45 protein-coding genes and 2 tRNA genes are annotated in these 53,220 nt (G+C 70.1%); 25 read left to right on the forward strand and 22 right to left on the reverse strand.

The features are described from left to right. Positions 1 to 178 precede the first annotated feature (178 nt). Entirely contained in the window at positions 179 to 1,144 is a 966-nt protein-coding gene (gene pheA / locus INT51_RS20010; RefSeq protein ID WP_193107179.1) for a prephenate dehydratase, read from the forward strand. A 191-nt stretch (positions 1,145 to 1,335) separates the two neighbouring features. On the opposite strand, the gene INT51_RS20015 is transcribed toward pheA, so the two are convergent. Continuing rightward, complete coding sequence (locus INT51_RS20015; RefSeq protein WP_193107180.1) at positions 1,336 to 2,553, reverse strand: diacylglycerol kinase family protein; 1,218 nt, start codon at positions 2,551 to 2,553, stop codon at positions 1,336 to 1,338. 63 nt (positions 2,554 to 2,616) lie between these two features. Here INT51_RS20015 and serS point away from each other — a divergent pair, with 63 nt between their 5' ends. The 4 genes from serS to INT51_RS20035 all read left to right on the forward strand — a co-directional run bounded on the left by serS (position 2,617) and on the right by INT51_RS20035 (position 6,947). After that, entirely contained in the window at positions 2,617 to 3,879 is a 1,263-nt protein-coding gene (serS, locus tag INT51_RS20020; RefSeq protein WP_193107181.1) for a serine--tRNA ligase, read from the forward strand. An 85-nt stretch (positions 3,880 to 3,964) separates the two neighbouring features. Next, complete coding sequence (locus INT51_RS20025; RefSeq protein WP_193107182.1) at positions 3,965 to 4,831, forward strand: HAD family hydrolase; 867 nt, start codon at positions 3,965 to 3,967, stop codon at positions 4,829 to 4,831. Positions 4,832 to 4,996: 165 nt separating this feature from the next. Continuing rightward, positions 4,997 to 6,256 (forward strand): TrkH family potassium uptake protein, encoded by a 1,260-nt coding sequence (locus tag INT51_RS20030; RefSeq protein WP_370540841.1) that lies wholly within the window; start codon positions 4,997 to 4,999, stop codon positions 6,254 to 6,256. Then, positions 6,249 to 6,947 (forward strand): TrkA family potassium uptake protein, encoded by a 699-nt coding sequence (locus INT51_RS20035; RefSeq protein ID WP_193107183.1) that lies wholly within the window; start codon positions 6,249 to 6,251, stop codon positions 6,945 to 6,947. Before INT51_RS20030 ends, INT51_RS20035 begins: the two co-directional genes overlap by 8 nt. 5 nt (positions 6,948 to 6,952) lie before the next feature. On the opposite strand, the gene INT51_RS20040 is transcribed toward INT51_RS20035, so the two are convergent. Both INT51_RS20040 and INT51_RS20045 read right to left on the reverse strand, forming a co-directional pair. Further along, a complete protein-coding gene (locus tag INT51_RS20040; RefSeq protein WP_193107184.1) occupies positions 6,953 to 7,894 on the reverse strand; it encodes an NAD(P)H-quinone oxidoreductase in 942 nt (313 codons plus the stop codon). Positions 7,895 to 7,896: 2 nt separating this feature from the next. After that, positions 7,897 to 8,874 (reverse strand): MDR family oxidoreductase, encoded by a 978-nt coding sequence (locus INT51_RS20045; protein WP_193107185.1) that lies wholly within the window; start codon positions 8,872 to 8,874, stop codon positions 7,897 to 7,899. A gap of 164 nt (positions 8,875 to 9,038) precedes the next feature. Here INT51_RS20045 and INT51_RS20050 point away from each other — a divergent pair, with 164 nt between their 5' ends. The 4 genes from INT51_RS20050 (at position 9,039) to INT51_RS20065 (ending at position 11,139) form a co-directional block, all read left to right on the forward strand. Then, a complete protein-coding gene (locus INT51_RS20050; protein WP_193107186.1) occupies positions 9,039 to 9,398 on the forward strand; it encodes a GntR family transcriptional regulator in 360 nt (119 codons plus the stop codon). Continuing rightward, positions 9,395 to 10,276: an ABC transporter ATP-binding protein gene (locus INT51_RS20055; RefSeq protein WP_193107187.1), complete on the forward strand. Its 882-nt coding sequence runs from the start codon at positions 9,395 to 9,397 to the stop codon at positions 10,274 to 10,276. The genes INT51_RS20050 and INT51_RS20055 overlap by 4 nt, the downstream gene beginning before the upstream one ends. 13 nt (positions 10,277 to 10,289) lie before the next feature. Beyond that, positions 10,290 to 11,006 (forward strand): hypothetical protein, encoded by a 717-nt coding sequence (locus INT51_RS20060; RefSeq protein WP_193107188.1) that lies wholly within the window; start codon positions 10,290 to 10,292, stop codon positions 11,004 to 11,006. A 45-nt stretch (positions 11,007 to 11,051) separates the two neighbouring features. Further along, positions 11,052 to 11,139, forward strand: a tRNA-Ser gene (locus tag INT51_RS20065). Positions 11,140 to 11,199: 60 nt separating this feature from the next. On the opposite strand, the gene INT51_RS20070 is transcribed toward INT51_RS20065, so the two are convergent. Beyond that, positions 11,200 to 12,114 carry an SDR family NAD(P)-dependent oxidoreductase gene (locus INT51_RS20070; protein ID WP_193107189.1) on the reverse strand — a complete coding sequence of 305 codons (915 nt, stop codon included), beginning with the start codon at positions 12,112 to 12,114 and terminating at the stop codon, positions 11,200 to 11,202. Between the two features lie 181 nt (positions 12,115 to 12,295). Between INT51_RS20070 and ptsP the strand changes: the two genes are divergently transcribed. After that, positions 12,296 to 14,014: a phosphoenolpyruvate--protein phosphotransferase gene (gene ptsP / locus INT51_RS20075; RefSeq protein WP_193107190.1), complete on the forward strand. Its 1,719-nt coding sequence runs from the start codon at positions 12,296 to 12,298 to the stop codon at positions 14,012 to 14,014. 448 nt (positions 14,015 to 14,462) lie between these two features. On the opposite strand, the gene INT51_RS20080 is transcribed toward ptsP, so the two are convergent. The 6 genes from INT51_RS20080 to INT51_RS20105 form a co-directional block, all read right to left on the reverse strand. Continuing rightward, positions 14,463 to 14,735, reverse strand: coding sequence for an HPr family phosphocarrier protein (locus tag INT51_RS20080; RefSeq protein WP_193107191.1), 273 nt, complete (start codon positions 14,733 to 14,735; stop codon positions 14,463 to 14,465). Positions 14,736 to 14,970: 235 nt separating this feature from the next. Further along, positions 14,971 to 16,113, reverse strand: coding sequence for a mannitol-1-phosphate 5-dehydrogenase (locus tag INT51_RS20085; protein WP_193107192.1), 1,143 nt, complete (start codon positions 16,111 to 16,113; stop codon positions 14,971 to 14,973). Positions 16,114 to 16,120: 7 nt separating this feature from the next. Beyond that, positions 16,121 to 18,244 carry a PTS sugar transporter subunit IIA gene (locus INT51_RS20090; RefSeq protein ID WP_193107193.1) on the reverse strand — a complete coding sequence of 708 codons (2,124 nt, stop codon included), beginning with the start codon at positions 18,242 to 18,244 and terminating at the stop codon, positions 16,121 to 16,123. Between the two features lie 220 nt (positions 18,245 to 18,464). Continuing rightward, positions 18,465 to 19,247 carry a TVP38/TMEM64 family protein gene (locus INT51_RS20095; protein WP_370540842.1) on the reverse strand — a complete coding sequence of 261 codons (783 nt, stop codon included), beginning with the start codon at positions 19,245 to 19,247 and terminating at the stop codon, positions 18,465 to 18,467. Positions 19,248 to 19,284: 37 nt separating this feature from the next. Further along, complete coding sequence (locus INT51_RS20100; RefSeq protein WP_193107194.1) at positions 19,285 to 20,109, reverse strand: DUF1684 domain-containing protein; 825 nt, start codon at positions 20,107 to 20,109, stop codon at positions 19,285 to 19,287. A gap of 143 nt (positions 20,110 to 20,252) precedes the next feature. Then, complete coding sequence (locus INT51_RS20105) at positions 20,253 to 20,564, reverse strand: putative quinol monooxygenase (protein ID WP_193107195.1); 312 nt, start codon at positions 20,562 to 20,564, stop codon at positions 20,253 to 20,255. A 305-nt stretch (positions 20,565 to 20,869) separates the two neighbouring features. Between INT51_RS20105 and INT51_RS20110 the strand changes: the two genes are divergently transcribed. Beyond that, positions 20,870 to 21,643: a hypothetical protein gene (locus tag INT51_RS20110; protein WP_193107196.1), complete on the forward strand. Its 774-nt coding sequence runs from the start codon at positions 20,870 to 20,872 to the stop codon at positions 21,641 to 21,643. A gap of 65 nt (positions 21,644 to 21,708) precedes the next feature. On the opposite strand, the gene INT51_RS20115 is transcribed toward INT51_RS20110, so the two are convergent. The 4 genes from INT51_RS20115 to INT51_RS20130 all read right to left on the reverse strand — a co-directional run bounded on the left by INT51_RS20115 (position 21,709) and on the right by INT51_RS20130 (position 26,609). Continuing rightward, positions 21,709 to 23,472, reverse strand: coding sequence for an ABC transporter ATP-binding protein (locus INT51_RS20115; protein WP_193107197.1), 1,764 nt, complete (start codon positions 23,470 to 23,472; stop codon positions 21,709 to 21,711). Then, positions 23,469 to 25,118 carry an ABC transporter ATP-binding protein gene (locus tag INT51_RS20120; RefSeq protein WP_226985989.1) on the reverse strand — a complete coding sequence of 550 codons (1,650 nt, stop codon included), beginning with the start codon at positions 25,116 to 25,118 and terminating at the stop codon, positions 23,469 to 23,471. The genes INT51_RS20115 and INT51_RS20120 overlap by 4 nt, the downstream gene beginning before the upstream one ends. 88 nt (positions 25,119 to 25,206) lie before the next feature. Beyond that, a complete protein-coding gene (locus INT51_RS20125; RefSeq protein WP_193107198.1) occupies positions 25,207 to 26,085 on the reverse strand; it encodes an SDR family NAD(P)-dependent oxidoreductase in 879 nt (292 codons plus the stop codon). Between the two features lie 5 nt (positions 26,086 to 26,090). Further along, positions 26,091 to 26,609: a MarR family winged helix-turn-helix transcriptional regulator gene (locus tag INT51_RS20130; RefSeq protein ID WP_193107199.1), complete on the reverse strand. Its 519-nt coding sequence runs from the start codon at positions 26,607 to 26,609 to the stop codon at positions 26,091 to 26,093. Positions 26,610 to 26,708: 99 nt separating this feature from the next. Between INT51_RS20130 and INT51_RS20135 the strand changes: the two genes are divergently transcribed. From INT51_RS20135 to INT51_RS20145, 3 genes are all read left to right on the forward strand, one after another. After that, complete coding sequence (locus tag INT51_RS20135; RefSeq protein ID WP_226985990.1) at positions 26,709 to 27,650, forward strand: EamA family transporter; 942 nt, start codon at positions 26,709 to 26,711, stop codon at positions 27,648 to 27,650. Continuing rightward, the gene (locus INT51_RS20140; RefSeq protein ID WP_193107200.1) at positions 27,647 to 28,303 is read left to right on the forward strand and encodes an NAD(P)-dependent oxidoreductase; all 657 of its coding nucleotides are present in this window, start codon (positions 27,647 to 27,649) and stop codon (positions 28,301 to 28,303) included. The genes INT51_RS20135 and INT51_RS20140 overlap by 4 nt, the downstream gene beginning before the upstream one ends. 111 nt (positions 28,304 to 28,414) lie before the next feature. Next, positions 28,415 to 29,629: a M20 family metallopeptidase gene (locus tag INT51_RS20145; protein WP_193107201.1), complete on the forward strand. Its 1,215-nt coding sequence runs from the start codon at positions 28,415 to 28,417 to the stop codon at positions 29,627 to 29,629. Positions 29,630 to 29,649: 20 nt separating this feature from the next. Here INT51_RS20145 and INT51_RS20150 read toward each other — a convergent pair whose 3' ends face one another. The 3 genes from INT51_RS20150 to INT51_RS20160 all read right to left on the reverse strand — a co-directional run bounded on the left by INT51_RS20150 (position 29,650) and on the right by INT51_RS20160 (position 34,409). After that, positions 29,650 to 30,579, reverse strand: coding sequence for a phosphotransferase (locus INT51_RS20150; protein WP_193107202.1), 930 nt, complete (start codon positions 30,577 to 30,579; stop codon positions 29,650 to 29,652). 190 nt (positions 30,580 to 30,769) lie between these two features. Beyond that, complete coding sequence (locus INT51_RS20155; RefSeq protein ID WP_193107203.1) at positions 30,770 to 33,292, reverse strand: excinuclease ABC subunit UvrA; 2,523 nt, start codon at positions 33,290 to 33,292, stop codon at positions 30,770 to 30,772. A gap of 70 nt (positions 33,293 to 33,362) precedes the next feature. Continuing rightward, entirely contained in the window at positions 33,363 to 34,409 is a 1,047-nt protein-coding gene (locus INT51_RS20160) for a Ku protein (protein ID WP_193107204.1), read from the reverse strand. Between the two features lie 110 nt (positions 34,410 to 34,519). Here INT51_RS20160 and INT51_RS20165 point away from each other — a divergent pair, with 110 nt between their 5' ends. From INT51_RS20165 to INT51_RS20175, 3 genes are all read left to right on the forward strand, one after another. After that, the gene (locus INT51_RS20165) at positions 34,520 to 34,765 is read left to right on the forward strand and encodes a hypothetical protein (RefSeq protein ID WP_193107205.1); all 246 of its coding nucleotides are present in this window, start codon (positions 34,520 to 34,522) and stop codon (positions 34,763 to 34,765) included. Beyond that, positions 34,720 to 37,284, forward strand: coding sequence for an ATP-dependent DNA ligase (locus INT51_RS20170; RefSeq protein ID WP_193107206.1), 2,565 nt, complete (start codon positions 34,720 to 34,722; stop codon positions 37,282 to 37,284). The genes INT51_RS20165 and INT51_RS20170 overlap by 46 nt, the downstream gene beginning before the upstream one ends. Positions 37,285 to 38,012: 728 nt before the next feature. Beyond that, complete coding sequence (locus INT51_RS20175) at positions 38,013 to 38,216, forward strand: cold-shock protein (RefSeq protein ID WP_193107207.1); 204 nt, start codon at positions 38,013 to 38,015, stop codon at positions 38,214 to 38,216. Between the two features lie 163 nt (positions 38,217 to 38,379). Here the strand turns inward: INT51_RS20175 and INT51_RS20180 are convergent, their stop codons facing one another. Beyond that, on the reverse strand, positions 38,380 to 40,665 hold the full coding sequence (locus INT51_RS20180; RefSeq protein WP_193107208.1) for a family 78 glycoside hydrolase catalytic domain: 2,286 nt from the start codon (positions 40,663 to 40,665) through the stop codon (positions 38,380 to 38,382). Positions 40,666 to 40,851: 186 nt separating this feature from the next. Here INT51_RS20180 and INT51_RS20185 point away from each other — a divergent pair, with 186 nt between their 5' ends. The 3 genes from INT51_RS20185 to INT51_RS20195 all read left to right on the forward strand — a co-directional run bounded on the left by INT51_RS20185 (position 40,852) and on the right by INT51_RS20195 (position 43,796). Continuing rightward, on the forward strand, positions 40,852 to 41,562 hold the full coding sequence (locus tag INT51_RS20185; RefSeq protein ID WP_193107209.1) for a M50 family metallopeptidase: 711 nt from the start codon (positions 40,852 to 40,854) through the stop codon (positions 41,560 to 41,562). Positions 41,563 to 41,634: 72 nt separating this feature from the next. Then, positions 41,635 to 43,107, forward strand: coding sequence for a lipase maturation factor family protein (locus INT51_RS20190; RefSeq protein WP_193107210.1), 1,473 nt, complete (start codon positions 41,635 to 41,637; stop codon positions 43,105 to 43,107). Positions 43,108 to 43,178: 71 nt separating this feature from the next. Then, the gene (locus tag INT51_RS20195; protein ID WP_193107211.1) at positions 43,179 to 43,796 is read left to right on the forward strand and encodes a biotin transporter BioY; all 618 of its coding nucleotides are present in this window, start codon (positions 43,179 to 43,181) and stop codon (positions 43,794 to 43,796) included. A 30-nt stretch (positions 43,797 to 43,826) separates the two neighbouring features. Here the strand turns inward: INT51_RS20195 and INT51_RS20200 are convergent, their stop codons facing one another. From INT51_RS20200 to INT51_RS20215, 4 genes are all read right to left on the reverse strand, one after another. Then, complete coding sequence (locus INT51_RS20200; RefSeq protein WP_193107212.1) at positions 43,827 to 44,843, reverse strand: YdcF family protein; 1,017 nt, start codon at positions 44,841 to 44,843, stop codon at positions 43,827 to 43,829. An 84-nt stretch (positions 44,844 to 44,927) separates the two neighbouring features. Continuing rightward, positions 44,928 to 45,851, reverse strand: a complete 924-nt coding sequence (locus tag INT51_RS20205) for a CPBP family intramembrane glutamic endopeptidase (RefSeq protein ID WP_193107213.1) — start codon at positions 45,849 to 45,851, stop codon at positions 44,928 to 44,930. Between the two features lie 126 nt (positions 45,852 to 45,977). Further along, positions 45,978 to 47,414: a tagaturonate epimerase family protein gene (locus INT51_RS20210; RefSeq protein ID WP_193107214.1), complete on the reverse strand. Its 1,437-nt coding sequence runs from the start codon at positions 47,412 to 47,414 to the stop codon at positions 45,978 to 45,980. Positions 47,415 to 47,501: 87 nt separating this feature from the next. After that, positions 47,502 to 48,524 carry a zinc-binding alcohol dehydrogenase family protein gene (locus tag INT51_RS20215; protein WP_193107215.1) on the reverse strand — a complete coding sequence of 341 codons (1,023 nt, stop codon included), beginning with the start codon at positions 48,522 to 48,524 and terminating at the stop codon, positions 47,502 to 47,504. A 196-nt stretch (positions 48,525 to 48,720) separates the two neighbouring features. Here INT51_RS20215 and INT51_RS20220 point away from each other — a divergent pair, with 196 nt between their 5' ends. The 5 genes from INT51_RS20220 (at position 48,721) to INT51_RS20240 (ending at position 53,161) form a co-directional block, all read left to right on the forward strand. Beyond that, a complete protein-coding gene (locus INT51_RS20220; RefSeq protein ID WP_193107216.1) occupies positions 48,721 to 49,731 on the forward strand; it encodes a LacI family DNA-binding transcriptional regulator in 1,011 nt (336 codons plus the stop codon). A 9-nt stretch (positions 49,732 to 49,740) separates the two neighbouring features. Next, positions 49,741 to 50,412 (forward strand): DUF1801 domain-containing protein, encoded by a 672-nt coding sequence (locus INT51_RS20225; RefSeq protein WP_193107217.1) that lies wholly within the window; start codon positions 49,741 to 49,743, stop codon positions 50,410 to 50,412. Between the two features lie 218 nt (positions 50,413 to 50,630). Further along, the gene (locus INT51_RS20230; protein WP_193107218.1) at positions 50,631 to 52,394 is read left to right on the forward strand and encodes a TrkA family potassium uptake protein; all 1,764 of its coding nucleotides are present in this window, start codon (positions 50,631 to 50,633) and stop codon (positions 52,392 to 52,394) included. Positions 52,395 to 52,483: 89 nt separating this feature from the next. Next, the gene (locus INT51_RS20235) at positions 52,484 to 52,960 is read left to right on the forward strand and encodes a peroxiredoxin (protein WP_193107219.1); all 477 of its coding nucleotides are present in this window, start codon (positions 52,484 to 52,486) and stop codon (positions 52,958 to 52,960) included. Between the two features lie 112 nt (positions 52,961 to 53,072). Then, positions 53,073 to 53,161 (forward strand) — tRNA-Ser (locus INT51_RS20240). Positions 53,162 to 53,220: the final 59 nt, after the last annotated feature.

A 53,220-nucleotide genomic window follows, 5' to 3' on the forward strand; every position in this document is an offset into this window, starting at 1 on the left:
AACTGGACCGATTCCTCCGCGAAACCGGCCCCCACGACCCCACCCACGACGACCACCCCGACCAACCAGACCCCCACGACTCCATCTGGCCACGCGCCGACCAAGCACAGTACGACGACGACCCACCGTTCTGAGCCGTGGCCCGGCATCATGTCCGTGCGCAGTACCCTTGGCTCCCATGCGGTACGGATACCTCGGCCCCGAGACCACCTTCACCCACCAGGCACTCCTGCAGGCCCTCGCGGTCATGCCCGAGGAGTTCGTCGCCACGGTGGAGCAGGTGCCGTTCACTGCCGTCGCGACCGCCACCACCGATCTCCTCGCCGGGGACATCGACGCTCTCATCGCCCCGATCGAGAACTCCGTCGAAGGTGGCGTCTCCGGCACCCTGGACGTGCTGGCCGCCACCGACTCCATCACGATCATCGCCGAACAGATCGTGCAGGTCACCTTCGTGCTCGCCGCCCGCGAACCGACCGAGATCGCCGATCTCCAGGTGGTCTCCTCCCATCCCCACGCGCAGGCGCAGGTGCAGGGCTGGCTGCGCAGCAACGTTCCGGGCGCGGACGTCGCCACCGCCTCGTCGACCGCTGCCGCCGCGCGGGACCTCGCCGCCATGAGCCCGCAGGAGGGCCGTGGGCGCGCAGCCGTGTGCTCACCGCTGGCCGCAGAGCACTTCGGGTTGACCGTCCTCGCGGAGCAGATCGAGGACAACGCGGGCGCCCAGACCCGGTTCGTGCTGGTGACCCGAGAGGGCAGGATCCCCGCACCCACCGGCGCCGACAAGACGACGCTGGTGCTCCAGCTGCCGCACAACCGCTCCGGTGCGCTGCTCGAGTCGCTCGAGATGTTCAACGCCAACGGCGTGAACCTCTCCCGGATCGAGTCGCGACCCCTCGGAGACTTCCTGGGCCGGTACTCGTTCTCGATCGACGTCGAAGGGCACATCGAGGACCGCCGCGTCGCCGCCGCCCTGCGCGCGCTGCACCGGATCTGCCCCGTCGTGCACTACCTCGGCTCCTACCCGCGCATCGATGGCGCTCGCCCTGACCTGCGCGAGGAATTCGCCGACGACACCTACGACGAGGCGCACGCCTGGATCGAGAAGCTGACCGGCATGGTGACGCCGCAGTCCTCGAACTGAGTGCGCTCGACGAATTGAGTGCGCTCGACGAACTGAGTGCGCTCGACGCTCCCGCCGCTCCTGGAGACCCAGCCGGCGTGGCGCCGCCGGACGGGCGAGCGGCTTCTCCCGCCGACTCTCTGCAACTGCAGTCTGCAGCGATCGCGGCAGAAGCAGGCGTGCTCCCGCGCGGCTCCCTACTCCCGAGCCGCTCAGGGCTGCGAGATCTCCGTGCCGGCCGGGACCCGCAGGCGCAGCACGCCCGGGTCGATCCGGGCGATCAGGTGCGTGGCCTCGGCGTCGGTGTCGCCGTCCAGCTGCACGGGCTGAGCCTTCGTGGTCGCGACCCGCAGTTCGGTGGCCTGGTAGCGCTCCATCGACGAGAGCCTCGTGGTCTCGGCGAACTTCCCCTTCGGGACCAGCTTCGGATTCACGACCTCCGTGAGCACCTGGCTGAACCCCGCGGCGCCCTTCCAGCCGGCCACCACGACCTCGAGGCGGCCATTGTCCGCGGTCGCGTCGGGCATGAGCACGAAACCGCCGGGCAGCTTGCCGACGTTGCCCAGCAGCACGGTGCGGGCCTTGTGCGCGTGACGGGTGCCGTCGGGGAAGTCGAGCACCACATCGACCGAACGGCCCAGGATGGTGCGCACCCCACCGAGCACGTAGGCGATCCACCCCAGGCGCTTCTTCATCGTCGGATCCGTGTGGCCGATCATCTCCGCGTCCGCGCCGAACCCGGCGATCACCAGGAATATCTGCTCAGCAGCGGCGGCGGCTTCGGAGGCAGAGGCCCCCTTGCGCAGCCAGCCGACGTCGATGCGGCGGTCGTGGCCGGTCACTGCTGCAGTCATCGCTGCGGCCGGATCCTCCAGGGGCACGTCCAGGTTGCGGGCCAACAGGTTCCCGGTGCCCGCCGGGATGATGGCCATGCGGGTGTCGGTGCCGGCGAGCACGGAGGCCACCAGGCGCACGGTGCCATCGCCACCGGCGGCGACGACCAGGTCAGCGCCCTCCTCGCGGGCCTGACGGGCCTGACCGCGGCCCGGATCCTCCGGAGTCGTCTCGTAGAAGGAGATCTCGGCACCCTCGAGACGCTCGACGACCTCGCGCACGCTGGTCTTGAAGACGTCGGCGTCGTCGAACTTCGACGGATTGAGCACGACACCGACCTTCGTCACCCGATCCGGGCTGACAGGGGCGTCGGCGTCCACGTCCTCCCCGCGGCCGGCCGCAGTCTCGGACCCGGATTCCGACGTCTCCCCGGCGCCCGATCCGTCCTGCCCCGTGACCTGCTCCGTCGAGGCGCGCAGCGCAGCGATCTCGCGGCGATGACGGCCCAGGTGTCGCAGGACCACGACCAGCAGCACGACGGCCACGACCATGATCACGACCGAGGCGATGCTGAGAAGAAGAAGAGTCTGGTCCATGGCCACAGGATACTGACGCCGACGGCCGCCGGAAGCGGTCGACGCCGCAGGTACCCTGGTGCAATGATCGATCTGCGGCTCCTGCGCGAGAATCCCGAAGCTGTCCGCGACGCCCAGAGGGCTCGCCGACGTGACCCCGCCACCGTCGACGCGGTGCTCGAGTCCGATTCGCGCTGGCGCGAGGCCACGACCTCCTTCGAGTCCGCGCGCGCCGAGCAGAAGGCCTTCGGCAAGAAGGTCGCGCAGGCCACGGGTGAGGAGAAGCAGGCGCTGCTGGCCGACGTCAAGCAGCTGGCTGCCGACGTCAAGCGTCTCGAGGCCGAGGCGAACGAAGCAATCACCACCCGCGACGAAGCCCTGCGCGCCATCCCGAACCTCGCCGAGGGTGCCCCTGAGGGCCTGGAGGCGGACTTCGCGCTGCGTGAGACCGTGGGTGATGTCCCGCGCTTCGACCACCCGGTCAAGGACCACCTGGAGATCGCGGAAGGTCTCCGGGCGATCGACATGGCCCGCGGCGCGAAGGTCTCCGGCGCCCGCTTCTACTTCCTGCGCGGCGTCGGCGCCCAGCTCGAGCTCGCGATCCTGAACTCCGCGATCGACCAGGCCACCAAGGCCGGCTTCACCCCGATGATCACCCCGACCCTGGTGCTGCCGGAGTCGATGGAGGGCACCGGCTTCCTCGGCGAGCACGCCGACGAGGTCTACCACCTGGACAAGGGCGACGATCTCTACCTCGTCGGCACCAGCGAGGTGGCGCTGGCCAGCTACCACAAGGGCGAGATCCTCGACCTGACCGACGGCCCCATCCGCTACGCCGGCTGGAGTGCCTGCTATCGCCGCGAGGCCGGCAGCTACGGCAAGGACACTCGCGGCATCATCCGCGTCCACCAGTTCCACAAGGTCGAGATGTTCTCGTACTGCCGCATCGAGGACTCCTACGAGGAGCACGAGCGTCTGCTGGATCTGGAGCGGGAGATGATGGCCCGCATCGACGTGCCCTACCGGATCATCGATACCGCCGCCGGCGACCTCGGCACCTCTGCCGCCCGGAAGTACGACTGCGAGGCGTGGATGCCCAGCCAGGACACCTACCGCGAGCTCACCTCCACCTCGAACACCACCCAGTTCCAGGCGAGGCGCCTCAACATCCGGGAGCGGACCGAGGAAGGCCTGCGCCCCGTGGCGACGCTGAACGGCACCCTCGGCACCACCCGTTTCATCGCGGCGATCCTCGAGAACCACCAGCAGGCCGACGGCTCCGTCGTGGTCCCGGAGGGCCTGCGCCCCTACCTCGGCGGGCGCGAGACCTTCGACGTGGTGGCCTGAGATGAACGCCCTGCGACGGATGCTGGGTGCCCTGCGTCACCGCCGGTTCACCCGGTCGTCAGACGCCGCTGGCACACTGCCGGATATGAATGCCACCACCGCGCTGACCGACCGTGACGCGACCCGCTCCCGGCTCCAGGGCCATCTGCGCGAGCTCGCCGGGAACCGTCTGCTGCTCGGCCTCGACGTCGACGGCACCCTGGTCGACCACGACGGCATGATGACCTCGCCGATGCGCGAGGCACTGCAGCAGGCCGCCGAGGAGCACACTGTCGTCATCGCGACCGGCCGCTCGATCGGCGCGACCCTGCCGATCGTCGAGGCGGCCGGCATCACCCGCGGCTACGCGGTCTGCTCCAACGGCGCGGTCACCCTGGAGATGGATCCGGAGGCCGACGGCGGCCACCGCATCATCGACACCCGTTCCTTCCAGCCCGGCCACGCTCTGCGCACCCTGCGCGAGGTCGCCCCCGACGCCCATTACGCGGTCGAGATGGCCGACGGCAGCTTCCGGGCCACCGCCGGGTTCCAGGACGCGAGCTTCGGGGTGCAGGCCATCGAGCATCCGCTGGAGGACCTCCTGGAGCTCGAAGCGGTGCGCGTCGTGGTGCACGTGCCCGACCTGTCCCCGCAGGAGTTCAGCAAGGTCATCGCCGAATCCGGCGTGCACGGCGTGGAGTACTCGATCGGCTGGACGGCCTGGCTGGACATGGCCGCCCCCGGAATCTCCAAGGCCAGCGCCCTCGAGGAGATCCGCACGCAGCTCGACATCGAGCAGGCCCACACGGTCACCGTCGGCGACGGCTTCAACGACACCGAGATGCTCACCTGGGCCGGCGTCGGCGTCGCGATGGGCCAGGCCCCGCAGGGCGTCAAGGATACGGCCGATACAGTCACCGACTCCGTCTTCGAGGACGGCACCGTGCTGGTGCTGGAGCTGCTCCGCAGCTGACCCGCGCAGGGCCGCCCGTGGGCGGTGCGATCCTCCTCGGCGGAGGGGCGTACTATTCCGCGCGTGCTGTTACTCGGAACACGACGGGCTGTAGCCCTCGATAGGCGACCGCGGCCCGCGCGCACCCTCCTTCTGGGATTCGCGGGAGCCGGGCTGATCGGGGCCGTGCTGCTCCTGCTCCCGGCGGCGACCACCGGGCCCGGGGGAGCGACGCTCCTGGAAGCCCTGTTCACTGCGGTGTCCGCACTCTGCGTGACCGGTCTGGTCGTGGTCGACACCCCGACGTACTGGTCGCCCTTCGGGCAGGCCGTGATCCTCGCGCTGATCCAGATCGGCGGCTTCGGGGTCATGACCTTCGCCTCCGTCGTGGGCATCACCGTCATCCGCAAGCTGTCGCTGAGCTCGAAGCTCACCGCCGCCACGGAGGCGAAGAGCTCTGGCATCGCGGACATCCGCGCCCTGGTGATCGGCATCGTGCGGATCTCCCTCGCGATCGAGGCGGTGGCCGCCGTGATCCTCACCCTGCGCTTCGCGCTCGCCTATGACGAGGCGTGGGGGAGAGCCCTATGGCTCGGGGTGTTCCATGCCGTCTCCGCCTTCAACAACGCCGGCTTCGCGCTGTTCAGCGACAGCCTCATGTCGTTCGCCGATGATCCGGTGATCCTGCTGACCGCCAGCTTCGCCACCGTTCTGGGAGGCGTCGGTTTCCCGGTGCTGGTGCAACTGGGCAAGCACCTGGGGACCCCCCGGCTGTGGTCCATGAATACCCGGATCGTGGTCGCCGCGACCCCGCTGCTCCTTGCGCTGGGCACGCTCTACATCACGGCGCTGGAGTGGAACAACCCGAACACTCTCGGTGGCCTGTCCGTGCCGGCCCGGATCCTCAACGGCTTCGCGATGTCCGCCCAGACCCGGACCGCCGGATTCAACAGCATCGACACCAGCGCGATGGATCCGGCGACCTGGCTGGGCATGGATCTGCTGATGTTCATCGGCGGCGGCCCGGCCGGAACCGCCGGCGGAATCAAGGTCACCACCTTCGCCGTGCTCTTCTTCCTCATGTGGGGCGAGCTGCGGGGAGCGGGAGCCGTGACGGTGTTCGGCAAGAGGCTCTCGCGGGCGGTGCACCGCCAGGCGATCACCGTCATCGTGCTGGCGGTGGGACTGGTCGCGGTCTCCACGATCACCCTCATGGTGCTGACCGAGTTCTCCCTCGACGAGATCCTGTTCGAAGTCGTCTCCGCCTTCGCCACCGTGGGACTGTCCACCGGGATCACCGCCGACCTGCCCGGCGCCGCACAGCTCGTGCTGATCGCGCTGATGTTCATCGGCCGGCTCGGGCCGATCACGGCGGCCGCTGCCCTGGCCCTGCGGCCGCGCCAGCTCCTCTACGACCTCCCCAAGGAAAGGCCCATCATTGGCTAAGCACAGATTCTTCGGACGCACCGATCCGGCCCGCGTCGCCTCGGCGAACGCGGTGGCCGTCATCGGGCTGGGACGCTTCGGGCAATCACTCGCCCTCGAGCTCATGAAGGACGGCGCCGAGGTGCTGGGCATCGACGCCCGGGAGGAGGTCGTCCAATCGCTCAACGGGCAGCTCACCCACGTCGTCGCGGCCGACGCCACCCAGGAGCAGGTGCTCCGCCAGCTGTCGATCCCCGAATTCGATCGCGTGGTGATCGCGATCGGCAGCGACGTGCAGGCGAGCATCCTGGTCACGTCCCTGCTGCTGCGCTTCAGCATTCCGCAGATCTGGGCGAAGGCCGTCAGCGATGCCCATGGACTGATCCTCCATCAGCTGGGGATCCCGCACGTCGTGTACCCCGAGAAGGACATGGGGCGGCGGGTGGCGCACATCGTGCGCGGCAGCATGCAGGACTTCATCGAGATCGACTCCGACTTCGCGATGGTCAAGACCGAGGTGCATACAGGGTTCGTGGGCATCCGGCTCGGGGACAGCGAGATCCGTCGCAAGCATGGCGTGACCGTCACCTCGGTGAAGCACCCCGGCGAGCACTGGGAGGCCGCCAGCGCCGACACGGTCCTCCGCGCCGGTGACACCATCCTGGTCACCGGGCCCACCAAGCAGGCGGAGCGGTTCAGCCGGATGGGGTGACCCGGTCAGCTCTCCTGGACCTGCAGGACCACCTTGCCCAGGTGCCCGCCCTCGCGCAGCACCGCGTGGGCGGCGGCCGCCTCCTCGAGCGGGAGGCGGGCGTGGATCGGAATCGTCAGCGAGCCGTCGGTCAGCATCGGCCACACCAGTGCGTGGGTGGCGTCGAGGATCTCGTGCTTGGCCTCGGAACGTCGCGAGCGCAGCGTGGTGCCGATGACCCGGCCCCGCTTGCCCATGAGTTTCCCCACCGGCAGCTCTCCGCTCGCGCCGCCCAGGGTGCCGATGATGACCAGGCGTCCATGCTCGCGCAGCATCCCGACGTTGTCCGCCAGCGCCGGCCCGCCGACCACGTCGAGGATGACGTCGGCGCCGCCGGTCTCGCGCACCGCCTCGAGCAGGTCGGTGGTGTGGCGGTTCCATGCCATATCGGCACCCAGCTCGCGCACCTGCGCGACCGCCTCGTCGGAGCCGACGGTCGTGAGCACGCGCGCCCCGAGATGCCGGGCGATCTGGATCGCGGCGGTGCCGATGCCGCCGGTTCCGCCGTGGATCAGCACGGTCTCGCCCTCGGTCAGGCCCGCCTCGAGCACGAGGTTGGAGACCACGGTCGCGCATACCTCGACCACGCCCGCGGCGTCGACGAGGTCCATGCCGTCAGGCACCGGCAGCAGCTGGCCCTCCGGGACGGCGACCACCGCGGCGTAGCCGCCGCCGGCGAGCAGGGCGACCACGGCCTCGCCGGTATCGCGGCGGTGCCCGGAGACCTCGAGCCCGGGCAGCTCGGAGGTGTCCGGGGGAGGCGGATAGAGTCCGGCCGTCTGCGCGACGTCGGCCCGGTTCACCCCCACGGCGACCACGTCGACCAGCACCTCGCCGGGCGCCGGGACGGGCTCGGGGAGCTCGACGAGCTCGAGCTGGTGGTCCTCGGTGATCGAGATCGCGCGCATGGTCACTGCGTCACGTCCACGACGGTGCGGCCGCGGACCTCGCCGTCCAGGATCCGCTGCGCGTAGTCGATCGTCTCGGACAATCCGATGCTGGTGGTCATGACATCGAGCAGGTCGGGATCGAGCTCTCGGGCCAGGGCGTCCCAGGCACGTTCACGCATCGCCGGCGGGGCCTCCACCGAATTCACGCCGGCGAGGGTCACGCCGCGCAGGATGAAGGGCAGCACCGTGCTCGGCAGGTCCGGGCCCTGGGCGAGACCGTAGGCGGCGACCGTGCCGCCCCACGCGGTCTGGGCGAGGATGTTGGTGAGCGTCGTGCTGCCCACGGCGTCGATCGCGCCCACCCAGCGCTGGGACTGCAGAGGCCGGCCGGGTTCCTCGGAGAGCTCGCGGCGGTTGATGACGTCGGCCGCTCCGAGCTCACGCAGGTACTCGGAGTTCTCCTCGCCGCGGCCGGTCGAGGCGACCACGCGGTGCCCGCGGGCGGCGAGCAGGGCGACTGAGACGGAACCGGCGCCCCCTGAGGCGCCCGTGACCAGCACGTCTCCGCTGCCGGGCTCGACTCCGCCGTCCTCCAGCCGCAGCACGGAGAGCATCGCGGTGAATCCGGCGGTGCCGATCGCTGCGGCTCGCTCGGGGGAGAGGTCGGCCGGCAGCCGCACCAGGGCGTCCGGTCGCACCTTGGCGCGGGTCGCGAAGCCGCCGTGGAGGGACTCGCCGATGCCGTCCCCGTTGAGGATCACCAGGTCGCCGGCGGAGTACTGCTCGTCCTGCGATCCGGTGACCCGGCCCACCAGGTCGATGCCGGGGATCAGCGGGAAGCGGCGGGCGATGCCCGAGCCCGCGATCGCCATGGCGTCCTTGTAGTTGTAGCTCGAGAACAGCACATCCAGCTCGAGGGGGCCGGTGAGCAGGGACTCGTCGGCGTCCTCCACGAGGCGGGCGTCGGCGCCCTCGGATTCGATCAGTACGGCGCGCATGTGGGCGTCCCTCCGTCGAGTGCAGGTGGGCCCACCCTAGTTGCGCCCACGTCGGCGTGGGTCCCGGGCGTGCAGACGCGGCGGCGGGACATCGCGAGGGGTTGACGATACGGCGGTTCCATGGTTCATTAGTGGAGTAATGAACCAACTCACCAGGAGGCGACGTGCTGGACGAGACGAAGCCGCTCTTCATCGCCGTCGCGGAGCAGATCGAGGACGGGATCCTCGACGCCACCTACCCGGAGGGATCGCCCGTGCCGTCGACCAATGAACTCGCCGCCTTCCTCCGCATCAACCCCGCCACCGCCGGCAAGGGACTGAATCGCCTGGTCGATGCCGGCGTCCTGGTCAAGCGGCGCGGCGTGGGCATGTTCGTCGCCCCCGGCGCGATCGAACAGCTGCGCCGACGACGCCGCGAGGCCTTCACCCAGACCTATCTCGTCCCGCTGCTGCGCGAAGCCGCCCAGCTGGACATCACCGCCCACGAACTCGCCCAGATGATCACGAAGGAGGCATCCCGATGAACGCCCTCGAAACCCGGGAGCTCAGCAAGCACTATCGAGACGTCGCCGCGATCGACGACGTCAGCATCTCCCTCGAGGAGAATCGCGTCCACGGCCTGCTGGGCCGCAACGGCGCCGGCAAGACCACCCTGATGAAACTGCTGACGGCCCAGATCTTCGCCACCTCCGGGAGCATGCGCGTGCTGGGGGAGGATCCGGTCGAGAACGCCGGGGTCCTCTCGCAGACCTGCTTCATCCAGGAGAGCCAGAAGTACCCCGACGGGTTCCGTCCGCTGGATGTCATGCGGATCTCGCAGGGCCTCTACCCGGCCTGGGATCAAGAGCTGGCCCGCGACCTGGTGGCCGATTTCCGGCTGCCCGAGAAGCGGGCGATCCGCAAGCTCTCACGCGGTCAGCTCTCCGCCGTCGGCATCATCATCGGGCTCGCCTCGCGGGCACCGCTGACCTTCTTCGACGAGCCGTACCTGGGCCTGGACGCCGTCGCCCGCCGACTGTTCTTCGACCGTCTGCTGGCCGACTACGCCGAACACCCCCGCACGATCGTCCTGTCCACCCACCACATCGATGAGGTCTCCAACCTCCTGGAGCACGTGGTGCTGCTGGACGAGGGCAAGGTCATGCTCGACGAGGAGGCCGACGCCCTCCAGAGCGCCGCGATCGAGGTCTCCGGCCGCCTGACCGAGGTCGACGAGTTCACGACCACCGCCGAGGTGCTGCACACCGCCCGCATCGGAGCACTCGCCACCGCCACCATCGTCGCCGACGGCGAGCAGACCGCGGCAGCCGCTCGCGCCGCAGGGCTCGACGTGGCACCGGTGTCACTCCAGAACTACATCGTTCACCGCACGACCGCCGCGGCGCCCGCGGCGGCCCGCTGAGAGGAGCCCCGACATGCGATCCCGCACTGTCATCGACCTGTACTTCGTCAACCGCATGCAGGCCTACGGGTGGCCGATCCTCGTGATGGTCCTCGCACTGGGCATCGTTCTCGCCGTCGGCGCGATCGTCGGCACCCAGGGCGCCGAGGCGCGAGCGGGGATGTACGAGGGTATGACCTGGAGTGGAGCGATCTTCTCCCTGCTCGGCCCCATGATCGGGTACGGCTTCGTCTCCATGGGGCAGTACTTTCCCCTCGCCCTGGGGCTCGGACTGACCCGTCGTGAGTTCGCGATCGGCCAGAGCCTCCTGTTCCTCGGCAACGCCCTGGCCTACGCCCTGCTGATCACGATCGGCAAGACCCTCGAGGTCGCCACCGGTGGCTTCGGCCTGCAGATCCGATTCTTCGACGTGTTCTACACCGGGACCGGCGCCTCCTGGCAGACCTTCGTCCAGACCTTCCTGCTGATCGTGGCCACCCTCTTCCTCGGCGCCGCCATCACCTCCGCGTTCCTCCGATTCGGGCAGCCCTTCATCTGGCTCGGCGGCAGTCTCCTGGGGATCCTCGGCGTGGCGATGGTCGCGGGCATCGTCCTGGTCGACGGCTTCGGTGCCCAGCTGCTGGAGCTGTTCACCCTCGGCTGGGGGTCCTGGATGGGCGTGATCGCCGTGATCGGACTCCTCTCAGCGGGCACCTGGCTGCTGCTGGTGCGACGCACGCAGGTGCCGTGAGCCCGGCCTGCTCCCGGTACACTCTCGGGGTGCCTCCGGGCACCGGGAGGGTTGTCAGAGCGGCCGAATGAGATGGTCTTGAAAACCATTGTGCGGTAACCCCGTACCGCGGGTTCGAATCCCGCACCCTCCGCTGCTGAGCACAGTCGCGGCACCAGGTCCCATCGGTGCCGCGACAGGTGCGTCCGGGCACTCAGCCGTCGGCGAGACCCACCTCCGTCCGTGCCCACGCGGCCACCTCGCGGGCCAGCTCCCGGTCCAGTGCGGCAGGAGACCGGCGCAGGAACGTCGGCCGTCCCCGCAGCGCGCCGCGCCCGTCCGGACCGATGTAGGAGCCGGGCGGCAGCGGCTGCGTCGCAGCCATCAGCACCGCGGCCGCGCCCCGGACGGCGGACATCGCGATAGGGCGGGTCACGTCGGTGACGAGCCGGTCGAGGCGGGCGGACCCGGTCGCGTTCTGCAGGTTCGTGAGCACCCAACCGGGATGCACGAGCTGCAGGTCCACCCCGGTGCCTCGAGCCTGCAAGCGATCGGCGAGGTCGCGGCCCCACAGCATCGTCGAGAGCTTCGAGCGGCCGTAGGCGGCGCGCAGCGACCAGCCGCCGCGGCGGAAATGGGGGTCGGACAGGTCGATCCGTCCGAAGGTGTGGGACTGCGAGGCGACGATCACGATCCGTTCCCTCACCCGAGGAAGCAGCAGCTCCGTCAGCAGCAGCGGCGCGAGCGCATTGACGCCCATCATCAGCTCGTGGCCATCGGCCGTCGTCCCCCGGCGCCGGGAGACGACGCCGGCGACACTGATGAGCAGGTCGATCCCGCGATCGCCGACTGTCCGCGCGATCTCGTCGGCCCCGTGGCGGACGGAGTCGAGGTCGGCGAGGTCCAGGTGCGTCAGCCGCACGGCGTCGGGGCGGCCGGTCTCGTGGGCGATGCGCTGCGCGACGATCTCGCCCTTGCTGCGGGAGCGCACCGGCAGCACGAGCTCTGCGCCCCACCGGGCCAGCTGCAGTGCGGCCTCGCGCCCCAGCCCGTCGCTGGCTCCTGTCATGACGACGGTGCGACCGGTGAGGTCGGGCTCGGGCAGGTGCTCCCATTCCATGGCGTTCATCGCGCCATCGTAGGGATGGCGTCTGCGTGATCCTGACCGGGCGACCCGCCGCTAGGACACGGGCTCGGCCCCGCGTAGCATGAGCCTGTCGTCGTACCAGGTCGGACGGGTGAGGGCGTGACCGCCCGCCGGCCGCCTCCCCACGACGCCGCACTCGGATCCCGCAGAGGAGCAATCAGCGATGGCCCAGTACACAGGTGTTGCAGTCAGCCCCGGCCGCGTGGTCGGCACCATCCGATCGATGGCCCCGCCGGTCGCCGAGCCGCCTGCGAGCGAGAAGCTCCCCGAGGGGGCCGATCCCGCCGCGGAGGCCGCGCGCATCCCGGTCGCGGCAGCCGCCGTGCAGGCCGCTCTGATCCGGTTGGCGGAGCGCGCCTCGGGCGATGGTTCGAAGATCCTGCAGGCCACCGCGCAGATGGCTGCCGACCCCTCGCTCACGCAGACCGCACAGGGCTTCGTGATCTCGGGCGGCAAGTCCCCGGCGCGCGCCGTCTGGGAAGCCGGCGACCAGGTCGCCACCATGCTCGAGGGCCTGGGCGGCTATATGGCCGAACGCGCCACCGACGTGCGCGACGTGCGCGCCCGCATCGTCGCCGAGCTGCGCGACGAGCAGGCGCCCGGCATCCCCGACATCGAGGAGCCTTTCGTGCTCACCGCGATCGACCTCGCCCCGGCGGATACCGCGACTCTCGACCCCAGCCGGGTGCTCGCACTGGTCACCTCCGACGGCGGCCCCCAGTCGCACACCGCGATCCTCGCCCGCCAGCTGGGCCTGCCCGCGATCGTCGCCGCCAAGAGCATCCACGAGTTCGCCGACGGCACCGAGGTGTTCGTCGATGCGGGCCTGGGCACGATCACCGATGAGGTCACCGACGAGCACCACCACTTCGCGGAGGCCTGGACCGAGCTGCAGAAGAACCCGCTGACCTACGAGGGGGGTGGGGGTGCGCTGGAGGACGGCACCCGCGTGCAGCTGCTCGCCAACATCGGCGGCGCCACGGACGCCGAGAAGGCCGCCGCCGCGAACGCCGACGGGGTGGGCCTGTTCCGCACCGAGTTCCTGTTCCTGGACCGCGAGGACGAGCCGAGTGTCGAGGAGCAGACCACCGCGTACGTGGCGGCGTTCGCACATCTCGCGGGCAAGAAGGTCGTGGTGCGCACGATCGATGCCGGCGCCGACAAGCCGCTGCCCTTCCTCACCGACGCCGAGGAGCCCAACCCGGCTCTCGGCGTGCGCGCCTACCGCACCTCCTGGGAGAAGCGCTCGGTGCTCACCAATCAGCTCGACGCGATCGCCGCCGCGGCGAAGCAGTCCGACGCGAAGCCCTGGGTGATGGCCCCGATGATCTCCACCGTCACCGAGACCGAGGATTTCGTGGCGCTGTGCCGCGAGCGCGGCCTCGAGCCGGCCGGGATCATGGTCGAGACGCCGTCCGCAGCGATCACCTCGGACCGTCAGCTGGCCGCCTGCGACTTCGCCTCGATCGGCACCAACGACCTCACCCAGTACACGATGGCCGCGGACCGCCAGCTGGGCTCCCTCGCCCACCTGAACAACCCGTGGCAGCCGGCCGTGCTCGCCCTCGTGAAGGCCACCTGCGACGGTGCCCGCGTCGCAGGCGGCGATCCGGAGGCCTTCGGGGAGAAGGCCAACAAGCCCGTCGGTGTCTGCGGTGAGGCCGCGGGCGATCCGGGCCTCGCGGTGGTGCTCGTGGGCCTGGGCGTGAACAGCCTGTCCATGACCCCGCGCTCGCTGCCGGCCGTCGCCAAGGTGCTCTCCACCGTGACCCTCGAGCAGGCGAAGGAGCTCGCGACCAAGGCCGTCGGCGCCCGCACCGCCGAGGACGCCAACAGCGCCGTGCGCGCGGGCCTGCCGATCCTCGGCGAACTGGGGCTGTGACCGGCCGGCCTGCTGGCCTGGTGACCGGCAGACCGGCTGACCGGCTAACCGGCAGACCGGTTGGCCCGTTGACCGGCTGACCTGGCGACCTGCTGACCGGCTGACCGGCTGACCGGCTGACCTGGTGATCTGGTGATCTGGTGAGCACAGCCGAAGGGCGCCCCGCCGAGTGTCGGTGGGGCGCCCTTCGGCGGTCGCGGCCGCCCCGGCCGACCTTCAGCGCTTCCTCGCGGCCGCCAGCTGCCGCAATGGCCGCCGCAACGAGTTGATCGACGAGAACTTCCATGGTGTGGAAGTTTTCGTCGATCAACTGTGCTGGACCGGGATTCGGTACTGGCCAGGAAGCCTCACTCGACGGGCGGGAGGCTCCGGGCAGGTCGGCACGAGAGGTGCGGGAAAGGTCAGATGCGGGAAGGTCGCCGGGGACGGCCGGACGGCTTCGCCCGGATCACTCCTCGGCGTCGAGGTCCTTCTCGAGGAGGTCGGCGAGCGCGTTGACCGACTCGTCGGCGCCGTCGCCCTCGGCGCGCAGGGTGACCTCGTCACCGTGGCCGGCGCCGAGCGTCATCAGCATGAGCATGCTGGAGGCCTGCACGGCATTGCTGCCGGCCTTCTCGATGGTGACGGTCGTGCTCTGCTCGGCGGCGGCCTGCGCGAAGATTCCTGCGGGGCGCGCGTGGAGCCCGGAGGCGCTGGCGATCTTGACGGTGCGCTCTGCCATGGTGTGTGCCTTTCGACGGGCCGTCGCGCGGATCGCGACGGGCAAGTGGCGCGGTCTCCCGCGCCGTGATCCTACGGTGATGACCTGGAATATACCGGTCTGATCAGGGCGCTCGGGGGAGCGTTGCCTGGGGTCGGGCTGTGCTGGGGCGTGTGCTGGTGTCTGTGCTCGCCAGCTGTACCGCCGGCCGAGGCCGCCGAGCGTGGCACGAGGCCGCGCTCGGCGGAGGTGACGCTCAGAGTGCGGACTGCCGGGCCGCGACGGCGTCGCGCACGGCAGGGAACAGCGGGTGCGATTCGTCCAGGCCCGTGATCTCGGCGGTGGCGGCGTCGGCGTCCTGTGTGCGCAGGATCTCCTGCAGACGGTCGACCTCGTCGTCATCGGCCGGGGTGAAGGCGAGCGCTGCGGAGAACGAGGCCAGCAGACCGTCGACGGCCAGGCCGCGCTCGGCGAGCTCGGCGGCGGGGCCCACGATCCGCTCGTGGCGCGAGAGCTTGCGCAGCGGCGCCCGCCCCACGCGCTCCACCGGATCCGGCAGCGCGGTGTTCGCGAAACGGCCCAGGACCTTGGCCACGTACTCCCGCTGCGTCTCCTCGGCGAAGCCGTACTTCGCCACCAGCAGCGCGGAGGTCTCGGTGAGCACGGCCTTGACCTTGCCGGTCACCGCGGCGTCGGAGATCGCATCGGCGATCTTCGCGTGTCCCTCCGCCCAGCCGTGCCAGGCGGTGGTGGCATGCCCGGTGTTCACTGTGAACAGCTTGCGTTCGATGTAGGGCCCGAGGTCCTCCACCCAGGTGATCCCCGGGACGTCGGGCTCGCGACCGTCGAAGGGGGTGCGGTCCACCGCCCATTCGTAGAAGTCCTCGACGGTGACGTCCAGGCCTGCAACCTCGGCCTGCACCGGCACGATCCGGTCCACTGCAGTGTTCGAGAACAGTGCCTTGTCGTCGAGATCCTCGCCCTGGTAGTTCGCGCGGATCTCCTGCTCCAGCAGGTCCGTCGCGTTGATCGCGTTCTCGCAGGCCATCACCGCGATGCGCGGTGCCCCGGCCGGGCGGGCCGCGATGCCGGCGGCGATGGTCGGCGCGACGAAGCGCAGGATGTGAGCGCCCACCGCCGTGGTGACGATGTCGGCCGAGGCGATCTGCTCGGTCAGTCCGTCGGGGTCCTGCGTGGAGTTGATCGCCGAGAAGCCGTCGACGACAATCTGCGACGGGCTCTGGCCGACGGTGCGGACCTCATAGGAGTCCGCGTCCTGCAACTGGGTGATCAGGGCGTCGGCGACGTCCGCGAACACCAGTTCGTACCCGGCCTCGTGCAGCAGCAGGCCCACGAAGCCACGCCCGATGTTGCCTGCTCCGAAATGGACTGCCTTCATGACCTGTTCACTCCTTCTCATCGCTGAAGATCGCGAGGATCTCTTCGGCCGAGGTGGCCTCTTCCAGGCGGGTGACCTGGGCGGGGTCGGAGAAGGTCATGGCGACCTTCTGGAGCAGCTCGAGGTGCTCGTTGCCGACTCCGGCGATCCCGATGACGAACGTGGTGGGGTTGCCGTTCCAGTCGATGCCTTCGGGGTAGCGCACGAACGACATCGCCGAGCGTTTGATCGTCGACTTGGCGTCGTTCGTGCCGTGGGGGATGGCCAGGCCGTTGCCCATGAACGTGGAGACCGTGGCCTCGCGGTCGTGCATGGCGGTGACATACCCCTGGTCGACGGCGTCCGCGGCCACCAGCAGGGCTCCGGCCTCGTCGATGCCGGAGGCCGAGTCGGTGGCGGAGCCGGTCAGGACGATGCTCGAGGGGGAGAGGATCTCCGGCTGGGCACCTGCGGAGGCGGCGGCTGTGGCACCGGCCGCACCGGCCGCACCGGCGCCCGCCCCGACGGCTGCGGGGGCGACGTCGGAGGCGGTATCGCCCTCAGCGCTCGGCTCTGCGGGGTTCGCCTCCGCGGCATCCGGGTTGTTGCGCGCGTCCACCAGTTCCACGACCTCGTCGTAGCGCGGGGAGTTCATGAACTGGTCCACGCTGACGTGCACGGCGGAACCGGTGCGCTGGCGAGCCCGATCGGTGAGCTCCTTCTGGGTGACGACGATGTCCCACTCGTCGTTCAGGCTGGAGATCGCCTTGTTGGTGACCTCGACGTCGTCGAAGCCGGCCGCGCGGACCTTCTTGCGCAGCACGGTCGCGCCCATGGCGGAGGAGCCCATGCCCGCATCGCACGCGAACACGATCTTCTGGATCGGTCCGGTGTGCTCGGAGCCGTCGGCCGCCGCGGCACCAGCGGCGCCCGCCCCAGCGCCGGTCAGAGCTCCGGCGACAGAGGACTTCTTGCCCTTCATCTGCTCCATCTTGGCGGTGGCGGCGGCGATGTCCCCGTCATCCTGCTTGCCGATCTTCAGGAACAGCGCTGACAGTGCGAAGCTCACGCCGGCGGCGGCCAGGACTGCCAGGGCGATGCCCAGGTAGGAGTCACGGGCGGCGACGCCGAAGATCGCGATGATCGAGCCGGGCGCTGCCGGTGAGATGAGACCCGTGCCGAATGCGACGTTCACAGCGACGCCCGCCATGCCGCCACCGACGGCGGCGAGGATGAGGATCGGCTTCATGAGCACGTAGGGGAAGTAGATCTCGTGGATGCCGCCGAAGAACTGGATGATCGCGGCGCCGGGTGCGGAGGCGCGTGCCGCGCCGCGACCGAAGATCGTGTACGCGAGCAGAATGCCGACGCCCGGGCCGGGGTTCGACTCGAGCAGGAACAGCACTGACTTGCCATTGGTCCCGGCGTCGGAGATCCCCAGCGGGGTCAGCACTCCATGGTTGATGGCGTTGTTGAGGAAGAAGACCTTCGCGGGTTCGATGAGGATCGACACCAGCGGCAGAAGATGCGCGTTGATCAGTGCGGCGACGCCGTTCGCCAGCAGGGTCATCAGTCCGTTCACCAGCGGCGCGAGACCGAAGAACCCGGCCACCAGAAGGAGGAAGCCGACGATGCCGGCCGAGAACATGTTCACCAGCATCTCGAAGCCGGCGGGGATGTGGTCCTGCCACAGGCGATCGAGCTTCTTCATGACCCAGGCGGCGAGCGGCGCCATGATCATGGCGCCGATGAACATGTGCACCTCGGGCAGGGCCTCGAACGTGCCTTCCGCATTGCCGGCAGCGAGCCATTTCTCGAGCTCGGCGGCGTTCTCCTGGCCGATCAGCCAGTCGGAACCGGCGATCACGCCCATGGTGGCGATGACGCCGACGACCGCACCGCGCGCTTCGTAGATCATGCGGCCGCCGGTGTTCGCGATGAGCAGCGGCAGCAGGTAGTGGATCATCGGGCCGACGGCGCTCTCCAGCGGAGCGTTCGGCGTCCAGCCGTCCTCGATGAAGAACGCGGTGAGGATGCCCCAGGCGATCAGGGCCGGGATGTTCGGCATCACCATGTTCGACAGTGAGGTGCCGACCTTCTGCAATGCCACGCGCGGGCTGAAACCGGGCTTGGCCTCGGTCGTTGTGGTCATGAGCCATCCTCGAGGACGTCCGGGGACCACTGGCCGAGGTCTCCGGTGGGCGACGGCGCGCGCCGGATGGCGCGCTGCGGCCGGTCGGGGCGGTCCCCGTGGGTCAGTCTGAGGAAGAGCTCCGTCGGCGTCTGTGCAGTCTAGTCGTGAAGCGGCCGGTGTCAGCTGACTCCACGACGCGCTGTCCGTCGAGGTGGGCGCATAGATCGCAGCGCTGTGGTCAATCGGTGGGGTGGGCGGCGGTGGCGTCGGTGGCAGTGCGGGTGGCCCGCCACCGTCGGTAGGACAGCAGCGTCAGCGCCAGCACCACGATCCAGGAGATGGCCACGGCGACGCCGCTGAGCACCGTCGGGGCGCCGATGAAGGCGCCGATCGCGATCAGGGAGATCTGACCCGGCAGGGCGGATGCCGCCGTGGCGATGAGGAAGTCGCGGCTGCTGATCCCGAGGGCGCCGCTGCCGTAGTTGACCGGCCAGTACGGGATGCCGGGCATCAGGCGCAGGGTGCACACCGCGTAGAAACCGCCGTTCTCCAGCCGGTCCTCGACCATCTCCGCATGGGAGCCGAGCGCCCGCATGACCGTCTCCCGTCCCAGGCCGCGCGCGATCCAGTACCCGCCCCAGCAGCCGATGACCACACCGATCATGGACAGCACGGTGCCGGCCGGCAGGCCGAAGAGCAGCCCGCCGAGGACGGCCATGATCGTCACCGGGATCGGGGTCAGGGCGACCAGCGCATACAGGACGATGAAGGCGAGCGGGCCCCAGGGGCCCAGATCGTCGATGCTCCCGCGCAGCGAGTCCAGCGAGGGCAGGCGGACGTTGAACGCCAGCCAGACCATGGCCAGGATTGTCAGCACCAGGGCGACGTTGCGTGCGACGGACCCCCAGGGCACCCCGCTGGCCACTGGTGCAGAGCGTGGGCTGAGGGCGGTGCCGGCGTCGGACGAGGTGGTCGCGGTGGGGGCCTCGGCGGTCGGGGCGACGTCAGCTGGCTCGGGCATCCCGCGATCCTAGGCGGTCGCGGGAGGCCGAGATGCCTCAGCGCCGCGTCTGCTCGACCCGGCGCTCCCCGGCGCGCACGGCGAGCGGCAGGTGATTGCCCGCCGGGGGCCTGGGACACGTTCCCCAAGCGCTGAACGCTGAGGGGAAGTTCAGGGCGTCATTGAGGTCCACGTGCACCTGATCGCCGTCGAGCCTCGCGGCCACCTGGCGCCAGTCTGCGCTGGCGCTCCCGGAGGTCTCGTCGGTGAACAGGATGCTCGAGTCCCCGGTGAGCACCAGGTCCACGCTCGCGCCGGCGATCTCGAGGGTCGCCACGCCCGGGGAGGGGAGCTCCTGCTCGAGCCACGGCATCGCGGAGCCGACGACGATCGTCGAGGGCTCGCGGCGCCAGGTGCCCGTGAGGACCAGTGCGGGGTCGTACGGGTAGGTCGGGACGCCGTCGAAGGCGGCGAGCCGCGGAGAGGACGGATCGAGCAGGCGCAGGCCGAGGCGTCCTCCGCGACGGATCACATCGATCTGGACATCATCCCCGTAGCTCGCCAGGCGTACGTCGGACACTGAGGTCACGGTGGCTTGCCTGCGGCCGTCCGCCTCGCTCACCGAGACCTCGGGCGCGGAGGCGAGCAGCGTGAGGGCTGAGCCGTCCCAGGTGCCGGTGAGGCGGTCGGCGGTGTTCTCCCACTGCCCGGGCACCTCGTCGAACCTCTGCGGGCCGGCGTCGGGGGCGACCCAGTGCAGACCCACCTGGGCCAGGATGCCGTGCGGGGCGGCCAGGGTCTCGTCCCGGCGTCTGCGGAACCGCTGCCAGGCGGCCGTGGCGTCGTCGACGGTGGGATCGGGGTTCTGCGCGGCAGTGCTCATGAGGTCTCCTCGCTCGGGTGGGTACCCCCGAGTCTGCTCCCGATCCGGTGCCCGCGCCGAGAACCTCGTGATCCGGGTTCACGCACAAAGGCGACGGCCGACGGGGAGTGCCCCGTCGGCCGTCGCCTCGTGCGCCTCGCGGCTCAGAGCAGCCCCTGGGCCTCCGTGCCGGCGGCGATCGGGGTCATGCGGGTGACCAGGCCCGGCTTCTCGACGAGGTCGGCGATGTCCTCGCGCAGGATCTTGACCTGGTCGCTGTCACCGTGGGTGTCGAGGGCCTCGGCGGAGGACCACTTCTCGATCATGGTGATCGTGCCGTCCTCGGCGTCATGGATGGAGTAGAGCTCGCAGCCCTCCTCGCCGTGCACGGCGGCGATGCCGCGCTGCATGGCATCGGCGAGCTCCTGCTTCTTGCCGGGCTTGGGGTAGAACACTGCGGTGACGACGACGCTCATGCGGACTCCTGGTGCTGATCGGGGGTGGTGCCTGTGAGGACCATCTTGCCCGTTCTGCGCTCGAGGCTCCATCCGGTCCCAGCGCGGGCATCGCCCCTCCGCGGGCCCGTGGAAGTACATAGGCTGATGCGGAGCGATGCCATTCACGAGGGGGAACGATGCAGACCAGGAGCGTGTCCGTCTGGACGCTTTGTCTGAGCGCACTATTGGTGATGTGCGTGGCGTCCTGCGAACGACAGGATCGCCAGGCGGATCCCGAAGCCACATCGACGACCGTTGCCACGTCCGACGGGAATGAGGGGTCCGTGCCTGAGTCATCCGGCGAGAAGGATTCCGGGAGCGAGGGAGCGATCACCGATGCAGAATTCGACCCGCAGAATGCGCAGGATTGCGGCCCTGCGCTCGAGGGTTGGCGCGTCGTTCTCGCCTCAGGGGAGTCGAACTGCGAGACGGCTCGGGAAGTCGTTGCCGCCTTCGCAGCGACGACAGATGTTGACGGCCGAGTCCCGCAGGTCAGCGCGAAAGTTGCCGGAGGGTGGGAATGCGAACCGGTCTTCTACGAGCGCCACGGCGCGGACCCACGGACGTATTCGATGTGGTGCACGAGTGGCGACGATGCTGTCCTCACGCTCGAGGAGAGTGTTCCCGTCCTCGAGGGCACCTACGTCCGACCGTACGACCATGTCTATGTGAAGCCGGGCGGTTACACGGGAGAGCAATGGGCCTTCAGCTCTCCCTCGGGGCGTTGGGGATGCTCGATCATCGATGACCCGGCGGAGAAGTCTGCCGAGGTCCGTGGCGATGTCGGGTGCCATGGTGGCTTCCCGCCCGAGTACACGTCAGACTCGAATCCTGAGGGCGTGGCCTCTCCCGTGAACACCGTCGGGATGTATCGCGGTAGCGAACCCGAACTCTGGATCAACGGGGACGTGAGGTACTACGACGGACCGACTCTCGAGTACGGCGAGGTCCTCTACGCCTTCGGATTCGCCTGCACCGTCGAGCAGGAAGCGGGAGTCACCTGTCTCGATGGAGATCACGGATTCACGGTGTCATCGCAGGCTGTGAAGCTGCATTGACCAGCGAAGCTCGGCCGCCGTCCCAGCAGCCCGGCGCCGGGAAGATCAGCCCGGCACCGGGAGGATCAGCGCGCCGTCCAGGCCGCCCAGAGCGTCGCGTAGAGCCCGTCGCCGCGGCTGAGCTCCTCGTGCGTCCCGGACTCGGCGACCCGGCCGTGCTCCATGACCAGCACTCGGTCGGCGGTGACGGCCTGGGAGAGACGGTGGGCGACGACCACGCCACCGCGGCCGGAGAGCACAGCACCGGCTGCGGTTTCCAGGTCGCGGGCACCGGAGGATCCGGCCTCCGCCGTCGCCTCGTCCAGGATCACGAAGTCCGGGTCGGCCAGCACGATGCGCGCGAGGGCGAGCATCTGGTCCTGCATGGCCGTGAGGGACTGACCGCCATCCCCCACCACGGTCTCGACGCCGTCGGGCAGGAGTTGCACCCAGCGGTGGGCTCCCACGGTGAGCAGGGCCTCGGTGACCTCGTCGTTCGAGGCGTCCGGGCGGGGCACGCGCACGTTCTCGGCGAGGGTTCCGCTGAAGACGTGCACCTCCTGGCTGACCATCGAGATCCGTCGGCGCAGCTCAGTCGGGGGCAACTCGCGCACGGCGCTCGTGCCCAGATGCACGCCACCGGTGGTGGGTGGGACGGTGCCGGCGGCGATCTGCGCCAAGGTGGACTTGCCGGCCCCTGTCGCCCCCACGACGGCGACGACTTCGCCGGGGGTCACCTGCAGGTTCACCGCGGCGAGCACCGGATGATCCACGTCGTAGGCGTGGCCGACCTCGGTGAGGACCAGCGCGGGGGTGTCGGTCGGCGAGGTGTCGCCCGTGACCGGTCCCGCCTCGACCTCGGCCTTCGCCTGCGCACCGGGTTGGTCGATCACCCCGACCATCCGCGACAGGGAGGCCCCGGCGGATTGGATCTCGTCGAACATCCCCACCAGGGCGCCGATCGGGTTGAACAGTCGGTGGAACAGCAGGCCGGCGGTCGCGACCCCGCCGGCGGTCAGCCCGCCGGATTCGACCAGGAAGAACCCGGCCACGAGCAGCGCGGCGAGTACCACTGCCTCGGCCCGGTTGTTGCGGGAGAAGGCCCGGGTGAGGAATCGGAATACGTCGATCGAGAGGTCCCGGGCGTGGCCGGAGGCGGTGTCGATCCGCTCGAGCTCGACCCTCTCGGCCTCGTAGGCGCGCAGGGAGGCGGCGCCGCCGATGCCGCCGAGCATCCGCTGGGAGCGCACCCCGAAGGCGATCCGCTCCTGGGCGTAGATCGGTCCGGAGCGAGGCAGGTACCAGCGCAGCGTCAAGGCGTACATGGGGACGGCGATGAGGCCGACGAGCCCCAGCCTCCAGTCCACCGCCGTCATGCCCGCGGCGGAGACGACGACCACGAACAGCGACTGCAGGAACATCGGCAGGATCACGGAAGCGGCCTCGGTGACCACCCGGGAGTCCTCGGCGACGCGGGAGACCAGGTCACCGCGCCCTCCGCCCTCGATGACGGTGGAGTCCACGGCGAGGGCGGAATCCAGCACGTCTTCGCGCAGGGAGGCGACGGCGGGCTCGGCGAGGGCTCCCATCCACCAGCGACCGAGCCAGGTGCCGAGACCGCCGACGATCCCTGCCAGGAGGATCCAGGCCACGCCCTCGACCACCGGGCGCATCGAGGCGCCTTCGTGCAGATCGTCGACGAGACCGCCGACGATCCAGGGGCCGACGAGGCCGGCCAGGGCCGTCACCAGGCCGGCGACGGCGATCAGGAGCAGCAGGCCGATGCGACCGGCGAGCACGGGGCGGATCGCGGCCAGGACCCGCCCGGCTGAGGCGGTGGGAAGGATCATCGGACCTCTCCTGCCCTGTCGGCGGGACCGCTCGTCGAGGGAACGGGGTCCCCGGGGACCTCGATGATCCGGTCGGCGAGGGCGCGGAAAGCGGGGGAGGAGGTCAGCACGATCGTGGTGCGGCCGGAGCGTTCGTGCTGCACACCGCGGGCGATCTGCCATTCGGTCACAGAGTCGACGGCGCTGGTCGGGTCCTCGAGCACGAGGACGGCCGGGTCGGCGTACAGGGCGCGGGCCAGGGCGATCCGCTGCCGCTGGCCACCGGAGAGGTTGCTGCCTGCCTCGCGGACCTCGTGGTCAAGGCCCCCGAGTACGACCCCGAGCACCTCATCGGTGCCCGAGGCGGCCAGCACGGCCTCAGGTACGGGCGTCGCGTCGTCGTGGAGCATCGTGATGTTCGACCGGATCGTGCCGGCGAACAGGTGCGCGGCATGCGGGGCGCTGATGATCGCTCCGGCCACGGGCCGCGCGAGAGTGTCGCGGGGTGAGTCCCCGACGACGACCCGGTCGGCTCCGGTCCCGCCGCCGAGCGCCTGGGCCAGTCGGCCGGCCACGGCAGGGTCGGGAACGTCGAGGACGCACAGGGCCCCGGCATCGATCTGCAGGTGCGCGGGCTCCTCGAGCCCGAGGTCGAGGTTGTCGATGGTGACCGTGGCGTCGGTGGGATGAGCCCCCGTCGGCTCCACGGATTCACCGCCGCGCAGGAAGTCGGCGATCTTGCCGGCCGCGCCATGGGAGCGGGCGAAGACCGTCATCGTCATGGTGAGGGTCTGGATGGGTTCGGAGAAGAACACGGCCACGCCGATCACGGAGACCAGCTGGCCCACGCTGAGGTCCCCGGTCGTCACGCGCCATCCCGCCATGAGCACGACCCCCGCGAGGATCACGCCGACGCCGAGGGCGCCGAGGCCGGAGACGCGCCCGGAGACGTCGGCCGTGCGGATCCCGGCGGCAGCCGCGTCGGCGGAGGCGCGGTGGTACCGCTGCGAGGCCCAGCCCTCCCCACCGATGGCCTTGAGGATCCGCAGGCCACCCATGGTGTCGCTCGCGACCGCGCCGGCCTCCGCGACCGCCGTCTGCTGGTCACCGCTGCGCCGGGAGATTGCTCGTGAGGGGCCGGCGACGACCAGGAGCGCCAGGGGGACGCCGAGGATCACGACCAGACCCACCAGGGGATCGGCCCACAGCAGGTAGGCGGAGGCGCCGGCGATGCCGATGAGCGCGGATCCGCCCGAGGCGATCTGTCGGAAGATCATCGCGGCGATGTCGGCATCCGCCGAGGAGAGCGACAGGACGGCGCCCGGTCGGCGCCCGTCGAGCGCACCGCGGGTCAGCAGGGCGTGCCGTGCCACCTCGACCCGCAGGTCGTGGGCCTCGAGCTGCAGCGCCGTGTTCATCCGTCGCGCCCCGAAGCGATAGGCGAAGGAGAGCACCGTGAACAGCAGCAGGATCCCGACGATCGAGATCAGCAGGGCGGTGCGGTCCTGGGGCACGATCGCGTGGTCGACCACGAGACCGATGGAGATCGGGACGAGCGCCTCGCAGAGCTGCCAGGTGGACATCAGCAGCAGGCCGGGGATCACGAAGCGCAGGCGGCGACCGACGGCTCGTCGGAGCAGGGAGCCGCTGGTGGGAGAGGTGGGCATGGGGCCTTCGAGGAGAAGAGTCGTCGCGTCCGGGTCCGGCGCTATGAAGGCAACCCTAACCTGGTGCTCGTGCCCAGGGGCGTGCGGCTCAGGGGGTGGGCGGCAGCCCGACCAGTTCTGCACTGCGCTGCCACAGCGCCTCGGCGAGCTCGAGGTCGTCGGCCTGCGGGTTCATGCGCGTGGCGGGCCGGTCCTGGTCGTAGTAGCGGCCGGAGGTCCAGGTCGACCCCGGAGTCCCGGTGAGGAACCAGGCCAGGGTCGCACCGCCCTGCTCGGGACTGATCATCGGCGCGAGTCGAGCCAGTGGTGACTGGTAGAGCCAGCGCATCGGGCTGGTGGAGCCCGTGGAGAAGCTGGTGCGCACGAGGCCGGGATGGAAGGCTGCCGAGAAGAGCCCTTGATCATGGAACTTCTCCCGCAGGCTGCGGGTGAACAGCACGTTCGCGAGCTTCGCATCCCCGTAGGCCTTGCGCGGGCTGTAGCGCCGCGCGTTGGCCAGATCCTCGAGGTCCAGGTGCCCGAACAGTCGGTGCGCCACGCTCGAGGTGTTCACGACCGAAGCGCCCCCGGCCAGCAGCCGCGGCAGCAGGAGAGTGGTCAGCAGGAACGGGGCGAGATGGTTGATCTGGAACGTCTTCTCGAAACCGTCGGCGGTGGGGGTGCGGTCGCCGAAGATTCCGCCCGCATTGTTGGCGAGTGCATCGATGCCGTGCTCGGTGGTCGCCTCCGAGAGCTCATCGGCGAGTCGGCGCACGTCGGCGAGACGCGCGAAGTCGGCGACGAAGTGCTCGGCGCCGACGTCCTGCGCGACCGCCGCGGTCTTCTGCGGGGAGCGACCGACCAGGAGCAGGCGGCTGCCCTGGCCTGCGAGCTGTTGGGCCGCCGCGGCACCGATGCCGTCGGAGGCGCCGGTGATGACGATGGTGGCCGGGGTCGGGGAGGGATCTGACGTCGTGCTCTGCTCCATGCGGGTCACTCCGTGCTCGTGTCGTGGGCGGAGACGTCGCCCGAATTCTCCAGGAAGCGCGCCAGCAGCTCCGCCAGCTGCGTCTGCTCCGCGCGTGTGAGCCGGGCGTCCAGCAGCTCCTGCTCGGCGCGCACGTGGGGGACCACGATCTCGTCGACCAGCTCCCGACCGGCGTCGGTGAGGCGTACCAGGACGCGGCGCCGGTTGGAGGGGTCCATCGTCCGCTCCAGCAGGCCTTTGTCCTCCAGGCGTTGCAGGCGGTTGGTCATGGCGGCGCCGGTGATCATGCTGGAGGCGGCCAGTTCGCCGGGGGTGAGCGTGAACGGCTTCCCGGAGCGACGCAGGGTGGCGAGCGTGTCGAACTCCCCGCGATGCAGGCCGTAGCCCCGGAAAGTCGTCTGCAGCGTGCGGCTGGCGATCTCCTCGACTCGGGAGAGGCGACCGATCACCCCCATCGGGGTCGTGTCCAGGTCCGGGCGCTCCCGGGCCCACTGGGCGAGGAAGTCACTCACTCGGTCGGCCATGTCGTCGCCTCCTGGGGATGCGTGGGCGGAGTGCGCGTCCGCAATGCTTCGAGGTCTAACTGTTTGACGGAAGCGTATCGCAGGCCTAGTGTCTCAACCATGAAACAGTTAGATGTCGAAGTAAATCGGTCGGTGATGCTGTCCGGCGACGCCCCTGCGGCCGCTGCCGGCCCCCGATCGCTCCTCTCGCGCACCGCCCTGCTCACCGCGATCGCACCGCTCACCTGGGGCACCACCTACCTGGTCACCACCGAACTGCTGCCTCCCGGCCACCCCCTGTGGTCCGGAGTGCTGCGCGCACTGCCCGCCGGCCTGCTCGCCCTCGCGATCGGGCGCACCCTGCCTCGTGGCCACTGGTGGTGGCGCTCCCTGCTGTTGGGCACCTTGAACATCGGCGCCTTCTTCCCGCTGCTGTTCCTGGCCGCGTACCTGCTGCCCGGGGGAGTGGCGGGCGTCTTCGGGGCCACCGGACCGCTGCTGGTCGCGATGCTCGCCGCCGTCCTGCTCGGTGAGCGGCCGACGGCCCGGAGGCTGACCTGGGGCGTACTCGCCGCACTCGGCGTCGCCGCCATGGCGCTCGGACCCGACGCCGCACTGAACCCGCTCGGCATCCTGGCCGCCCTGGCCGGTGTCCTGTCCATGGCGCTGGGCACCGTGCTCTCCGCGCGCTGGCGACCGCCCGTCGGCCCCGTCACCTTCGCCGGCTGGCAGCTCACCGCCGGCGGCCTGGTGATCGCGCCGCTCGCCCTTGCCGTGGAGGGGGCGCCGCCCGCGTTGGACGCCGCCGCGCTGCTGGGCTACACCTGGCTCACCCTGGTCGGTGGGCTGCTCGCCTACGTGCTGTGGTTCCGCGGCCTGGGCGCGATGCCCACCGGGGCAGCTGCTTTTCTCCCGGTCCTCTCGCCACTGGTTGCCGCCGCTCTGGGGTTCCTGGTGCTCGGGGAGCAGTTGACCGCGGTGCAGGGCGCAGGATTCGCTCTCGCCCTGGTCGCGGTCGTCGCAGCACAAGGGTCCTCTCGTGCGAAGAAGGTCGCGGAATGAGGATTCTTATCATCGGAGGAACCGGCGCGGCAGGTTCGCGGATCGCGACCGACGCGCAACGACGCGGGCATGAGGTCACCGTCGCCGCGCGCACCGCCACGCCCCAGGGTCCAGGCTTGGAGCCCGAGGTGGTGCGGCTGGAGGCGTCCGACGTCGATGCCGTCGTGGCCCGCGCCGCACAGGCGGACGTGGTCATCGGGGCGACCCGGCCCGCTGTCGGCCGAGAGGACGACGTCACCGCAGTGACGCGCTCGCTCGCCGTGGGAACGGCCCTGGCAGGGGTGCGCCTGCTGGTGGTCGGCGGCGCCGCCCCGCTGCGGGTGCCCGGCACGGACCGGGCGGCGCTGGACGACCCCCGGTGGGTGCCGCCGGCGATCCGATCCATCGCCGCAGCCAGCAGTCGCCAGCTCGAGCTGCTGCGCATGACGGACGGTGTGGCCCCGTGGACTTATCTGGCACCGGCCGCCGATTTCGCGCCCGGCCCCTCCCGCGGGACATACCGGTCGCACCTCGGGAAGGAGGGCGCCGTGCCGGATCTGGTGATCGCAGACGACGGTACCTCGCGGATCTCGATGGAGGACTTCGCGCTCGCCGTGTGCGATGAGATCGAGCACCCACGGATGCTGCGCGGCGTGATCGCGCTGGGGTGGTGACGGGTCGTCCCGGCGCGCCGTTCCGCCTGCAGGTGGTGGACTCGGTGGAAACCGTCGGTCGAGAAGGACAGTATGGGACCCCCGATCTCTTCTCTGCGGCAAGGACTTCCGATGGCTGATCTCGCACCCGGCGACGACCACTTCCTGCGCGAACTGATCGACCTGCGTCGGCGCCTGCACGCCGTGCCCGAGGTGGGTCTGCAGCTGCCGCTCACCCAGCAGCTGGTGCTCGAGGCGCTCGCCGACCTGGACCTGGAGATCACCCTCGGCACCGACACCACTTCGGTCGTGGCCGTGCTGCGCGGAGGCAGGCCCGGACCCGTCGTCCTGCTGCGCGGCGACATGGACGGCCTGCCGCTGACGGAGGCGACGGACCTGCCGTACGCCTCGACCAACGGGGCGATGCACGCCTGCGGGCACGACCTGCACGTGGCGGGTCTGGTGGGGGCTGCCCGGCTCCTCGCGGCCCGTCGCGAAGAGCTGACCGGCACGGTCCTGTTCATGTTCCAGCCCGGCGAGGAGGGCTACGACGGCGCCGGCGTGATGCTGCGCGAGGGCGTGCTGGAGGCGGCGGGGGAGCGGCCGATCGCCGCCTATGGCGTGCACGTCTCGGCCGATGTGCGCACCGGTCTGATCACCGGCAGGCCCGGCACGCTGATGGCCGCCTACAGCGTGCTCGACGTGCGCGTGATCGGACGGGGCGGGCACGGCTCGCGGCCCCACGAGGCCCTGGACCCGGTGCCGGCGACGGCGGAGATGATCTCTGCCCTGTACACGCACATCACCCGCCGCTACAGCGCCTTCGACCCGGTGGTCCTGACCGTCGGCGAGATCCACGCAGGCAGCGCCCCGAACATCATTCCCGGCGAGACGCATTTCCGGGCAGGGGTGCGCTCGTTCAGCACGGCCACCACGGCGCGACTCATCGCGGAGCTGCCGGAGTTCGTCACCGGCATCGGCCGCGCGCACGGACTCTCGGTGCAGGCCACCATGCGCAACGTCCTGCCGGCCACGATCAACGACGACGGGGAGGCCGCCACCTTCGAGGCCGCTGCGCGCACTTTGTTCGGGCAGGAGCGCTACCGCGAGCTGGAGAATCCGCGCACCGGCTCCGAGGACTTCTCCCGGGTGCTCGCCGAGATCCCCGGCGCCTACGGGTTCGTCGGCGCCGCCCAGGACTTCGATCCCGAGAACATGCCCGCCTCGAACCACTCTCCGCAGGCCCGTTTCGACGACTCCGTGCTGGCGGATCAGGCTCTGCTGCTGGCGACCCTCGCCTGGGACCGTCTGCAGGTCGCGGCGGGCGACGGCGACCCGGGAATCTGAGCTCCCTGGCTCCGATTGGGTCAGATGGTGTCGAGCACCGACACATGCTCATCCAGGGCATCGTGCAGCGCGAGCAGTCGAGCACAGGTTCCAGATGCCTCACGCAGTCCGAGGTCGGTGTCTGCTCGCTGCTCGACGTTGTAGGTGAGCCAGCCACTCAGCGCCTCCACCCATCCGCCGAAGACCCACGTTTCCGTAGGAAACGTTGTGCCGGACGAGATGGCGTACGCCGTCAGCACGCGGCGGAAGTCTTCAACGTTCTCTGCCCAGTCGAGCGCCAGTGTGACCGCTTCTCGAGCGATCGGTCGAGCGCCTGCGGCGTCCCAGTCGACTGCCAGCAATCGTCCAGAAGCGAAGAGTGTGTTCTTCGGATCGAGGTCGCCGTGGGAGTCAACATACGTCGTCTCTAGGTCGGGACTTGCTGCTGTCACTGCCTCGAGGCGCGCAAGCTGAGCCGCGGCAGATCGCAGCTGATCGGCGAGCAGCAACGGCAGCCCTGGCTGCTCGGCCAACGCGGCCCACGTTCCGATCTCCCGTGGCTGGTCGTCGAGTGTCCGAACCCTGTGTCCACCCGCTCGGTGGATCTTCGCCAGCAGATCGCCGGCGTTATCGAGGTGTCCGCCCGGGCTCGGGATGATGCCTTCGCACCATCGATGGACTCGCAGCAAGTTTCCATCCACCCGGAGCAGTGCATGTCCTTCGGGCGTTGGCTTGGGCTCCGGACAGGGTATGCCTGCTCGAAACGCGTTCATCTCGATAGCGAAGGCCGCTTCGACCCTGTCGCGAAAGTCCGGAGCGTCAGCATGGGCCCGCATGACCTTGACCGCGAACTCGCCGTCCATGGTGGTCACTCGCCACATGTCGTTGGACAATCCGCCTTCTACGCGGGTAGTCGCTTCGATCTGGCCGAGGCCGAAGCCCTCGGCCGCCTTGCCCATCAACGTTTCCATCGGCCCGAGTCTCGTCGAGTTGCGGGGCCCGCGCAACTGGATTTCTGGACTGCTGTGAGGCTCGCTTCATGGAGACCTGGACTCCTCGCCGTGACGACGACATTGAGCTCTGTGGCGTCGTCCATCTCACCGAGGTCGAGGCCCCGATCAGGTCTGCCGCGCGCCTCGCCACACATCGAAGGGACACCCCCTAATGCTTATCGCGGGCGAGATGGCCGCGCAGATACCGACTGGTCACGCCCGATCCGTCGGCCGCGACCTCCTCTGGGGTGCCGGTGACCACGATCCGCCCACCCGCCTCGCCGCCGCCGGGACCCATGTCGATCACGTGGTCCGCGTTGGCGATCATGTCCAGGTCGTGCTCGATGACCACGACGGTCGCACCGCGTGAGACCAGGCGGTCCAGGACGGACAGGAGGGTCCGTACGTCCCGGGGGTGCAGTCCGACGCTCGGCTCATCGAACACGAACAGGGCGTCGTCCTGGCGGCGGTCGATCTGCCCGGCGAGCTTGAGCCGCTGCGCCTCCCCTCCGGAGAGCGCCGGGGTGTCCTCGCCGAGCGTGAGGTACCCGAGCCCGAGGTCGATCAGGGCCTGCAGCTTGCGGCGCACCGCCGTGAGGTCGCCGACTGCGTCGATCGCCTCGCGCACGGTGAGGGACATCAGGTGGGGCAGGGAGACGCCGACGGGGGAATCCGGGCGCGGCCGCAGGATCGCGTCGGCCTGCAGGGCATACCGGTGCCCGCCGCACTCGGGGCAGTCGATGTCGATGTCCGGGAGGAACTGCACGTCCAGGGCGACCCGGCCGGTGCCCTCGCAGCGCGGGCACCGCAGCGAGCCGGTGTTGTAGGAGAAGTCCCCGAGCCGCAACCCCAGCTCGCGGGCGCCCTCGGTGCCGGCGAAGGCGCGCCGCAGATCGTCCTGCACTCCGCTGTAGGTCGCCACGGTCGAGCGCACGTTCACCCCGATCGGGCTGGCGTCGATCTGGTGCACCCGACGGATCCCCTCGTCCTCGAGCTCCTCGACGTGGGCCGGCAGGGCGTGCTCGCCGAGGCGGGCCCTCAGCGCGGGCGCCAGGGACTCGAGCACCATCGTCGTCTTCCCGGAGCCCGAGACGCCGGTGACCGCGGTGAGCCGCCCGCGCGGAATCTCCACCACCAGAGCCTGCACCGTGTGCACCGGGGCGGTGCGCACGCGCAGGCAGCCGAGGGCGAAGACGTCGTCCGTCGCGGCCTGATCCCGCACCACCACCGGTTCGCTCCCGTCGAGGAAGCCACCCAGCAGGGATCGTGGCGACGCCTCGATCTGCGCGACGGGACCGGCGACCACGACGGTGCCGCCGTCGCGACCTGACCCCGGACCGATCTCGATCAGATGATCCACCGCGCGCAGCACCTGCACGTCGTGGTCGACCAGGACCACCGAGTTCCCGTCGGCGAGCAGGTCCCCGACCAGGGCGAGCAGGCCGTCGATGTTCGAGGGGTGCAGGCCGATGCTGGGCTCGTCGAGCACGTACAGCACACCGGTGGTGCGGTTGCGCACGGCGCGGGCGAGCTGGACGCGCTGGAGCTCCCCGGTGGACAGGGTGGACCCGGCGCGGTCCAGGGCGAGGTAGCCGAGTCCGAGCTGGACCAGGCGGTCCGCCATCGACAGCAGGGTCTCCACCAGCGCTGTGGCCATGGGGTGCATCTCGGCCGGCAGCGGCTCGATGACCGTCGGTGCCCAGGCGATCAGTTCATCGAGCGTCTGCGCGGATGCGGCGGCGAGGTCCGTCCCCTCGATCCGGGGGAGCAGCGCGGCAGGGTGCAGACGGGTGCCTCGACAGTCGGGGCAGGTGCCCTGCGTGAGGAAGCGCGAGACCCGTGCCAGGCGCTTCTCGGTGTCGGCGCGCCGCAGCTCCTCGGTGACGGTGAGGCGGGCATTGCGGAAGGTGAAGTCGAGCTCGTGCAAGCCCTTCGTGCTGGTGACGGTGATGTGCTTCTTCTCCTCCGGGCCGTCGAGCACCACCTCCCGCTCCCAGTCCTCGAGATCGCGCCAGGGAACGTCCGTGCGCACCCCGAACTCCCGGGCGATGTCCGGCTGGACGTTGAAGCCGAACATGCTCCAGGGAACCACGGCGCCGCCCTCGAGCGTCTTGGAGGGATCGGGCACCAGGGTCGAGTCGTCGACGGTGCGCACGATCCCGATGCCCTCGCAGCGCGGGCAGGCGCCCTCGGCGTTGAAGGCCAACGACTCGGCCTCGGGGGCGAGCACCAGCTCCCCGCACTCCGGGCAGGGGATCGGTGCCTCGGCGGCGACGTCGAGGGTCGGGTCGATGCGGTGCCCGTTCGGGCAGACGTGCGAGGCCAGGCGCGAGAACATCAGGCGCAGCACGTTGAGCAGCTCGGTGGAGGTGCCGAAGGTCGAGCGCACCCCGGGGACCCCGGGGCGCTGACGCAGGGCGAGCGCCGCGGGGACGTGCGTGACCTCGTCGACGTCGGCCCGCGGGGCCTGGGACATGCGGCGGCGGGTGTAGGTGGACAGCGCTTCGATGTAGCGGCGCGACCCCTCCGCGTACAGCACGCCCATCGCGAGCGAGGACTTCCCCGAGCCCGAGACCCCGGCGATCCCGACCACGCGGTGCAGCGGCACATCGACGTCGATGCTGCGGAGATTGTGGACCCGGGCGCCCCGCACCTCGATGGCCGTGGGCTGGTGGATTCGTCGCTCGCTCACGGGCGTCACGGTACTCGCGCTTCCGGAGCGTGACTCTGGCCAGGCAGGGAGGGGCCAGGCAGGGGCGGGGTCAGGCCGACTTCTTGCCGGACTTCTTCGACGTGGTCCCGGACTTCTTCGTCGACCCCGACGTCTTCGTGGAGCCCGATTTCTTCGTGGAGCCCGATTTCTTCGAGGCACCGGAGTCCTTCGTCGCGCTCGCCTTCTTCGACTCGCCGGTCTTCTTCGACGCGCTGGCTTTCTTCGTCGGCCCGGACTTCTTTGCGGAGCCTGATTCCTTCTTCGTGCTCGTGCTCGTGCTCGTGCTCGTGCTCGACGATCCTGCGGATCCTCGACGCTTCTGCACGCTGCGCTCGAGTGCGTCCATCAGGCTGATGACCTTGCCGCCCTCCTCGGAATCCTGCTTCGTGCTCTCCTCGCCGAAGGTCGCGTCGGTGTCGACCGATTCGCCCTCCTCGAGCTTGGCGTCGACCAGCTCGCGAAGCTGCGCCTGATACTCATCGGTGAACTGCTCGGGATCGAAGTCGCCGCTGAACTGCTCGACCAGTGCGGCGGACATCGTCAGCTCCTTGCTGCTGATCCTCGACTTCGACGGGGCGAAGTCGACCTCCTTCAGATCCTTGGGCCAGCGCAGGGTCTGCAGGGCGAGGAGATCATCGTGGATCCGCAGCACTCCGAGGCGGGTCTTCGTGCGCAGCGTGAACGTCACGATCGCGGTGCGCTCGGTGTCCTCGAGCGTGCGACGCAGCAGCACGTATGCCTTCGAGGAGCGGCCGACGGGTTCGAGGAAGTACGAGGTGCCCAGCAGGATCGGATCGACCTGCTCATCGGGCACGAACTGGACGACGTCGATCTCGTCGTTGTCCTCGGCGGGCAGGGCGTCGAGCTCCTCGTCGGTGAGGACCACCGTCTTGTCGCCGTCGTCGTAGGCCTTGTCGATGTGTTCGAAGTCGATCTGGCGACCGCAGACCTCGCAGGTGCGCTGGTATCGGATGCGCCCGCGGTCCTCGTCGTGGACCTGGTGGAAGGAGAGGTCGTGCGACCGTGTCGCTCCGTACAGCTTCACCGGGACGTTGACGAGCCCGAAGGTGATCTCCCCACTCCAGATTGCGCGCATGACCCATGACACCACGCGAGAGCGCAGCGGGCCCTGCCGGGCGGTAGGTCGCATGTGCCGTGTCTGTCGACAAACGGGAGATTCGGCCTCTCGTCCAGGAGAAGGGGGCCATGGGCACTCTCAGCGTCCAGGCCCTGCGGGCCATCATCTGGTTGTCGCGAGTGGTCCAGGTCGTCATCGTCGACATCGACGTGATGCTCGCCCGGCGCGCGATGCCCGTCGGCGTCCTCACCGACCCGGCAGCGCCGAGGGCGACGACGCCTGAGTCCCGCCCCGTGACGAATCGCATGATCGAGGGCACAGTGATCCCATGGCAACCGGTGAGCAGAAGGTGGAGGTCGACGGCCGCACGCTGAAGCTGTCGAACCTGGACAAGGTCTTCTACCCCTCCACGGGCACCACCAAGGGCGAGGTGCTCGACTACTACCGGCGCATCGCACCGGTGATGGTCCCGCAGGCCACGAGGCGCCCCGCCACCCGGAAGAGATGGGTCGACGGGGTGGGCACGCAGGAGCATCCGGGCAAGGTGTTCTTCCGGAAGGACCTCGAGGGCTTCGCGCCGGATTGGGTCCCGCGGGTCGACCTCGAGCACAAGGACGGCACGTCGACCTACCCCTTGGTCGACGAGACCGCCGTGCTGATCTGGCTCGCCCAACTCGCGTCGCTGGAGATCCATACCCCGCAGTGGCGCGTGGACGAGGACCTCGCCCCGTCGGCCCCCGATCGGATGGTCCTGGATCTCGATCCCGGGGAGGGGGCGGGGCTCCAGGAATGCGCGCAGGTCGCCCACTGGTGCCGCGAGATCCTCGCCGATATGGGACTGGACGCCTACCCGGTCACCTCCGGCTCCAAGGGCATCCACCTCTACGCCCCGCTGGACGGCGCCAGCACGTCCGAGGAGGTGGACGAGGTCGCCCACCAGCTCGCCCGCGCCCTGGAGGCCGATCATCCGAAGGAGGTCGTCAGCGAGCAGAAGAAGGCCAAGCGCACCGGCAAGGTGCTCGTGGACTGGTCCCAGAACAACGGTCACAAGACCACCGTGTGCCCCTACTCCCTGCGCGGACGGCTGCGCCCGAGCGTCGCCGCCCCGCGCACCTGGGAGGAGATCGAGGATCCGGAGCTCGCGCAGCTCGAACTCGCCGAGGTCCTGGATCGGGTGGAGGACGGGGTGGACCCGGTCGCCCCGCTGGGCGGGGAGGCGGGCGCAGCGGCCTCGCCGGCTCGGGACCGGCTCGAGGTCTACCGCTCCAAGCGCGACGCCGCGAAGACCCCTGAACCGGTGCCGGAGCCGCGCGTCGGCCCCGACGCCGCGCAGGCGGTGCAGGACGCGCTGACGGCTCTGGAGTCCGGTGATCCGATGTTCGTCATCCAGGAGCATCACGCCTCCAGCCTGCACTGGGACTTCCGCCTCGAGCACGAAGGGGTGCTGGTGTCCTGGGCGGTCCCGAAGGGTCCGCCGCTCGAGGTCGACGTGAACCGCCTGGCCGTGCAGACCGAGGACCACCCGTTGGAGTACGGCACCTTCGAGGGGACCATCCCGCAGGACGAGTACGGCGGCGGGGGTGTGACCCTCTGGGACACCGGCAGGGTCGAGATCGAGAAATGGCGTGAGGGCGAGGAAGTGATCGCTGTCTGCCATGGTCGGGATGACGGCGGGCTCGGCGGGGTACCGCGGCGTTTCGCGTTCCTCCACACCGGCGCCATGGGCGGGACGCGGAAGACCGCTGCGTCCAGGCAGAAGGCCGACGCCAACTGGCTGCTGCACCTCATGAAGGACCAACCCGACCCCGAGGACAAGCCCGGCACTGAGGGCGAGCCGTCGGCGAGGCGCTCTTCGGGCCGACAGGATGGCCGAGCAGCGGAATCGGACGGTCGCGCCGCCCCGAGCGGGAGCAGCAGCGAGCCGATCTCCGCGATGCTCGCCACTCTCGGCAGTCGCGGCGACATTCGCGAGCAGGAGGAATGGGCCTTCGAGATGAAGTGGGACGGAGTGCGCGTCATCGCCACGCTCACCGCGGACTCCGTGCGCCTGACCAGCCGCAGCGGCAAGGACCAGACGGACACCTTCCCCGAGCTCTCCGAGCTGCTCGAGGCCGTGGACCCCGAGGTCCTCGCCGCGGGCGAGACGGTGCTGGACGGGGAGATCGTCGCCCTCGACGCTCGGGACCGGCCCTCCTTCTCCCGGCTCCAACAGCGCCTCGGCCTCACTCGCGAGCGCGACGTGGAGCGTGCCCGCACGCAGGTGGAGGTGCACGTGATGGTCTTCGACCTGCTGAAGCGCGGCGGCGAGTCCCTGCTGCGCAGGCCGTACCGGGAGCGCCGTGACGCCCTGTTCGACGCGGTCGGTCCCACCGAGCACGTGCAGCTCCCGCACGCCGACCACGGCGACGCGGACCATGCGATCGAGCTGTCGAAGCAGCTGAAGCTCGAAGGAGTCATGGCCAAGAAGGAATCCGGGGTCTACCAGCCCGGCAAGCGCAGCCGCACCTGGATCAAGCTCAAGAACGCCCGGCACCAGGAGGTGGTGGTCATCGGCTGGAGGGACGGCAGGGGGGAGCGCTCCGGCGGCATCGGCTCCCTGCTGCTGGCCGTTCCGGACGGCGACGGCGACCTGAGGTACGTGGGCCGCGTCGGCACCGGGTTCACCGACCGTGACCTCGAGCAGATCGCGGACCGGCTCCGCTCCCGTGCGCGCCGAACCCCGGCGGCGCACGACGTGCCCACCGCCGACCGCCGGGATGCCCAGTGGGTCCGTGCGGACCTCGTCGGCGAGGTGCAGTATGCCGAACGCACCGAGGACGGTCGCCTGCGGCATCCTGTGTGGCGCGGGTGGCGCCGCGATCAGGAGGCCGGTCACGTGCGATGGGAGGAGTAATGGTGTGCTCCGAGGTTCCCCGACCAACTGGAAAGCGCGGTGCGGGAACCTTTGGATGTGCAGGTGGGAGCGTGGAAAGAGGGGTGCCGGGGCCGATGTGGTCGTTCGGTGGATCACATCGCGTCACCAGCGGTCCCGCGGATGACGTAGTCTCCTCACAGTTGTTCGCACGACCTCGCCTCGCGGTGAGGGCAGTACGCGCCGCACCTCCGGGTCGCGGGGATCGGGTGCTGGAGGGCGAAGGACCGCACGGCGCTGGATGCCTCCCTGGGAGGCGGCCGACGACGGTCGCGCCGCACTATCTACGAAATTGGTTCTACATCACCTCCTCCGCACTGCCCACGTACGTCGACGTCCCCACGTCACCTCTTGCTCCGTCGCCGATGGCCGCCACCCAGGCCGTTGCAGCGCACCCCACCTTCTCCTGGCTCCGAGCCGATGACGACGTCTTCGTCGCCACGCTCGCCGGAGAGTTCGCCGGTCACGTCGTCAGCTCTGTCGCTGACGCACCGGTCCACACGGCCTTCGGGCCCCTTGCCGGCCGCATCGGCGACTTCATGTCGCTGGCCGCGGCTCAGGCGGCCTTAGTGGCCGCACCCGCTCCCCATCACGGCAGCGGTGACCGCATCGGTCGCCGTGACGCCAGGGGAGTAACCCATCCGGGGCGGCGCCGTCGCCACGGATACCCGGGCCACGAAAGTGGTTCACGACAACGAAGGAATATCGCCATGGCTACTGGCATCGTCACCTGGTTCAACTCCGACAAGGGCTACGGCTTCATCGCCCCCGAGGACGGCTCCGCCGATGTGTTCGCACACTTCAGCGCGATCGCCGGCACCGGCCGCCGCGACCTCGAGGAGAACCAGCGCGTGGAGTTCGAGACCGAGCAGGGCCCCAAGGGCATGCAGGCAGTGAACATCCGCGCCCTCTGAGCGCACCGGTCGATCCTCTGATCGACCATGAGACCGGCGGGTCTGCCTCGCGGATCCCGGTCATGACCGCGACGCCCGTCGGGTCCGGCTTCTGGCCGGAACCGGCGGGCGCCGTCTTTGGTGGGGCGCCGGAGCCGGGACTCCGGAACGCTGGGTGGTCAGGTCACCAGGCCACCGAGTGCAGCCCGGCCTCCAGGACCTGCTCGATGCCCGGCAGGACCACGCGTGCACGAGTCCCCGCCGGCACCTCGAGGGTGAGAGTGGAGGACTCCCGATCGACGTCGATCACGATCTCGCCGTAGGTCGTACGGCGGGTCAGCTCGATGCGGCCGACGAGGACGTCCGGATCCGGGGCGACCAGGAACTCCTGCCAGCCGTCTGCCCCGCGCCGCAGCCCGGCCACGTGTTCATGGATCCAGGTCGACGGGGTGCCCATGAAGTAGTGGGAGCACGAGCGGGGCTCGTGCCACATCTCCATGAACGTGGAGTTCCCGGCGTCCAGCCAGGCACGCCATCCCGGCGCCGTCGGGTTCGACAGGACCCGCAGGGCGAGCGCGCCGTGCCCGTGCGCCGAGAGCACCGGCAGCAGATACCGCACCCCGATGTGTCCGCAGTCGTGATGGTCACCGCGCTCCTCGATGTCCTCGACCAGATGCCGGACCACGGCCTCCACCTGGTCCGTCGGCACGATCCCGACGGCGAGCGGCACCAGGTTGCTGGTCTGCCGGTACTGCGCGGAGCCCGGGTCGCGGTACACGCCGCGCGCGCGGTCGAGGAAGACGGTGTTGACCGCAGTCTCGAGCGCGGCGGCGTCCGTGCGCAGCTGAGCGGGGGAGGGCACCCCGTCGATCGCGATACCGCGGGAGATCCAGGGGTCCCCGATGCTCGACTCCGCATCGACCCCCGCGAGCTCCGAGGCATGCGCCAGGGCCCGCAGCCCGCGGGCGACGAACACGGTGGCCGTGAGCCGCTTGTCCTCCGGGGCCGGGCCGGGACTGCCCGGGGTGAGGTAGTCGCCGAGCACGCCCGAGATCAGCCCGTCCTGGTCCCGTCGGGAGAGCTCGTAGGCGAGGTAGGCAGCGGCGGCCGCCCCGTGCTCGCCGACCACATCCACGTCGCCGTACTCGGTGGCGAGCTCGTCCAGCAGAACCGGCAGCAGGGTGGTCCACTCCGGAGCCGGCGAGAGCTCCTGGTAGCCCCAGCCGGGGTTCGGGGAGATCACCGACAGGGACCCGTCGGGGCGCTGCCCGTCGACCTGGTCCGCCACCCATTTGCGCAGCATCCGGTGCATGTCGAAGCTCGCGACCATGGCGGCCAGCCCGGTCAGCGCGTCCCCGGTCCAGCCGTTCTTCTCGTGCATCGGGGTGTCGGTGGGGACGTGATGCATGTTGTTCGCGAGCGAGGCACGCATCGCTGCGTCGAAGCGCTCGAGGTACTCGTCGGAGCTGGTCAGTGTGCTCGCCACCGCGAGGTCGGCGTGGGCCAGCAGGCCGGTGACGCTCAGGTCCTCGAGGCTCCCGCGGCGGGCTTCGAGCTGGACGTAGCGGAAGCCCTTGTAGCTGAACTGCGGTTCGAAGGATGGCGCCGTCGGCTCCAGGTGCACCAGGTCCTGCTGGAAACGCGGCGCGTGGATGTGCTCGTTGTCGGCGTCGACGCGGCCGTCGGAGTGCAGCTTCTCGCCGTGGACCGCGGAGAACTCCAGCGGTGTCCCACCGCTCAGCTCGTACCGGCACCAGCCGGCGATCACGCGCCCCATGTCCAGCACGATGCGCCCACCGGCGCGGGAGACGACCTGCGGCGTGAGCTCCGCGGTGACCACGACCGGCTCCTGGACCTGGAGCTGCATCCGCGCGAGGGGAGCGGCGGTGCCGCGGCGGGAGCCGGTGCCGGCGCGGTCCACGAGAACGTCCTGCCAGGAGGAGTCGTCGAACTCCGGGCGCAGCCACGCCTCGGGATCGGGGCCGCCCTCGTACACCTCGCCCTCGTACATCGAGTCGAAGGAGATGGGGCCGGGAGCGGTCCGCCAGCCCTCTCCCGTGGCGATGGCACGGGATGACCCGTCGGCCAGTTCGATCCGCAGCTGCGCCCAGGCGCGCACCGGACCGCGCCACGGGGCCTGCTCCCAGCGCCAGACGTTCGGCGTGGACATGTCGTGGAAGCCGCGCCCGAGCGAGATGCCCAGCACGTTGGTGCCCGACGAGAGCAGCGCGGAGACGTCCGCCTCGCACACCAGCACCCGGTGGCGCGCATCGGTGAGGCCCGGATCCAGGCGTGAGGAGCGATAGGGCGCGCCGTTGACGTAGGCACGGAAGGCTCCGAGCCCGGTCACCAGCAGTCGGGCGGACGTCGGCGGCGCCGGCAGATCGAAGGTCGTGCGCAGAAGGGGATTCTGCGGATCCGCGCCGGGGGCGGTGATCCAGCGAGCGAGCGCGGGGTCGATATCGGGCATCTGCGGGCCACCTGGCCTTCGGTCGGTCGTCATCGAACGGTCGGGTCAGTCTGGCACGGTGCGGGTCGCCTTGCGGGAAGGTCCGTTCCCGGTCGCGACCTGCCGAACGTCGCGCCGGCGTCGCGCCTCCGGGGGAAACGACCGGGTTCACAGCTCACCTCAGGTCCCTGCTGTCACCATGACTCCATGGATCTGCAGAACCTCGGCCGCGCAGTCTGGGAACGCGTCGCGCCCACCACTGCCCCCGACGCCGGGGCGTGGGTGCTGCTCGCTCTCGCCGCCGCGCTGGTGGTCGTGCTGCTGCCGCCGCTGTGGCGTGCGGCGCGCCTCGCGGTGACCATCGTGCATGAGCTGGGCCATGCCTTCATCGGCATCGTCATGGGCCGCCGCTTCACCGGGTTCGTGGTCAGCGCCGACATGTCCGGCCATGCGGTGACCGTCGGCCCCCGCCGCGGATTCGGGCGGATCGCCTCCACCTGGGCCGGCTATCCCGCCCCGGCGATCCTGGGCGCCGTGCTGATCCAGGTCGCGCTGCACGGCTGGGCGCGCACCACCTTGTTCGCGGCGCTGGTGGTGCTGATCGTGTCCCTGATCTTCACCCGCTCGGGCCACACGCTCCTGGCGGTGCTCGCCACTGCCGCGGGAGTCGGCGCCGTGTGGTGGTGGGGGAGCCCGGCCCTGAACGCCCTGATCACCCTCGGAGCGGGCGTGTTCCTGCTGCTCGGAGCCTGGAGGCACCTGGGCGCGGTGATCAGCGGCGGCGGGCGCTCCGACGATCCGGCCCAGCTCGCCCAGCTGACGCCGCTGCCGGGGTGGATGTGGAACCTCAGCTTCGTCCTCGTGCTCGCGGCGAGCAGCTGGTGGGCGTGGACGGCGCTCGCCCCGCACCTGCTCTGACGCGGCAGGTGCTGACGCAGCGTGCAGCGTGGTCCAGACTCGTGGCATCCGTGACCCTCGGAGGTGACCGCGATGGACTGGACGAGCCTGCTCGCGCTGTTGGACGCGCACGACTACACGATCGCCCGCGAGGTCATCCTGCGCGGCGTCGCCGTCGTGTTCGTGATCGCCTTCCTCTCCACGTTCCACCAGTTCCCGGCGCTGCTCGGGGAGCGGGGCCTGCTGCCGGCCCCTGAGTACCTCGCCCGCCCCGCCTCGCGCCGCCGCCCCAGCCTGTTCCACTGGCGGCTGACCCCGTACAGCGATCGTCTGCTGCGAGGGATGTGCCTGGTGGGCATGGTGCTCGGGGCATCGGTCGTGCTCGGCGTGGCGCAGCTGGGTCCGGGCTGGATCACGATCCCGGTGTTCCTGGCGATGTGGGGTCTGTACCTCTCGATCCATTCCGTGGGCCGCACGTTCTACGGCTTCGGCTGGGAGTCGATGCTGCTGGAGTGCGGGTTCCTGGTGGGCTTCCTCGGCGCGCACGAGGTCGCACCGCCGCTGCTGATCCTGTGGTTCCTGCGCTGGATGCTGGTGCGCCTCGAATTCGGGGCCGGGATGATCAAGATGCGCGGCGACCGCTCCTGGCGCGATCTCACGGCGATGGACCATCACCACCAGACCCAACCGATGCCCGGCCCGCTGAGCCGGCTCGCGCACCAGGGGCCGCACTGGTGGCACCGGCTGGAGGTGCTCGGCAGCCACGGCGTGCAGCTCGGGGCGATCTGGCTGGTCCTGCTGCCGCAGCCGCTCGCCTCCGTCGGGGCCCTGCTGGTGATCCTCACCCAGCTGTTCCTCGTGGTCACCGGGAACTACGCGTGGCTGAACTGGCTGACGATCATCATCGCCTTCTCCGCGATCAGCGACTCCTTCCTGCGCTGGATCGTGGGCGGTCCCTGGCCCGGCTGGGGCTGGCAGAACCTCCCCGCCCCGGGCGCCGCCGATGCCTCGCCGGTGTGGTGGCACCTGCTGATCCTCGCCGTGGTCGCGTTCCTCGTGGCCTTGAGCCGGCAGCCTCTGAGGAACCTCTTCTCCTCCGATCAGCTGATGAACGCGAGCTTCAACCGCTTCCACCTCGTCAACGCCTACGGGGCCTTCGGCTCGATGACCACCCGTCGCTTCGAGGTGGTCCTCGAAGGCACCGTGGATCCCGATCCTGCCGCGGCCGACGACGCAGCCTGGCGGCCCTACGAGTTCAAGGGCAAGCCCGGCGACGTGCGCCGCCGCTCCCGGCAGTTCGCCCCGTACCACCTGCGTCTGGACTGGCAGATGTGGTTCCTCGCCCTGCGGCCCGGCGCCGAGGACTGGTTCGTCGCGCTGCTGGAGAAGCTGCGCGAGGGCGACCCGGGGATCCGGCGCCTCCTGCGCAGCGACCCGTTCGGCGGCGCCCCGCCCACCGCGATCCGGGTCACCTACTACGAATACCGGTACGCCACCGGCCAGGAACGGCGGGAGAGCGGCACCTGGTGGGTGCGCACCGATCTCGGCGTGATCGCCCGGATCTGAACGCCGGCGCCGCAGGTGCGTAGGCTGACCTACGCTGTCCCCTTCCCCGCTCGTTCCCTCCGAGGAGTCCTATGTCTGCGCTCGCCCTCCCGGCCCGCCGTCCCGTCCTGGCCGACGCCCTGGCCCCGCACCGCACTCGCCTCCAGGATGCGGGCCTGGTGCTGGCCGGCACCGCCGTGGTCGCCGTGCTCGCGCAGATCACCATTCCTCTGCCGCTCGTGCCGATCACCGGGCAGACCCTCGGCGTGATCCTGGTGGGTGCGGCCCTCGGCTCCCGCCGCGGCGCCGCCGCGATGCTCACCTACCTGCTCGTCGGCCTCGCCGGCGCCCCGATCTTCGCGGAGTTCGCCGGTGGGCCTGCTGCCGCGCTCTCCCCGAGCTTCGGGTTCATCCTCGGCTTCGTCCCCGCCGCCTTCGTGGCCGGCTGGTTCGCCGAGCGCGCCTGGGACCGCAAGCCGGTGCTGGCCCTGATCGGTTTCGTCGCCGCGAGCGCGGTCCCGTTCCTGTTCGGGGTGCCGTACCTCGCGATGATCCTCAACGCCGTGATGGGCGCAGAGCTCGGGCTCGGCGGCATCCTCGCCGCAGGGGTGTGGCCGTTCATCGTCGGCGGCCTGGTCAAGGCCGCGATCGCCGCGGTCCTGATCCCCGCGGCCTGGAAGGGTGTGCGCGCGCTCGACGAGCGCGGCTGACCCTGCAGGAGCCTCGCGTCCCGCTCTGCCTCAGGCGGCCAGGGTCACGGCTCTGACCAGCAGAGCGACGATCGCGAGCGAGGGCAGGAAGAGCACCGTCAGCCACACCTTGCGGTACGACATGACCGCGAGGAACTCGCGCAGCGTCGCGCTGGGGACGTAGTAGAACGCAGTCGGCCCGCCGATGGCCTCATCGGCGTATCCGAGCCTGCGGGCCAGCAGCGCCGCCCGGAACGCGTGATAGCGGCTGGTCGAGACGACGTAAGGGCCCTGATGGCCGGCCTCGTCGAGGATCCGGTGAGAGAGGACCAGGTTCTCCTCGGTGGTGCGGGACTCTGTCTCCGCATGGACGCGATCGGCCGGGACCTCCGCGTCCTTCAGCAGGTACTCGGCCATCGCGGCGCCCTCGGCGCGGGGCTCGTCCTCGCCCTTGCCGCCGGAGGGCACCAGCAGCGGATCGATCCCGGCGCTCAGCAGCCGCTCGCGCTCGGCGACGCCGCGATCCAGCCGGCTGCGCAGCAGCTTCGGGACCTGCCCGTCGATCAGACCGGAGCCATGGATGATGATCCCTGAGGTGTCCAGCTGCTTCGGGAACAGCTGATAGGGCACCGAGGCGCACAGGAACACCAGGAACGCGATGCCGACGTGCAGCGAGACCAGCCCCAGCAGCGCTCCGGCCCCGATCCCGAACGGGGTCAGCGTCAGGACCAGTGCCACGGCGGCCACCGGCGCTGCCAGCAGCGCCAGACCGGCGAACCCGGAGAGCAGATTTCCCAGGGAGCGGCCCTCCTTGCGAACCATCGTCAGGCCGTTGGAGACCATGAAGATGCCCAGGGCGAGGATCCCGAGCAGTGCCACAGCCCCGGCGGCCAGCACCATGAGGTCACCCAGCGGCAGGGTCGTGGAGACCAGGTTCGCCAGCAGCGAGATCCCCGAGTGCAGGGCGATCAGCAGCAGCACCCCGTTGCGTACGCGCCGTCGATCCTGCCGGAACACCAGCAGGTACACCGCCCACCAGAAAGCGGTCCCGACCATCGCACTCAGCATCCCAGTCTCCTTCTGACGTCCGTGAGGGCCCATCCTGGCACCCGGGGGCCCCGCGTCGGGCAGGGGAGCACCCTGTCAGCCGGATCAGGTCCCGAGGATCACTCCGAGGTCCGCGCCGAGCTCCGGGGCGCAGTGCAGGGCGAACGCCGGCCAGATGCTTCCGGTGCGAGAACGGATCCAGGCGAACGCCAGACCCATCGCGAGGGCGAACACTCCTCCGGCCACGCTGAGCGACCACGATCCGTCGGCCCCCAGCAGGATCGTATGTCCCAGCCCGAACACCATGGCCGTGATGACAGCGCCCCACCCCATGTGCGCACCGAGCAGCCGTCTGCTGGGTGGAAACGCACGATCGAGCACGGCGAGCATCGCCCCGCGCCAGATCAGTTCCTCCGTGAGGTTGGGAAGGGTCGCGTCCCAGAGCAGCTGCTCGGGGCCGACGGGGCGATCAGCACCTTCACCGGTGGCGACGGCCAGCATGCCGAGGCCTATGAACAGCGCGAGCACCCCGAGCACCACCGTCAGAGCCGGTCGTGCGGAGCCCTTCTCGAGGCGCAGGCGCAGCCCCGTCTCCGTGCGGGCCCACCGATGCAGCACGGCGAAGAGGACCGCGACCCACAACAGGTCCAGGATCTTGCCCTGCCAGTTCTTCTCGAGTTCCGCCAGGAGCGGCAGGGTCAGCAGGCGTCCGGATACGGAGGTCAGCATGACGAATCCGGCCGCCACGGCAGTGGCCGCGACCAGCTCGCGGCGGGTGATGGCCGATGTTCGGCCGACGACGACGACGGCGACGAGGACCATGACCAGCAGCCCCGCGACCAGCGTCGCGCCCCAGAGGGAGGCATCGCCGAGGCTCGTCAGCACCGCGCTCATCGCCCCCCGGTCCAGGACCGCGTAGATCGTGACGACGGCGGTCAGGGGTAGGAGCGCTGGGAGCACCCAGCGAGGGGTGTCGGTAGGAGAAAGTGGCGCAGGCAGGGCGGGAGTCCGGGTGGACGTCGGGTCCATGGAGACCATTCTTCCCGATGGGCGCCGGACTGTTCACGCACTTTTAGGGCGTGATCCCTCTTCACGGTGCGCTGCAGCCGGCCCGTGCCGGAGCTCGGGCCGGCCGTCGGACGCGACCGTGCGGACTCAGTGCCCGGCGGGACCCGCGGCGAACGGGGCGAGGTGCTGACCGATGTGGGCGGCGACGACGTCCGTGTGCTCGGCCTGGTGCGCCGCCACCACCGCGAGGAAACGATCGTGGATCGAGGCGCCCGAGGCGTCGGTGCCGCCGAGCGAGTCGCCGTAGCCGACGTGCAGGATCTGGCGGGCGTCGGCTGAACGGATCAGGTCCACCAGGTCGACTCCGGCCAGCGAGGTGGGGGTGCGATCCTCATGGGCGGAGACCTGATAGCTCGCGCGGGCCTTCACGTAGGAGGCGCGGGAGATGTCCCAGATCGAGGCGAACAGCTCCGGGTCGTGGGCGGCCACGACCTCGACGCCGCACAGGTAGCTGGTGCCGGAGGTCTTCAGGTGCACCAGGCCCTGGGTCGCCTCGACGCACAGCGGGTAGATCGAGAACTTGTCCGAGCCCGAGTGCAGGGAGATCTTGTAGCCGCCGAACTGCTCGGAGATCGCGTGGTGCGCCTCGAGGTTCAGGCGCAGCTCCTCGGTGTCGCCGAGGAAGTCCAGGCCCTTCTCGAAACCGTCGACGTAGCGCGGGGCGAAGCTGAACCAGGAGGCGCCGAGACGTGTGAGCTCGGAAGCCAGGTAGTAGTGCTCGAAGAAGGTGGTCAGCCACTTCGTCTCATCGACCGCGAACTCGATCTCGATCTCCTGCGTCGCGTTCTCGGTGGCGTGGCGGTACAGGCACATCGACTCCACCACCGCGCGGCCGTACTTCACCACGGCGGTGAGCACGTCCTGCTCGGTGACCTCGACCTGCGAATGGCCGACGTCCAGCGTCATCCCCACGTAGCGCTTCTTCGCGTCCTCGAGGGTGTCCTCGAGCTGGTCCCAGGGCAGGGTCTCGGCGTCGGCCTCGGTGACCCCGCCGGTGACGTCGGCGACCATGTCGCCCGGATCCAGGGTGAACATCACGAAGCCGGCTTCGAGGCCGCGGTCGATGCCCTCGGTGGTCTTGATGTGGTCGCAGTCGGCGCCGAAGCCGCTGTCCCAGCCGGCTTCGACCAGTCCGAAGACGGTGTCGTCCATGACTTCCTGAGCGGTGCGTCCGAGGCGATCCATCTCGCGGATCGACTGCTGGGCGAGGACCGGCATGACGCCGCTGCCCTGGGCGCCGAAGGCACGGGCCTGGCCGGGGGTCGCGAGCCCGGTGCGGTCACCGGTGCCGACGGAGGTGCGGTGGCCGCCGATCAGCTGGGGGCGCAGGGTGGGGAACGCCGCCTGCAGGGCCTTCGCATTGGCGGTGGACAGCGGGCCGGTCAGCACGTGGCCGTCACCGGCGGCAGAGGCCTGGCCCTCGAAGGCCGCGAGGCCGTCGGCGGCGGTCGTGGTCAACTGCAGGGAGCGGGTGGGTCCCTCGTAGCGGATGCTCGCCTCGAGGGAATCGGTGCGCAGGGTCATGGGGTACTCCGATCGGTGGGGTGGATGGTGCGGGAGGTGGGAGTGGGGCGGTCGCGCGCCCGGCGCCGGAGACGCCGCACGCCATGGTCAGGGGGCCGGCGGGAACTCGAGGAGCACCTTGACGTCATCCCTCGAGCCGGCGGCAGCGGCCTCGAGGGCGCCCTGGGCCTCGGCGAAGGGCACGATGCGGGTGCGGATCGCGGAGACATCGACCTGGCCGGTCTCGAGCAGCTCGATGAGCGTCGGAAAGACGTCCCTGCTGTTGCGGGAGCCGAGCACGGTCAGCTCCTTCTTGATGAGGATCGACTGGTTGAACGTGACCTCCGCGGTCCCGTTGCCGATCAGCACCAGACGGGCCCCGACGGCCGCGGCCTCGATCGCGTTCGTGAAGGAGATCGGCAGGCCGGTCGCCTCGCAGACCACGTCGAAGCCGTCTCCGTCGGTCGCCGAGGTGACCACGTCCGCGATGGTGGTCGAGGAGAGGTCGATGGTGCCGGCGGCGCCGAGCTGCGCGGCGAGCTCGAGACGGGAGGCGACGACGTCGGCGATCCACACCTGTGCCCCGCGGGTCTGCGCGGAGAGCATCGTCAGCAGACCGATCGCGCCGGCACCCAGGACCAGCACCTTCTCGCTCTCACCGACCTCGGCGCGCAGCACCGCGTGGTAGCCGATCGAGAACGGCTCGACCAGGGCGAGATCGCGAGGATCCACGCCTTCGGCCCGGTGGAGGCGGTCCAGCGGCATGGTCAGCAGCTCCTGGAACGCCCCGTCGCGATGCACGCCCATCGTCTCGTTGTGGACGCAGGCATTGATCAGACCGCGGCGGCACGAGTAGCAGGTGCCGTCCTGGAAGTAGGGCACGCCGGTGACCACGTCGCCGATCGCGAAGCCGGCGCCCTCGCCGTGGATCTCGATGATCTCGGCGGAGAACTCATGGCCGGGAATGCGCGGGTACGTGGTGAAGGGCTGGGTGCCGCGGAAGGTCTGGATGTCCGAGCCGCAGATCCCGGCGTAGCGGACGCGCAGCAGCGCCTCCCCGGGCGCCGGCCGCGGCGCGGGGATCTCGGTGACCTGGGCGGTGCCCGGCGTCGTCACCTGCAGTGCTCTCATGGCGCTCCTCTGGGCTCTGGTCTGTGCACTGTCCGAGGTCCGCCGTTCTGAGCGCGTCGCCGCACCGTGCACTGTGCCGCGGACCCACCGGATCATCGTAAACGATTGCATAGGTAGGGCCTGCGTGGAAGGAGTGCCCATGCCGTAGGATTCACGCTCACTGCAAAAGTTGCAGAGGATGGCGACGAGGTGGCGGATGACCAAGACCCTGAAGGACGTCGCTGCATTCGCCGGTGTCTCGGTCGCCACCGCCTCGCGCGCCTTCCAGCGCCCCGAGCTGGTCGCCGCAACCTCCCGTGACAAGGTCCTGGCCGCTGCGGCCGAGCTCGGGTACAGCCCCAACCGCAGCGCCCGTGCGCTGATCACCGGCCGCGCCGGCGTCTACGGCGTGATCGTGCCGGACCTCGAGAATCCGTTCTTCCCCGCGGTGCTCAAGGGCGCCCAGGCCCGCGCCCACCAGCTGGGCGCGCAGCTGCTGATCACTGACGCGGGGGAGTCGCCGGAGGGCGAGCTGCCCCTCGTGCGCACGCTCGCCTCGCAGGTGGACGGCATCGTGCTGTGCTCGAGCCGGATGGAGGAGGAGTCGCTGCGAGAAGCGGCGACCATGACGTCGCTGAGCCTGGTCAACCGTGTCTCCCCCGACCTGCCGGGCGTTTTCGCGGACCCGTCGCCCGGGATCCCCTCAGCCGTGCGCCACCTGCACCGCATGGGGCATCGCCGCGTCGGATACGTCGGGGGACCGAGCATCAGCCGGTCCGACGCGGTGCGCCGCACCGTGATCGAGCGGATCTGCACGCAGGCCGGTATGGAGTGGACGGACATCGGCTCCTTCCTCCCCTCGGTCGAAGGCGGTCGCCACGGGGCCGAGGCCCTGCTGCTGACCGAGGTGACCGCCGTGCTGGTCTACAACGACTTCATGGCGCTCGCCCTCATGGAGCGCCTGCGCAGCTTCGGCGTCGACGTGCCCGGGGAGATCAGCGTGATCGGGTGGGACGACATCGAGTTCTCCGCCCTCGTGACCCCGGGCCTGAGCACGGTGCGGGTGCCGCGCTACGACATGGGCGCCGGGGCGATCGATCTGCTCCACCACGGCGACGCGCGCCCGACCAGAGGGGCCGACGGCGAGGACATCCCCCATGCCCACATCGGCCTGCCCACCCAGTTCGTTCCCCGCGGTTCGACGGCGAAGGTCACGGTGCGCGCGTAACCTTCGCCCATGAGCGACCTCACCACCCCTCTCGGAGACATCCCCGGCGTCGGCCGGCCGGCCGCCCGCGCCCTCGCCGAGCAGGGAACGACCACCCTCGGCGAGCTCGCCGGGCAGGACTGGGCACAGCTCGCCCCGCTGCACGGCGTCGGCCCGGCCGCCGGGCGCCGCCTCCAGGCGGCTCTCGAGGAGCTCGGGCAGACCCTGCAGAACCCGCCGGCTCCCCGGACGCGCTCCGCCACCGTCACCACCGGGAACACCGGTGTCGTCGCGAAGGACATCTCGACCCACGCCACCGACGTCGACCCGGAGCAGTACGTCGCCGCGCTCGATGGCCGGCGCAGCCGCGAGGGCCGGGAGCTGCTGGAGCTGTTCGGCGCCGCGACCGGCGCGCAGGCGGCGATGTGGGGGCCCAGCATGATCGGATACGGCCAGACCCACTACGTCTACGCGACCGGCCGCGAGTGCGACACGTTCCACGTCGGGTTCAGCCCGCGCAAGAGCGACCTCGCGCTGTACGGACTCGTGAACCTGCCGCGCTCCGAGGAGCTGCTCGACCGCCTCGGGAAGCACCGACGCGGCGCGGGCTGCGTATGGGTCAAGAAGCTCGAAGACATCGACGTCATCGTCCTGCGCGAACTCATTGCGCACGCCTGGGCGACCGAGCCCAGCGCCTGCTGAACCTGACGCCTCGTCGCTCGGCCCCGAGGAGACCACGGCGGCCGGGTGCCTGCGAGAGGGTGCTCACGGCGGTGACTCGTGACGCACGGTGCCTCGGGTCTCGTGGACCCCGAGTACGTTAGGCACCGTCGGCAGCTCGGGCCTACGCTTCCGCGTGGCCCGTCGGGCCTGGACCGACGGATATCGGACGGTCGTCGGGAGTCGTCGAGAGGAGCCCCATGGGTCTGGCGGAGAGTCCGCGCTGGCGCGTTGATCGCGTGCCGGTCGCCCGTCGGCGATCCCGGGCGGGCGTACTGATCGTGGCCATCGGTGCGCTGATGGTGATCGGGTACGCGACCCTGTTCAAGGGGCTCATGCACCTGGAAGACCAGGAGCACTCCTGGATCAGCGCCGTCTACTGGGCGATCACCACGATGTCCACCCTCGGGTACGGCGACATCACCTTCGACTCCGACCTCGGGCGGCTGTTCTCCCTGTCGGTGCTGCTCAGCGGCGTCGTCTACATGCTGGTGCTGCTGCCCTTCTTCGTCATCCAGTACATCGTCACGCCCTGGCTGGACCGTCGGCGCACGTCCCGCACGCCTCGAAAGGTGCCGGCCCAGCTGCAGGATCACGTGCTGCTGGTGGGCTCTGATGCCGTCACCCAGGCCTTCGCGGCCCGGGCAGAGCGTTCGCAGGTCCCCGCGGTCCTCGTCGTCGAGGACCCGGTCGAGGCCGGCCAGCTCCACGACCAGGGACGTCAGGTCGTGGTCGGTCCGCTCGACTCCGCCCTGACCTATCGCCACGCGGGCGCCGACCGGGCGCGCCTGGTGGTCTCGACCCTGTCGGACACCGCGAATACGAACGTGGCCTTCACGGTCAGGCAGGTCTGCGGGGATGTCCCGGTCGCGGTGACCGCGAGCAAACCGGTCTCCGTCGACGTGCTCTCCCTGGCCGGAAGCGATCACGTCCTCGAGCTCGGCGCGGTGCTGGGGCAGGAGATGGCGGGTCGCGTGCTCGGCTCCACCGGCCGGGTCCACCGCATCGGCAGCTTCGGCGGCACCTTCATCGCGGAGGCAGCTGCGCGCGGCACCTCGCTCGTGGGCATGACCGTGGGGGAGGCCATCGCCGAGCTGCGCTCCTGCGTGCGCATCCTCGCGATCATGCGCAAGGGCCGCCTGCGCCCGCTGAAGCCCGAACTGCTGATCTCCGGTTCGACGGTGCTGATCCTCGCCGGCGAGCCGGACGAACTCGCGGCGTACGACGAGCAGTTCCAGGCCCAGGAGCAGTCCGAGGATCCGGTGATCATCCTCGGGGGCGGCCGGGTGGGTCGTTCCGCGTCCCGCGAGCTGACCGCTCAGGGGGTCCCCAACACGATCGTCGAGCAGCTGCCCGGGCGGGTGGAGAACTCGTACTCCGCCCTCGAGGGCACCGCGAAGTACTCGGTCGTCGAGGGGGACGCCGCGGATCAACGGATCCTGCGCAAGGCCGGGCTCGACAATGCCTCCGCCGTCCTGGTGACCCCGCGCGATGATGATCTGAACGTGTACCTGACGCTGTTCAGCCGCCGCCTGCGCCCTGAGCTCCAGGTGGTCTCACGGGCCACGTACGAGCGCAACGTCGCCACGCTCTACCGCGCAGGAGCCGACAGCGTCCTCTCCTACGCGACCATCGGGGCCACCGACCTGTGGAACCACGCCGGGCTCAGCCACCGCGTACTGGTCGCGGAGGGTAACGAGCTCTTCCTGGTTCCGCGGCCGTCCTCCCTGGTCAAGCGCTCCGTGCGCAACTCCGAGGTGCATCGCCGCACCGGGTGCCACATCGTCGCCGTGGCGGACGAGGACGGCACCCTCAGCTACGACACCGAATCCATCCCATCCTCCCCGGGCAAGCTGCTGCTGCTCGGTGACCGCCATGCCGAGCGGGTCTTCCGGGAGACGTACTTCCGGCGTCGCCGCCCCGTGCCGGGAGGCCGGGCCGGACCCGGCAGGAGTGGACGGTGAGGGTGGGCCCCCGAGTCCACTCCCCGCGACGGCCCCACCGCACGACGACCCCCAGCCCCTCGCACGACCGCACCACCTCCAGGAGAGACATGCCTTCCGCACCCGTGAAGCTCGCCGTGGGCGACGCCGCTCCCGATTTCGACCTGCCCATCGCCGGCGGTGGCCGGGTGAGCCTGACCGAGCTGCGCGGCGCCCCTGCGCTGATCTGGTTCTACCCGGCGGCGAACACCTCGCTGTGCACCAGGCAGGCCTGCGACCTGCGCGACCACCACCAGATGTTCCTCGATGCGGGGTATCGCGTCGTGGGCATCTCCCCGGATGCGGTCTCGGAGCTGGATCGCTTCATCGCCGAGCAGGACCTCCCGTACACGCTCGCCGGCGACGAGTCGCACGGGGTGATGGAGGCCTACGGGGCGTGGGGCGAGAAGAACATGTACGGCAGGGTCGTCGAGGGGACCATTCGCTCCAGCTTCGCGATCGACGCCGAGGGGGTCCTGACCTTCGTGAAGTACCGCGTCGGCACGCCGAAGCACATCGCGCTGCTGCAGGAGAAGCTCGGCTTGTGAGCAGCGCAGGCGGTGATGCGCAGATGTGACGTGATCTGCGCGCTCTCGCTTTGGAGCAGTCCGCGCACTCCCGTATGCTGTATCGGCGTGCCCTGCCCCAGGCAGTGCGCCAGGAGACGTGGCAGAGCGGCCGAATGCGCTCCCCTGCTAAGGGAGTAGGCGACCAAAATCGCCTCGGAGGTTCAAATCCTCTCGTCTCCGCCGATGTCCTGAGTCGCGTCATCGTTTACGAACGGTGACGCGGCTCAGGTTTTTTTGTG

This window comes from Brachybacterium sp. FME24 (genome assembly GCF_014897705.1).
GTDB lineage: Bacteria > Actinomycetota > Actinomycetes > Actinomycetales > Dermabacteraceae > Brachybacterium.

Bases quoted from the DNA above. Each gene is read 5' to 3' on its own strand.
- pheA (WP_193107179.1), top strand. From the start codon at position 179: ATGCGGTACGGATACCTCGGCCCCGAGACCACCTTCACCCACCAGGCA.
- INT51_RS20015 (WP_193107180.1), bottom strand. From the start codon at position 2,553: ATGGACCAGACTCTTCTTCTTCTCAGCATCGCCTCGGTCGTGATCATG.
- serS (WP_193107181.1), top strand. From the start codon at position 2,617: ATGATCGATCTGCGGCTCCTGCGCGAGAATCCCGAAGCTGTCCGCGAC.
- INT51_RS20025 (WP_193107182.1), top strand. From the start codon at position 3,965: ATGAATGCCACCACCGCGCTGACCGACCGTGACGCGACCCGCTCCCGG.
- INT51_RS20040 (WP_193107184.1), bottom strand. From the start codon at position 7,894: ATGCGCGCGATCTCGATCACCGAGGACCACCAGCTCGAGCTCGTCGAG.
- INT51_RS20045 (WP_193107185.1), bottom strand. From the start codon at position 8,874: ATGCGCGCCGTACTGATCGAATCCGAGGGCGCCGACGCCCGCCTCGTG.
- INT51_RS20055 (WP_193107187.1), top strand. From the start codon at position 9,395: ATGAACGCCCTCGAAACCCGGGAGCTCAGCAAGCACTATCGAGACGTC.
- INT51_RS20060 (WP_193107188.1), top strand. From the start codon at position 10,290: ATGCGATCCCGCACTGTCATCGACCTGTACTTCGTCAACCGCATGCAG.
- INT51_RS20070 (WP_193107189.1), bottom strand. From the start codon at position 12,114: ATGAACGCCATGGAATGGGAGCACCTGCCCGAGCCCGACCTCACCGGT.
- ptsP (WP_193107190.1), top strand. From the start codon at position 12,296: ATGGCCCAGTACACAGGTGTTGCAGTCAGCCCCGGCCGCGTGGTCGGC.
- INT51_RS20080 (WP_193107191.1), bottom strand. From the start codon at position 14,735: ATGGCAGAGCGCACCGTCAAGATCGCCAGCGCCTCCGGGCTCCACGCG.
- INT51_RS20085 (WP_193107192.1), bottom strand. From the start codon at position 16,113: ATGAAGGCAGTCCATTTCGGAGCAGGCAACATCGGGCGTGGCTTCGTG.
- INT51_RS20090 (WP_193107193.1), bottom strand. From the start codon at position 18,244: ATGACCACAACGACCGAGGCCAAGCCCGGTTTCAGCCCGCGCGTGGCA.
- INT51_RS20095 (WP_370540842.1), bottom strand. From the start codon at position 19,247: ATGCCCGAGCCAGCTGACGTCGCCCCGACCGCCGAGGCCCCCACCGCG.
- INT51_RS20100 (WP_193107194.1), bottom strand. From the start codon at position 20,109: ATGAGCACTGCCGCGCAGAACCCCGATCCCACCGTCGACGACGCCACG.
- INT51_RS20105 (WP_193107195.1), bottom strand. From the start codon at position 20,564: ATGAGCGTCGTCGTCACCGCAGTGTTCTACCCCAAGCCCGGCAAGAAG.
- INT51_RS20115 (WP_193107197.1), bottom strand. From the start codon at position 23,472: ATGATCCTTCCCACCGCCTCAGCCGGGCGGGTCCTGGCCGCGATCCGC.
- INT51_RS20120 (WP_226985989.1), bottom strand. From the start codon at position 25,118: ATGCCCACCTCTCCCACCAGCGGCTCCCTGCTCCGACGAGCCGTCGGT.
- INT51_RS20125 (WP_193107198.1), bottom strand. From the start codon at position 26,085: ATGGAGCAGAGCACGACGTCAGATCCCTCCCCGACCCCGGCCACCATC.
- INT51_RS20130 (WP_193107199.1), bottom strand. From the start codon at position 26,609: ATGGCCGACCGAGTGAGTGACTTCCTCGCCCAGTGGGCCCGGGAGCGC.
- INT51_RS20135 (WP_226985990.1), top strand. From the start codon at position 26,709: ATGAAACAGTTAGATGTCGAAGTAAATCGGTCGGTGATGCTGTCCGGC.
- INT51_RS20140 (WP_193107200.1), top strand. From the start codon at position 27,647: ATGAGGATTCTTATCATCGGAGGAACCGGCGCGGCAGGTTCGCGGATC.
- INT51_RS20145 (WP_193107201.1), top strand. From the start codon at position 28,415: ATGGCTGATCTCGCACCCGGCGACGACCACTTCCTGCGCGAACTGATC.
- INT51_RS20150 (WP_193107202.1), bottom strand. From the start codon at position 30,579: ATGGAAACGTTGATGGGCAAGGCGGCCGAGGGCTTCGGCCTCGGCCAG.
- INT51_RS20160 (WP_193107204.1), bottom strand. From the start codon at position 34,409: ATGCGCGCAATCTGGAGTGGGGAGATCACCTTCGGGCTCGTCAACGTC.
- INT51_RS20165 (WP_193107205.1), top strand. From the start codon at position 34,520: ATGGGCACTCTCAGCGTCCAGGCCCTGCGGGCCATCATCTGGTTGTCG.
- INT51_RS20170 (WP_193107206.1), top strand. From the start codon at position 34,720: ATGGCAACCGGTGAGCAGAAGGTGGAGGTCGACGGCCGCACGCTGAAG.
- INT51_RS20175 (WP_193107207.1), top strand. From the start codon at position 38,013: ATGGCTACTGGCATCGTCACCTGGTTCAACTCCGACAAGGGCTACGGC.
- INT51_RS20180 (WP_193107208.1), bottom strand. From the start codon at position 40,665: ATGCCCGATATCGACCCCGCGCTCGCTCGCTGGATCACCGCCCCCGGC.
- INT51_RS20185 (WP_193107209.1), top strand. From the start codon at position 40,852: ATGGATCTGCAGAACCTCGGCCGCGCAGTCTGGGAACGCGTCGCGCCC.
- INT51_RS20190 (WP_193107210.1), top strand. From the start codon at position 41,635: ATGGACTGGACGAGCCTGCTCGCGCTGTTGGACGCGCACGACTACACG.
- INT51_RS20195 (WP_193107211.1), top strand. From the start codon at position 43,179: ATGTCTGCGCTCGCCCTCCCGGCCCGCCGTCCCGTCCTGGCCGACGCC.
- INT51_RS20200 (WP_193107212.1), bottom strand. From the start codon at position 44,843: ATGCTGAGTGCGATGGTCGGGACCGCTTTCTGGTGGGCGGTGTACCTG.
- INT51_RS20205 (WP_193107213.1), bottom strand. From the start codon at position 45,851: ATGGACCCGACGTCCACCCGGACTCCCGCCCTGCCTGCGCCACTTTCT.
- INT51_RS20210 (WP_193107214.1), bottom strand. From the start codon at position 47,414: ATGACCCTGCGCACCGATTCCCTCGAGGCGAGCATCCGCTACGAGGGA.
- INT51_RS20215 (WP_193107215.1), bottom strand. From the start codon at position 48,524: ATGAGAGCACTGCAGGTGACGACGCCGGGCACCGCCCAGGTCACCGAG.
- INT51_RS20220 (WP_193107216.1), top strand. From the start codon at position 48,721: ATGACCAAGACCCTGAAGGACGTCGCTGCATTCGCCGGTGTCTCGGTC.
- INT51_RS20225 (WP_193107217.1), top strand. From the start codon at position 49,741: ATGAGCGACCTCACCACCCCTCTCGGAGACATCCCCGGCGTCGGCCGG.
- INT51_RS20230 (WP_193107218.1), top strand. From the start codon at position 50,631: ATGGGTCTGGCGGAGAGTCCGCGCTGGCGCGTTGATCGCGTGCCGGTC.
- INT51_RS20235 (WP_193107219.1), top strand. From the start codon at position 52,484: ATGCCTTCCGCACCCGTGAAGCTCGCCGTGGGCGACGCCGCTCCCGAT.